The sequence below is a fragment of the Halomonas sp. AOP30-A1-24 genome (assembly GCF_052378165.1).
GTDB classification, from domain to species: domain Bacteria; phylum Pseudomonadota; class Gammaproteobacteria; order Pseudomonadales; family Halomonadaceae; genus Vreelandella; species Vreelandella citrativorans.
Genome location: NZ_JBQSXL010000024.1, coordinates 1 through 57671, shown reverse-complemented (window position 1 = coordinate 57671; position 57671 = coordinate 1). Strand labels below are relative to the sequence as shown.

The following is a 57671-nucleotide window of genomic DNA, read 5'->3' as shown; positions in this document are numbered from 1 at the left end:
ACGATATGACCATTGAGGTGGATCTTACGCCTAACCGCGGAGATTGCTTAAGTGTTAAGGGGCTTGCCCGTGAGGTGGGCGTGCTTAACCGGTTAGCCGTAACGCCGCCGGTCATCGAATCTATCCCGGCCGTAATAGATGACACCTTTGCTGCCAGCGTTGAAGCACCTGAGCAGTGTCCCCGATATGTGGGTCGCCTCATCAAGGGCATTAATGTAAAAGCGGAAACACCGCTTTGGATGGTAGAGCGCCTGCGTCGTAGCGGTATCCGTTCCATTGATCCTGTGGTGGACGTTACTAATTACGTCATGCTGGAGCTTGGCCAGCCGATGCATGCGTTTGATCGCGATAATTTGAACGGCCGCATCGTTGTGCGCATGGCGAAAGAGGGGGAGCGGCTAACCTTGCTGGATGGGCAAGACGTTGCCCTGCGCCCTGGAACATTAATGATTACCGATGAGGCGGGTCCGCTTGCCATGGCGGGAGTCATGGGCGGAGAGAATTCTGGGGTTAACGAAACTACCCAGACGATTTTCCTGGAGTCGGCATTTTTTACACCACTGGCGATTGCGGGTAAGGCGCGCTCTTACGGTTTGCACACCGATGCGTCACACCGGTTTGAGCGTGGCGTGGACCCTGAGCTTGCTACAGCGGCCATTGAGCGTGCGACACGCTTACTGTTGGATATTTGTGGCGGCCAGCCTGGCCCTGTCACTGAATGCGTCAGTGAAGAGCATGTGCCTGCTTCTCGCACTATTTTGCTGCGTGAAGCGCGTTTGGAAAGTGCGCTTTCCAAGAAATTGGCCAATGAAGATGTCACCGACATTCTGACGCGTTTGGGTCTTGAGGTGAGTCAGCAGGCTGAAGGCTGGTCGGCTGTTGCGCCTAGCTGGCGTTTCGATGTCGCGATTGAAGAAGACCTGATCGAAGAGATCGCCCGAATTCATGGCTACAATAATCTGCCTGTTCGCCGCCCGGCTGCACGGTTAGCGCTGCGCTCTGCAGATGAAGCAACACTCACCCAAGCGCAGTTGCGTCGCCAAATGGTCGCTCGTGGTTTCCAGGAGGCGATTACTTATAGCTTTGTGGCTCCCGAGCTTCAGGCCGCTATATTGCCTGATGCCGTCTCTCCGGTGCTTGCTAACCCCATTTCAGCGGATCTCTCAGTGATGCGGGCCAGTCTTTTCCCGGGGCTGGTGCGGGCCATGGAGCATAACTTAAACCGTCAGCAAACCCGCGTTCGCCTATTCGAAACGGGGCTGGTATTTAATGGCGAGCTGGATCAACTGTCCCAGGTTCCCATGATGGGGGCGTTAGTCTGTGGTAGTCGGGAAACGGAAGGCTGGGCAGGTTCTAAAGAGCGTATCGACTTTTACGATCTCAAAGGGGATCTTGAAAGCCTTTTAGCCTTGGGTGGCAATCTTGATGCGTGGCGCTTTGAGCCAGCCGAGCATCCAGCGCTTCACCCCGGCCAGAGTGCTGAAATACAGTACAACGGCGAGCATGCTGGCTGGATTGGAACTTTGCACCCGCAAGTGCGCGCCAAGCTGGGCCTTAAAGTGGATGCGGTACTCTTTGAAGTACGCCTGGATACGTTAAGCCAAGGGCAGATCCCGGCCTTTGAAGCGTTATCACGTTATCCTGAAGTGCGACGCGATCTGGCGTTTATCGTAAAGCAAGCGGTGCCCGTTCAGGCTCTACTGGATTGCGCTAAAGAAAATGCCGGTGATTACTTAAAAGACATTACGCTATTTGATGTCTATGCTGGTAAAGGCGTGGCGGACGACCATAAGAGTATTGCGTTAGGCTTGACCTGGCAGCATCCTTCACGCACGCTAAACGATGAAGAAATCAACCAGTTGGTAGATTCCATCGTGACACAAGTGCGTGTCCAGTTGGAGGCTGAGCTACGCGGCTGACAATAATATGCCACGACACGGCGCTTATCACGTTCTTGGCAATGCGTTTGCTACAAGGAGGGTCCTATGGGTGCGTTGACCAAAGCAGAGCTGGCAGAGCATTTACATACTGAGCTGGCACTGTCTAAACGAGAAGCAAAAACCATGGTCGAAGCTTTTTTCGAAGAGATTCGAGCCTGCTTACGAGAAAATGAACAGGTTAAGCTGTCTGGGTTTGGTAACTTTGATTTGCGTGATAAGCGTGAACGGCCGGGCCGTAACCCAAAAACCGGTGAAGAAATACCTATTTCTGCCCGCCGTGTTGTGACCTTTCGACCAGGTCAAAAATTAAAGCAGCAAGTCGAGCACTATGTGAAAACCAAATAGTCCTTGATGTTAATGACCTATCCGTAACGTCGTTTTCGCTATATAACGGAGCGCCTTTGGGCGCTCCGTTTTTTTATGCGCCACGGTGCATACAGCCTTGTCTGTTCATTTGCGAAATGTGCCGTATAAATGAAGTATGTTAATATTCCTGCAAATTCAACGGCTATTTATCAACGCCGTGACACTTAATAGGGGATAGCAACAATGCCTCAACTGAACATATTGGTTGGCACGATGTATGGCGGTGCGTTAGATGTGGCTGAGCAGGTAAAGCCATTATTCGAGCAAGCGGGCTTTGCCGTTAATATTGTTGAGCAGCCGACACTTGATGATCTAACGAGCGATGAAGATCTCTCATTATTCGTGCTCTCTACCACTGGCAGTGGTGACTTTCCCGGTAATTTTGTGCCCTTTGTGCGCAGCTTAAAAGATACAAGCCCAGCCCTTACGGAATTACGCTACGGCATGATTGCGTTAGGCGACAGCTCCTACGGTGATACATACTGTGGTGCGGGCAGAGCGCTTGATGCGTTACTTGAAGACCATGGAGCACGCCGTTTGGGTGACCGGTTGGAAATTGATGCCATGGAAACATTTATGGCAGATGATGCCGCAGTACCGTGGGTCGAGACGTGGATTGAAGAGCAGCAGCTAAAGGTAGCCTAAGCAATGCAGCCGATGCCTTTTTCAGCAGAGCGCATTAGTGTTGCGCTCGGTTTATGTGTGGTAATGCTGGCATCTTTGCCGCGTTTTATGGCAGGCGGGCACAGTACCCGTCAAACGCTTATTGTGATGGGTGTCGTTCTGGTTGCCGGCGCGGCGGTAGCGCAATGGCGTTTATTATCCCGTGACGCGCGCAAGCAATTGCCTCGTCTTTGCCTACGGTTGGTGCTCATGCTGTTAGCGGGTGCTTTAGTCATGGGGGCTTGGCACGCGCTTTTTACCACATGGATTAGCTGGGAGGTTTTTATCTCTCACGCCGCTACCTGTGGTCTTTTAATGCATGCGGTAAGTTTATGGTGGCGACCTAAACGCCATAAATAACCCGTTTAGGTCCAAAACCCTTGGATAAAATCGATAGCATACTCACCCAGCAGGTCCCATTGCTGCTCCGTTTCAACGCCTTCGGCGACCGCCTTTATACCTGGCTCACGAGTAAGGCTTGCAATCGCCGCAACGATAGCGCGGCTGTTGTGCTCCTGCTGGTGCAAAGGTCTCAATAAAACTGCGATCTATTTTTAGGCTTTGGGCCGTAATATGATGCAGGTAGCTCAGTGATGAGAAGGGCCTCGCTAAGCAACATTTGATGCGGCGCGGTATGCACGGGTGATGTCATAAATTCCACGATTGGCCGCATTAGAGCCGAGGGCGTGCTGAAATTGATCATCAAGGCGTCATGCTCTGTCCAAATTCCTAATGCTTGGTGGTTCTCCATAATGACAATAGAGCTGCAGTGGCGCTTCGCCATACGCTTTGCCGCTTGGCAAGGCGTATGGCGGGTGTGCAGTGCATAATGCGTGAAATAGGTAAGTCTTGATGAGTAGTCATGAGTATCGTTACGATAGCCAGTAAAGGTTGCTAAGTGGCAGGTAGCCTATCGTAATGAGCACGTAATTCTGTGTCCGAGGTCTAAAAGTAATAAATTAGTCACTTATTCCCTTGTAATTAACCGCAGCGCCCCCATCTTGCGAGCATGGCGCTTGCCACCGTGCGCTAGGGTTCTTAAAATTGCCCCTTGGAATTTATTTAAACACTGTTAATACAACGCCCAGCCGCTAGAGGACAATTCATGCAAGTTTCCGTCGAGACGACCTCCCAGATCGAACGCCGTATTTCTATCCAAGTACCGGCTGCCGAAATCGACGAGGCTGTCAGTGCTCGCCTGATAGACACCGCGAAAAACGTGCGGCTGAATGGTTTTCGCCAAGGCCGGGTACCAATGTCTGTTGTCCGCCAACGCTATAGCGACAGCGTTCGCAGTGAAGTAGTGGGCGAGGTAATGCGTGAGCGTTACGTACGTGCCATCACTGAAGAAGGCCTTAACCCGGCTGGCTACCCTCAGATTGAGCCGCAAATTAATGAAGCCGGTAAAGATCTTGAATTCGTAGCGATCATGGAAATTTATCCGCAGATCGAGTTGACCTCTATCGAAGGCACTGACGTTGAGCGCCCGGTGGTTAGCGTAAGCGATGCTGACGTTGATGAAATGATCGAGACGCTGCGTAAACAAAATGCCGATTGGCAAGATGCGGATACACCGGCAGCAGATGGCGATCAGGTAACGATTGATTTTAAAGGTTTCCTGGGCGATGAGCCGTTTGAAGGCGGTAGTGCAGAAGGTCACGCGCTAGTGATTGGCTCCAACAGCTTTATCCCAGGCTTTGAAGAGCAGTTAATCGGTGCCAAGGCTGGCGAAGAGAAAACCATCAAGGTTACTTTCCCGGAAGATTACCAGGCCGAGCATCTGGCAGGTAAGGAAGCCACCTTCAATGTAACGGTGCATAAAGTCAGCACGCAGAAGCTGCCTGAAATTGACGCTGCTTTCATTGAGCGCTTTGGCGTAGACGATGGCGACCAGGATAAATTCCGCGCTGAAATCAAAAAGAACATGACGCGTGAGGCGACTCAGGCCGTTGATAATCGTGTTAAGCAGCAGGTGCTGGACGCGCTTAAAGAAGCCAACGACATTCTGGTGCCAAGCTCGTTAGTTCAGCAAGAAACGGATGCAATGAAGCGTCAGGCTGCTCAACAGTTTGGCCTTGGCGAAGACTTTGATGTTAGCCAGCTGCCCAATGAGCTTTTTGAAGAGCAGGCCAAGGGCCGCGTTCAAGTAGGTCTTTTGCTGGCTGAAGTGATCAAGGTCAATGAGCTTGACGCTGACGATGCTGCGATTAAAGCAAAAGTTGAAGAGCTGGCCGAGCAGTACCAGGACCCTTCTGAGGTTGTTGAGTACTACATGAGCAACGACCAGCTGAAAACGCAGGTTAAGTCTGCCATTCTCGAAGAGAAAGCGGTCGATAAACTGCTTGAGCAAACGAACGTTAAAGACGTTGAAATGTCTTATCAGCAAGCATTAGCTGCCGCTCAGCAGCAGGCTGCACAAGACGAGGGTGCTGAAGAAGGCGAGAAAGCAGACGCCTAAGCAATCCCATCAGCGCGGCGCACTGTTCTCGGTGCGCCTTTCCCTTATCGGACGCAAGGAATCACCCAAATGAGTGGATTTGATATTCAAAACGCCGGCGGTTTAGTGCCCATGGTGGTTGAGCAGAGCGCCAAAGGGGAAAGAGCCTACGATATTTACTCGCGTCTGCTAAAAGAGCGTGTCATTTTCCTGGTAGGCCCTGTTGAAGACTACATGGCTAACCTTGTGGTCGCTCAGATGTTGTTCCTTGAGTCGGAAAACCCCGACAAGGATATCCATCTTTATATCAACTCGCCGGGTGGCTCGGTAACGGCAGGCATGTCGATTTATGACACCATGCAGTTTATTAAGCCCGATGTATCAACCGTATGTATTGGTCAAGCGGCCAGTATGGGCGCGCTGCTTTTAACAGCAGGCGCAGCCGGTAAGCGTTACTGCTTGCCTAATTCACGGGTCATGATTCATCAGCCGCTGGGGGGTTATCAAGGTCAGGCATCTGACATTGAAATCCATACCCGTGAGATTCTGGGAATCCGCGAAAAGTTGAATCAGATTCTTGCGCATCATACTGGTCAGGATCTGGAAGCGGTTGCCCGTGATACCGACCGTGACAATTTCATGAGCGCCAATAAAGCTCAAGAGTATGGCTTGATTGACGCAGTGCTGGATAAGCGGCCTACATCCTGATAGCGTGATGAGGTTTTGCTTTTCTAACGAGCTTTTATGGCGGTGCAAGCCGCCGCAGTGACAGAGGTACGCTAATGGCCGACGGCAAAGGCAAGGATGAAGGTGGTAAATTACTTTACTGCTCGTTCTGTGGAAAAAACCAGAACGAAGTACGTAAACTGATTGCTGGCCCGTCCGTATATATCTGCGATGAGTGTGTCGACTTGTGTAATGACATCATTCGCGAGGAAGTTCTCGAAGCCGATGCCGAGAGCGATGAGGAGCGTTTACCTACGCCTCGCGAAATACGTCATACCCTGGACGATTACGTCATTGGACAAGACCGCGCCAAAATGGTGCTGTCCGTAGCGGTTTATAACCACTACAAGCGTCTGAGACCGGACGTACGTGAAGGCGATGTTGAATTAGGTAAATCCAATATTCTGCTCATCGGCCCCACTGGTAGTGGTAAAACATTGCTAGCGGAGACCATGGCACGTTTATTAAACGTACCTTTCACCATTGCGGATGCAACAACGCTGACCGAAGCGGGTTATGTGGGTGAAGATGTTGAAAACATCATCCAGAAGCTGCTTCAAAAGTGTGACTACGATGTAGAGAAGGCCGAGCGCGGCATTGTATATATCGATGAAATTGACAAGATTTCTCGTAAGTCCGACAACCCGTCTATCACGCGTGATGTATCGGGTGAAGGTGTACAGCAGGCGTTGCTCAAACTAATCGAAGGCACGACGGCTTCTGTACCGCCTCAGGGTGGCCGCAAGAATCCGCAGCAAGAGTTTGTTCAGGTAAATACCGGTAACATACTGTTTATTGTGGGCGGCGCTTTCGCGGGTCTGGACAAGGTTATACGTGACCGGGCTGAAAAGGGCGGAATCGGTTTTAACGCCAGCGTTAAGAGCAAAGAGTCAGCACGTGGTGTCGGTGAGCTGCTTGCAGACGTTGAGCCGGAAGACCTGGTGAAGTTCGGTTTGATTCCAGAGTTTGTTGGACGCCTACCGGTCATTGCTACGTTGACGGAGCTTACCGAAGACGCGCTGATCCAGATTTTGACAGAGCCCAAAAACTCGCTCATCAAGCAGTATGGAAAGCTCTTCGAAATGGAAGGCGTGACGCTTGAGTTTAGAGACGAAGCGTTACGAGCGGTTGCTGCGAAGGCGATGGAGCGGAAGACAGGTGCACGCGGCCTGCGCTCTATCCTTGAGTCGGTATTGCTTGACACCATGTATGAAATTCCATCACTGGAAAATGTCAGCAAGGTGGTTATCGATGCATCGGTAATCGCAGGTGAAAGCGAGCCGCTCTTGATGTATTCAAAGCAGGAAGATGCTCGCGTTGATGGCACGGATGGCTAGTAATAGGCCAACGGCGTGACTTCAGCCGCTTGCGCTAAACCAAGGGGTCGCCTAGGCGGCCCCTTGTTGTTCATGGGTGTCACTGCGTAGTTTGCTCTACACTGCGTAGTACTTTTCATACAGTGATGTACTTGTCTTGGTGTTCCATCAAGTACTCTTCCGATTTGTTGAGGAACGTCTGCGATGCAGCAGAACGCCGAACAGACTCAATGTCTACCTTTATTGCCGTTGCGGGACGTCGTCGTGTATCCGCAAATGGTTATCCCTCTGTTTGTAGGGCGTGAAAAGTCGATTCAGGCGCTTGAAGCTGCGATGGAAGCTGATAAGCGCGTATTGCTAGTGGCTCAGCGAGAAGCTGCCCAGGATGAGCCGGACAATGCCGACCTCTACGCCATGGGCACTGTGGCGGACATTATGCAGCTGCTCAAGCTTCCCGATGGCACTGTAAAAGTGTTGATTGAAGGCAGCTTTCGCGCGGATGTACTGGACATCGAAGAGAACGAAGCGGGCTATACGCAAGCCCATCTTTCTCCTCGAGAGAGCGAGCCCTTAACCAGCCGCGAACAGGAAGCGCTGGTACGCGTGCTGCTTAATCAGTTCGAGCAGTACGTTAAACTGTCGAAAAAAGTGCCCAATGAGGTGCTTAACTCGCTTTCCGGGATTGAAGATCCAAGCCGGCTAGTGGACACCATCTGTGCTCATTTATCGCTAAAAATTGGCGATAAACAGGAGCTTTTAGAGATGGATAGGGTGCGCGATCGTATTGAGCACCTGATGGCCTTAATCGAATCTGAAATTGATCTGCTTCAAGTAGAAAAGCGCATCCGCTCACGTGTTAAAGAGCAGATGGAAAAGACCCAGCGCGAGTACTACTTAAACGAGCAGATGAAAGCCATTCAGAAAGAGATGGGCGAGCTCGACAACGTACCAAATGAAGCCGAAAAGTACGAGAAAGCGATCAAAGAGTCGGGCATGCCACAAGAGGCTGCCGATAAAGCGACTCAAGAGCTGAACAAGCTGAAAATGATGGCTGCTAACTCTGCAGAATCGACCGTCGTGCGCTCCTATCTGGATTGGCTGATAGCGGTCCCTTGGAAAAAGCGTACGCGCGTGAAGCATGATCTTGTGAAAGCGCAAGAAGTGCTTGATGAGGACCATTACGGCCTCGAAGAGGTAAAAGCACGTATCCTTGAGTACTTGGCTGTACAAAAGCGCGTACGCAAGATGAAAGGCCCTGTGCTGTGCCTGGTAGGCCCACCTGGGGTGGGTAAGACCTCGCTGGGCCAATCTATCGCGCGGGCGACCAATCGTAAGTATGTACGCTTGGCATTGGGTGGAGTGCGGGATGAGTCGGAGATTCGTGGCCATCGACGCACTTATATTGGTTCATTGCCCGGTAAGCTAATGCAGCGCATGAGCCGTGCAGGTGTCAAGAATCCACTGTTCCTGCTGGATGAAGTGGATAAGCTCGGCATGGATCATCGTGGCGACCCAGCCTCAGCGCTTTTGGAAGTGTTGGATCCTGAGCAAAACAACAGCTTCAGCGATCACTATCTGGAACTGGATTACGATCTTTCAGAGACGCTGTTCATCTGTACGGCCAATTCGATGAATATTCCTGGCCCGCTTTTGGACCGTATGGAAATTATTCGTCTGCCAGGCTATACCGAAGATGAAAAGCTGGCGATTGCCAAGCGTTATCTGTTGCCGAAGCAGCTTGCTGCCAATGGACTGAAGACAGATGAGCTGGCACTTCAGGACGATGCGTTGCTAGAGCTTATTCGCTACTACTCGCGTGAAGCGGGGGTGCGTGAACTTGAACGCCAGATTGCTAAAGTCTGCCGTAAAGTGCTTCGCGAGCGCTTGGAGCGTAAAGACCTCGAAGAGACGCAAACCCTTTCTGCTGAGCAAATTGAAGCCTATGCCGGCGTACGACGTTACAGCTACGGGCTGGCTGAGCAGGATGACCAGATTGGCCGTGTTACAGGGCTTGCGTGGACATCAGTCGGTGGAGAGCTTCTCAGCATTGAGTCTGTGGTGACGCCAGGTAAAGGGCGAATTAACAAAACGGGCTCGCTCGGCGATGTAATGAAAGAGTCCGTTAGTGCCGCACAAACCGTTGTTAAGGCGCGTGCTCACGGGTTCGGTATTGACCCTGTACGTTTTGAGAATGAAGACCTGCATATCCATGTGCCAGAAGGGGCCACGCCTAAAGATGGCCCCAGCGCTGGTGTCGCGATGGTAACGGCTATGGTGTCGGCTTATACGCAGCGTGCAGTGCGCTGTGATGTAGCGATGACCGGTGAAGTTAACCTTCGGGGCGAGGTGTTGCCGATAGGCGGCCTGAAGGAGAAATTGCTGGCAGCCCGTCGCGGTGGTATAAAGACCGTCTTGATTCCTGAAGAAAATCGTCGTGATCTCAAGGAAGTACCGGAAAATATCAAGGGTGCACTTGATATTCGTCCGGTACGCTGGATAGATGATGTATTGGCGGTGGCGCTAGTGAGCGATGAAAACGATGAGGGCACGTCTTTAAAAAGTGCTGAAAAGGGTGCTAAAACATCGTTTACTTCCTCCACCGTAGCCAATACACACTAATATTAAAGCCATTGGTCTTTAATGTTTACTTAAAGAATTTGCCCAAAGCCTTGTGCAGCGGGCATTCCACGGTGTGTTTGCTTGACAGGTGTTTCAAGGCATTGCTATAAAACGCAGCTATGCTTTGAGGTTGTACCTTCTGGTGGCCATGCCGTACAGAGCCATTTTTTTGAAACAGTTAAGGGGTGAAGTGTGAATAAGTCTGAGCTGATTGAAGCCATTGCCGCGTCTGCCGATATTCCTAAGGCAGCGGCAACCCGCGCATTGGATGCCATGGTGGAGTCTGTCACCGATAGCCTCAAAAAAGGTGAAAGCGTTTCACTGGTAGGTTTTGGTACCTTCGCTATTAAAGAGCGTGCTGCACGTACTGGCCGTAACCCGCAGACGGGCCAGCCTATCGAAATTAAAGCGGCGAAAGTACCTGGCTTCAAAGCAGGCAAGGCGCTGAAAGACGCCGTTAATTAATTGTTCTGTGTTTATGTAATCTAATGGGCGCATCGCATCCGCGATGCGCCCATGTTATTTTTTGGCCTGGTATTTAAGGGGTTATCCGAAAACGATTTCGGGCAACGTGAAGGTTTATTTATATGGCTGTGTTTATCTGAGGCTAGCATGCTGCAAAGTATTCGAAATGGCTCCAGAAGCTGGGGCGCCAAAATTATTATCGGTCTCATGGTGGCTGCCATGGCGCTGTTTGGGGTGGAATCACTGTTTAGTGTGTTTGGCAGCGATCCCAATGAAGTCGCAAGTGTCAATGGCCGGCCCATCATGCGTCAGCAGGTTGAGCTGGAGGTGCAGCGAGCGCTTCGGTCAGGCCAGGTTCCGCCGGAACAAGAGCGTGCGTTGCGCAATGATATGCTGGACCAGTTGATCACCCAGCAACTGCTTACTCAGTACGCTGATGACGGCGGGTTCTACGTCTCCGATGCACAGTTAGACCAAATTATTGTAGGCCTCCCCGAGTTTCATGATCAAAATGGTCATTTCTCGGCCGACATTTTCCGTAACCGGCTAGCGGGTGCAGGCTATTCACCTGTCTCGTTTCGTCAGGACTTGCGCGTCGACATTAAGCGTCAGCATTTGCAGCAAGGCTTGGCATTCAGCGATTTTAGCCTGCCCAGCGAACAGGCTCGTTTGGCCGAGTTACAAAATCAGCAGCGCAGTTTTCGTTATGTGCTGATGAACAACGACGACGTAGATGTTGATATCAATGTCACCGACGAGCAGGTACAGGCTTACTATGATGCCCATCAGGAGCGTTTCGAGCGGCCTGAGCAGGTACGCGTTGAGTATGTGCTGATTGATCGCCAAGCCATGGCCGCTGAAAGTGAAATTGATGAAGAGACGCTTCGCCAGGCGTGGCGTGAACAGAATCAAAATGCGGATCGACGCATTTCACATATCATGGTGACCTTTGGTGATGAACGTTCCCGTGAAGAAGCACGCAGCATTGCTGACACTGCTTATGATGACCTGGAAGATGGCGAATCCTTTGCTGATACGGTACTCCGCTACTCTGATGACACAGCAAGTGCCGAGGAAGGAGGCGATCTAGGTACGATTTCGCGCGGTATTTTCGGCAATGCATTTGATGAGGCTGCATTCTCTCTTGCTGAAGGCGAAACGTCGCAGGTCGTTGAAGTTGATGGTGCCTTCCACATTCTGCGAGTGACCGATGTTGATGCCCCCTCGTTTGAAGAGCAGCGCGACACTCTGCGTCAAAACGTGGCGTTAGGAGAAGTTAACGATACGTTTAACGCTAACGTCCAGCAACTGATTGACCAGAGCTTTGCTGCGGACGATTTGCAAAGCGTCGCTGATGATATTGGTTTAACGTTGACGCAAACCGATTGGCTCGCGCGTGGTGAAGGCGAAGGCGTTCTTTCGGAGCCGGGCGTGCTGGATGAAGCCTTCAGCGAAGAGGTGCTGACGGATGGCTATAACAGTGAAGTGATTGAGCTCGACGATGATCGACGCTTGGTCTTGCGTGTGGCCGAACACCGTGAAGCGACGCTGATAAGCCTGGATGACGTTCGCGATGAGGTAGAGCAGTCCGTTGCCGCCCAACAGCGTCAACAAGCCATGCTTGAGCAGGCTCAAGCAATGACAGCTTCGCTTAATGCGGGTGAGACGCTCGACGTCAATTGGCTTGAAGCCACTAACGTTAATCGTCAGCAGAATAGTTCTTTACCTCAAGGATTGGTGTCGGAAGTCTTCCGTATGCCGAATCCGGATGAAGGTGAAAGCCAGTACCGGGCTGTTACGCTGTCGCAAGATGTTGCGGTTATCGCGTTGGATGACGTATCGGCAGGCGAAGATAATGATCAAATAGCGGGTTTTGTCGCGCAAATGGCTGAGCAGTTAAGAGCCCAAGCGGTGATCCAGGGCTTGATTGACACCCTGTATCAGGATGCGGATATCAAGCGCTAACGTTGTCAGGTATGAATAAAAAAGCCGATCATCGATTGATCGGCTTTTTTGTGTTTGCTGAAGGCAGTTACGCCGCGGGCGGCGTGGCCAAGGAGAATTGACGCAGCCTGGGTTCAGGGCGGTCAGACTCCTCGATAATCACGTCCCAGCCGTGCTGGTCATCCCAGTCACCCAGTACAAAGCGTTTAGCAGGTACGTCTTCCACCGTAAGATCATGAACCTTAGGGCGGTGTGTATGGCCATGGATCATGGTGGCAACGCCATAACGCTCCATCAGTTGTACGACTTCAGCATGGGTCACGTCCATAATCGCTTCTGCCTTGTTTGCGTTGGCATCGCCTGATTGCATGCGTAGGCTTTTGGCAAGCTCCAGGCGCTGCTCAAGAGGCAGCGCTAGAATCTGTGCTTGCCATTCAGGATTGCGCGACTGCTGCCTGAACGCCATATAGGCTTCATCCTGGGTGCACAGGCTGTCGCCATGCAACAGTACAAGCGGCACGCCCTCCAACTCCACTTCCTGCACATCGGAGAGCAGTGTTGCCTGGCAGGCATTAACAAACCGTTCGCCCAGCAGAAAGTCACGGTTGCCATGAGACAGATAAATAGCCGTGCCGTCATCGCTCAGCTTGCGTAAGCGTTGGATGACTTCAAGCGCCACGGCGCTAAGGGGATGCTGAGTGTCGAGTAAGTCATCACCCATCCACGCATCAAAAAGATCACCCAAAATATAAAGGGCGCTTGCGCCCTGGGCCGTTTGTTCCAGATAGCGATAAAACCCCTGATTGATCTCAGGGGTGTCGCTGCTTAAGTGCATGTCAGCTACAAGCAGTGTGCGCATGATGCTCCCGAAGAGTTATTCTGCTTCTTTTACATAAGCACGCTCAATGATCACATCTTCCGCAGGCACATCCGCATGCATGCCACGGCGTGTTGTGCTCACACCCTTAATGGCGTTGACCACGTCCATACCATCAACTACTTCACCAAAAACAGCGTAACCCCAACCTTGAAGGCTTTTTCCGCTGTGATCCAAAAAGCCGTTGTCGCCAACATTAATAAAAAACTGGCCAGTCGCCGAATGGGGGTCTTGCGTTCGAGCCATGGCAAGCGTGCCGATGGTGTTCTTTAAGCCATTATCCGCTTCATTCTCGATCGAATCACGTGTCGGCTTCTGGTTGAAATCCTGATCAAAGCCACCGCCTTGCACCATAAACCCGTCAATGACGCGGTGAAACAGTGTGCCATCGTAAAATCCATCACGAACATACTGCTCGAAGTTAGCCGCTGTTACCGGCGCTTTTTCATGATTAAGCGCGATAGTGATGTCACCGTGGTTTGTCTGTAATACGATCATGAATAAATTCCTGTTCAATGAAGACGTTCGCCTTGGCGCTGTGCATCGGCGTCACGCTATAATAGCGGTTTTGCTTGGCACCGCGAAGCGCTAACCTAATAGCGTAGGCAGAGGTTGCCTGGCACGCCATCCACCACGAGGTTTTCAACACCACCATGACCAACGAGACCACCCCAGCGCCGAACTTCATTCGCAACCAAGTACGCGACGAGATCGAGGGCGGCCAGGTCACAAAAATCGTGACGCGTTTTCCCCCAGAGCCGAACGGTTTTCTGCACATCGGCCACGCAAAGTCGATCTGCTTAAATTTCGGATTGGCGGAGCAAATGGGTGGTGAGTGTCATCTGCGTTTTGACGACACCAACCCGGCGAAAGAAGAGCAGGCTTATATTGATGCCATCAAAGAAGACGTCAGTTGGTTAGGTTTTAGCTGGGCGGGCCCGGTTCGCTTTGCTTCTGACTACTTTGACCAGCTTTATGCCTGGGCACAGCATTTAATTCGCGAAGGCAAAGCCTACGTGGATGATCTCACGCCCGATGAGATCCGTGAGTATCGCGGTACGCTAACCGCTCCTGGCAAGCCAAGCCCTTACCGCGAACGTAGCGTTGAGGAGAACCTGGATTTACTCGAGCGTATGCGTGTTGGCGAATTCGGTGAAAGTGAAAAAGTGCTACGTGCCAAAATCGATATGGCATCGCCTAACATCAACTTGCGCGATCCCATCTTGTATCGCATTCGTCATGCGAATCATCACCAAACCGGCGATAAATGGAAGATTTATCCTTCCTACGACTTCACTCATGGGCAGTCGGATGCGATCGAAGGTATCACTCACTCAATCTGTACGCTGGAATTTGAAGACCACCGTCCGCTATATGAGTGGTTCCTGAATAATCTCCCGGTTCCCGCCAAACCACGCCAGATTGAGTTTGCGCGCTTAAACCTGGATTACACGCTGACCTCTAAACGCAAATTGAAGCTGTTGGTGGACGAGCAGATCGTAGACGGCTGGGATGACCCACGGATGCCGACGATTTCCGGCATGCGCCGCCGTGGTTATACCGCCGCTTCTATTCGTAAATTCTGCGAAATGATCGGCGTGACGCGTGCTGATGGCGGGCTTGTCGATATCGCCATGCTGACCCACGCTATTCGCTCGGACCTTGAAGATAACGCGCCGCGTGCCATGTGCGTGCTGAAACCGCTCAAGGTCGTACTGACTAATGTGGCAGAAGACCACGAGGAAGTGTACGACGTGCCGGGACACCCCGCGCGTGACGACATGCCGATGCGTAAGGTACCGTTTGGTCGCGAGCTGTACATTGACCAGGATGACTTCATGGAAGATGCACCCAAGAAGTTCTTCCGCTTGGCGCCAGGCAAGGAAGTTCGCTTGCGCAACAGCTACGTCATCCGGTGTGACGAGGTGATCAAGAACGACGCCGGTGAAGTGGTTGAGCTGCACTGTTCGGTGGACTTCGACACGCTCGGCAAAAACCCGGAAGGGCGCAAGGTGAAAGGCGTGGTTCACTGGGTCAGCGCCACTCACGGTGTGCCCATAGAAGTGCGTCTGTATGACAATCTGTTCATGGTCGAGCAACCGGACCGTGACAAGGATGTCGATTTCCTTGAGCACCTGAACCCAGAATCATTGGTCATCTGCCAAGCAATCGGCGAGCCAAGTCTGGCCGAAGCCGTGCCGGAAGATCGTTTCCAGTTTGAACGCATGGGTTACTTCTGTGCTGACCGTCATCTCTCCAAGCCGGGGCAACTGGTGTTTAACCGTACCGTAGGGTTGAAAGATAGCTGGGCGAAAATCAAACAGAAAGGTTAAGGATCGTCATATGCAAATTTACAATACGCTGACGCGTCGCAAGGAGCCATTTACGCCGCTGGTCGCGGGTAAGGTAAGCATGTATGTCTGCGGCATGACGGTGTATGACTATTGTCACCTTGGCCACGCCCGCGTCATGGTCGCATTTGATGTCATTACTCGCTATTTGCGCCACCGTGGCTATGACGTTACCTACGTGCGTAACATCACCGATATCGACGATAAAATCCTTAAGCGTGCTGAGGAGAATGGTGAAAGCATTACGGCGCTAACCGAGCGCATGATTGATGCCATGCATGAAGACGAAGCGCGGATGAACGTGCTGCCACCCAGCCAAGAGCCCCGTGCAACGGGGCATGTTGGGGATATCGTCGGCATGATCGAAACGTTGATCGAAAAAGGTTTTGCCTATCCTGCCGGAAATGGCGATGTGTACTACCGAGTGCGCAAATTCGCCACGTACGGCAAGCTCAATAACCGCCAGCTAGACGATATGCGTTCAGGTGCGCGGGTTGATGTGGATGTTCATAAAGAAGATCCGCTTGATTTTGTGCTTTGGAAAGCGGCAAAACCGGGTGAGGCGCACTGGTCATCACCCTGGGGCGATGGCCGTCCTGGCTGGCATATCGAGTGTTCGGCCATGTCGACCTGCTGTTTGGGGGATACCTTTGATATTCACGGTGGCGGGCCCGATTTGACCTTCCCGCACCACGAAAACGAAATTGCTCAGTCAGAAGCCGCGACGGGGAAAACCTACGTTAACACCTGGATGCATGCGGGCGCTGTCCGTGTGGATCAGGAAAAGATGTCGAAGTCGCTAGGCAACTTCTTCACCATTCGAGACGTATTGGCCGAGCATGATCCGGAAGTGGTGCGTTACCTGTTGGTCGCCAGCCATTACCGGAGTGCGATTAACTACTCGGTTGATTCCCTCGTAGAGGCGCGTAAATCGTTAACGCGCCTTTATACCGCGCTGGATGGCGTCGACACTGCGGCTCAAATGGATGAAGCCGCTAGTCCTTATCGTGACCGCTTCACCCAGGTCATGGACGATGACTTCAATACCCCGGAGGCGCTCGCTGTACTATTTGAGTTGGCGCGAGAGGTTAATCGTGCCAAAAGCGATACACCTGAAAAGGCCGTGGGGCTGGCTGGTGAATTAAAACAGCTCGCTGGTGTGTTGGGGCTTCTCACGCAAACGCCCGCTGCGTTTTTAAAAGGCTCTCAGTCGCAAGGGGTAGCGCTTAGCGAAACGGCTATCCAGGAAAAAATTGCCCAGCGTCAGGCAGCGAAAGCGAATAAGGATTTTGCTCAGGCAGATGCCGTTCGTGATGAGTTGGCGGCGCTAGGTATCGTGTTAAAAGACTCACGTGAAGGAACTACGTGGGTCATTGAATCTCCTTAGCAAGAGCCGGTGTGCCAGGCGTCGCTATAGCGGCGTCTGGCAGCCACTCAAATGCCACTTATACTAGTAATGCCTCCCCTCACTAAAAGACGTCTACTAAAGGATTGCCAAGATGCGCTTTACTATCAAATCTCTGCTATCTGTCGCTGCCCTGTCGTTGACAACATTAAGCCAAGCGAATGCCAATGAGCCCGTTGTCGTTGCCTCCAAAATCGACACGGAAGGGGCGGTGCTGGGTGAGTTAATCATTCAGACGCTAGAGCGCAACGGCATACCAACGCAAGACCGCCTTCAACTGGGTGCTACGAATGTGGTGCGTACCGCGCTAACTGCTGGAGAAATTGATCTATATCCTGAATACACCGGAAACGGTGCTTTCTTTTTCGATATGGCGGATAGCGATGTATGGAAAGATGCTGACCAGGCACATCAAACCGTACGTGAGTTGGATGCGCAAAATGGGTTGGTATGGCTAACGCCCGCGAGCGCGAATAATACCTGGGCCATGAGTATTCGTCAGGATGTTGCAGATGAGCATAATTTGAAAACACTGGATGATCTTACTGCTTATATTGCCGATGGCGGCGATTTCAAATTTGCGGCCAGTGCAGAGTTCGTTGAATCCGCTCAGGCGTTACCCGCTTTTCAAGAGGCGTACGGATTTGAGTTAACGGATGAACAACTGCTGGTGCTTTCAGGCGGTAATACAGCGGCTACAATGCGTGCCGCGGCTCAACAAACCAGTGGCGTTAACGCAGCGATGACCTATGGAACGGATGGCGGCTTAAGTGCCCTGGGCCTGGTGGTATTGGAAGATTCGAAAGGCGTTCAACCTGTCTATCAGCCCGCACCGGTCGTACGAGAAAGTATTCTTGAAGCCTATCCGGATATCGAGCCGCTGCTTCATGATGTATTTACAACCCTGGACGAGGTAACGCTGCAAGCGCTTAACGCGGATGTAGCCGTTAACGGTTTATCGGCAAGTCAGGTCGCTAACGACTATCTCGACCGTTTGGATAACTAATAAATGTCGCTTTTGGATGCGCTGCCCACGCCTCGCTTGGGGCGTGGTGGTTACCCTAATGCTGTTTTAATCAGTTTAAGTGTGGTGATGCTGGCAGCGGTTTGGGGGGTGGATACCGTCAGCGTTGCACCTAACCGAATTGTGCAAGGAGAGGGTGTTAACGTTCAGGGCGCCTTCGGTTGGCCCGGTGCTGTGCTTGTCTCATTACTGGTCATTGCGTTGGGAAGCCTGGCGTATCAGCCCAGCCGTACCCACTATTGGGCGGCCTTGGGCGTAGTGGTATTACTACTGACGCTGATGCCGTTTGGATTAATGGTCGCCAGCCACTTTTTAATAGACCCAGAGCTTCCTCAAGCGCGATTAGGCATCGGGGGCGGTTATTGGGTTGTCTTGTTTATCTCATTGTTAGGTATCGTTGAACTACGCCTGCGGCTTGGTTTAAAACGTTTATGGCCGGTTCTCATATTGTCAGGCGTTGGACTGATTTGGTGGCTTTGCGCGTGGCTCTGGTTAAGCGACTTGGCTCTGGTTCAGGAATTTAAAGCGCGGGATCATCAATTTATACAGGCGATCAAGCAGCATATTTTCCTGGTGAGCACCGCTGTGAGCGTGAGTGTGGTAATGGGCACGCTGCTTGCCCTGTTGATGCGTCGCTTTGCCAGGCTGCAAAAGGTTGCTTTTGCGCTGCTTAATTTCCTCCAAACCATCCCTAGCCTGGCACTCTTTGGCCTTTTGCTGGCGCCGCTGGCGTGGCTTGCCGCCAATGTGCCTTTCCTGGCTAAGGTTGGGGTGAGTGGAATTGGTAATACGCCCGCGCTTATTGCGCTGGTGGCTTATAGCCTGCTGCCCATGGTGCGCAACACCTACACCGCCTTGGAAGAGGTCAGCCCGGATACTCTGGAAGCCGCAAGCGCCATGGGCATGCACCGTATTCAGCGGTTTTGGCAGGTTCGCCTACCCTTGGCGCTGCCTGTGCTGTTGGAGGGTGTACGTATTACGACGGTTCAAGCCATTGGGCTTACGGCAGTAGCGGCTTTGATTGGCGCAGGGGGCTTAGGTACCTTCATCTTTCAGGGGCTAGGCCAGGCCGCCATGGACATGGTGCTGCTGGGTGCACTGCCCATTTTGATATTAGCTTTGTTAGTGGATGCGGGCCTGGGTGCCTTGGCAGAAGCACTGCGCCCAGGAGGCGTCCAATGATCGAACTTTCACACGTCTCAAAGCGTTTCGGTGCTGAAACGGCAGTTGATGCTATTAATCTAAAGGTGGAAAAAGGCCAGTTTTGTGCGCTGGTAGGTACCTCTGGCTGTGGCAAGTCGACCACGTTGCGTATGATCAATCGCTTAATCGAAAAAAGTGATGGTGAAATTACCCTGGATGGCCAGGCCATTGAAGCGTATGACCCGGTCAAGCTGCGCCGACGGATTGGATATGTGATTCAAAGCACGGGGCTATTCCCTCACTGGACGGTTGCTCGCAATATTGGGCTGGTACCACGCCTACTGAAATGGCCTGCGAAAGATATTCAGGCACGGGTTGAGGAGCTAATGGGCTTGCTTGGCTTGCCCGTTGCTGAGTTCGGACATAAGTATCCGCATCAGCTTTCTGGTGGGCAGGCTCAGCGCGTAGGTGTTGCTCGCGCCCTGGCGGCTGATCCGGATATTTTATTAATGGATGAGCCTTTTGGCGCACTGGACCCTATCACGCGCGTCAAATTGCAGGATGAGCTGGCAGGCCTTCAGGCGCGGTTACATAAAACCGTTGTGTTTGTCACACATGATATGGATGAAGCGCTTAAGTTGGCTAATCATCTTGTCGTTATGCGCGATGGCCATATCGTGCAGCAGGGGACACCGCTTTCACTATTACAGCACCCCAAGGACCCTTTTGTTGAATCGCTTTTGGGTGGGCTTGAGCGTGGTTTAAAGCAAGCGGCCTTAACGCGAGTCAAGGACCACATGTCTTCGATGGGGCCAACGTTACCCTCGCAATTTCGTATACCCGCTGACTTTTCGTTGCGCCAAGCGCTTTCCATGATGCTGCGCGACCATACGGATCGTCTTGCTGTAGTCGATCAGGAGGATGTTCCAATTGGCGAGCTTTCTCTGCGCAAGATAGTAAAAGAGGCCCAGTTGGAAAAAGGAAGCATGCGTGAAGCCTGATGTGAAGCGTGTGATGCGTTCGACCCAAGCCACTGCAAAGACGGCCTGGTTGTGGCCATTCTTATGGGGCACGCTGTTGGCTATCTGTATCGTGGGAATACCGCACGCCCAAGGTATCTTTCAATGGATAGAGCCGGATGTTCGGCAGGTTATCTATCAACGTACACCTTTTTATGTGTTGCTTGAGCGCCATGTACTGGTCGTTGGAGTTGCCGCGGTTGTTACCATAAGCCTGGGTGTTGGCGCAGGGATTGCGGTAACGCGTCGAAAAGGGCAGGATTTTTTGCCGTTAGTGTCGCAACTTGCATCACTTGGACAAACGTTTCCCCCCGTGGCGGTATTGGCATTGGCCGTGCCGGTACTGGGTTTTGGCACCTTGCCCATTATTGTAGCGTTGATGCTTTATGGCCTGCTGCCGATTGTACGCAATACCCTGGCAGGGCTTCAGGATGTTGATAAGGATATTAAAACCGCAGCCCGTGCAGTGGGGCTAACACCCCTCCAGGTGCTTTACCAGGTAGAGCTGCCTTTGGCTGCGCCCGTCATATTGGCGGGTATTCGTACCTCGGTGACTATCAATATTGCGACCGCTGCACTCGGTGCCACGGTGGGCGCCAGTAACCTGGGGGACCCGATCATTGCCGGCATTATTAATAACAATATGGCTTACGTCCTTCAGGGGGCCTTGGTGATTGCGCTTTTGGCGCTTACGGTTGATAGCGTATTTGATGCACTTCAAACCAGGCTGCGCTTACGACTCTCTTCTTCCTAACGCCTTGCTTCTAGGGTCTGTCTGAAAAGTCGACGAGCCAAGACAAGACAAGGCAAAAATTGGCGAAAAAACGGAGTTTACATGTGTAAATGAGTATTTTGAGCCAATTTTTAACGCCGTATTGTCGAGCGCAGACACTTTTCAGACAGAGCCTAAACCGCCATCTCCTTGAACCGTTCCAGATTATCTTGTCGTCGTTGGTCTCTTCGTCTTAAGTGGTATGCCTAAAGTCCTTGTGCTGCGTTACTGTCGTAGTCGTTGCGTTGACTGAAACCAGATAAATCCACTGGCATAAACAGTCATCTCCGACAATACTGCCTTCAAAAGAGGCATAACAAGGACAATAATGATGATTCGCTACGTACACCAGCCGACGTTTCTGACGGGCGATGAGCTTTCCATCTCCACCTTCAGCTTGCTCGACCCTGAAGGCGAACTTTATAGCGGTGCCGAAGCGCCTGCGCTAGAGCGTGAACACGCACGCAGGCTCTACCAGGCCATGCTATCCACTCGTATTCTTGACGAACGTATGATGGCCGCACAGCGCCAGGGGCGGCTTAGCTTCTACATGCAGTGCGTAGGAGAAGAAGCGGCGGTGGTGGGCGCCACCGCCGCCCTGGACGATGCGGATATGATCATGGCGCAATACCGTGAGCAGGGTGCGCTGATGTATCGCGGTTTTTCTATTGATGAGTTTATGAACCAGCTATTCGGCAATGAGCTGGATTATGGCAAGGGCCGCCAAATGCCGGTTCACTACGGTTCACGTAAACTTCACTACATGACGATTTCGTCACCCTTGGCGACCCAAATCCCCCAGGCAACCGGCTATGCCTATGGTCAAAAACTCGCAGGCGATGGGCAATGTACGTTGACCTTTTTTGGCGAAGGCGCAGCGTCAGAGGGCGACTTTCATGCGGCGCTTAATATGGCCTCTGTCCATAAAGTGCCTGTCATCTTTTTCTGCCGTAATAATGGTTATGCCATTTCCACTCCCGCCGTTGAGCAGTTTGCCGCGGATGGCATTGCACCGCGCGCGTTTGGTTATCACATGCATGCTATTCGTGTAGATGGCAACGATGTACTTGCCGTATACGAAGCCACTCGGCAAGCGCGCAAGCTGGCGGTTGAGCATAATCACCCGGTGCTGATTGAGGCGATGACGTATCGCCTTGCCGCCCACTCATCCTCTGATGATCCTTCTGGCTATCGCTTAAAAAGCGAAGAAGAGACATGGCGCCTCAAGGACCCCGTGCTGCGAATGCAAAAATGGATGTTGAAAAAAGGTTGGTGGAGCGAAGAGGAGGAAGCCCAGCAGCAGGAATCACTGCGCCGTGATGTGCTTGAAACCATGAAGCGTGCTGAAAAGCGGCCTCCACCCTCATTGGATAGCCTGGTAAGTGATGTTTATGCCGATGTAACCCCAGCGCTTCAACGTCAATTCGACCAACTTAAAAGCCATATTCGTCGCTACCCTGAGGCATACCCCCAAGGCGCTCGGTCGTTAGACTTGACCGTGCAGACGCCCACTGACTCTAAAGGGGAGGCGTAACATGCCCACGATGAATATGTTGCAGGCCATTAACAATGCGCTGGATATTGCCATGGCGGAGGATGAAAAGGTCATTTGCTTTGGCGAGGACGTCGGCATTTTCGGTGGTGTGTTTCGCGCCACCAGCCATCTACAGGAAAAATACGGTAAAGCGCGGTGTTTTAATACGCCCCTGGTAGAGCAAGGCATTATTGGCTTTGCCAACGGTTTGGCAGCACAGGGTTCGGTGCCTGTCGCCGAAATCCAGTTTGCCGACTATATCTTTCCCGCGTTTGACCAGATTGTTAACGAAACGGCCAAGTATCGTTATCGTTCAGGCGACTTGTTTAACGTCGGCGGACTAACGATCCGTACCCCGTACGGTGGGGGGATATCCGGTGGGCTTTATCACTCTCAGTCTCCGGAAGCCTACTTTACCCATACGCCTGGGATAAAAGTGGTGGTGCCGCGTAATCCCTACCAGGCAAAAGGCCTGTTGCTGGCTTCCATCCGCGATCCAGATCCGGTGCTTTTTTTAGAACCCAAGCGTCTTTACCGTGCTTCAGTGGGCGAGGTGCCGGAAGAGGATTATCAGTTGCAGATAGGTGAAGCAGACATCATCAAAGAGGGTAGCGATATTACCCTGGTAGGATGGGGCGCTCAGATGGAGGTAATTGAAAAAGCAGTAGAGCTTGCTGAAGCGCAAGGCATTGCCTGCGAAGTGATCGACCTGCGCTCCCTGCTTCCCTGGGATGCCGATACCGTTGCTGAGTCTGTACTAAAAACAGGTCGGCTCGTCGTCAGCCATGAAGCACCGCTAACCGGAGGTTTTGCCGGCGAAATAGCAGCGACCATTCAAGAGCGTTGTTTTCTCTATCTCGAATCGCCGATAAAGCGGGTGACCGGGCTGGATACTCCTTTCCCCTTGGTACTGGAAAAAGAGTATTTTCCCGATCATTTGAAGATTTTTGAAGCGATTCGTGAAAGCGTTAATTTCTAGCGCCCAAGGAGAAGAGCAATGAGCGATTTTAAATTGCCAGATATTGGCGAAGGCATCGTTGAGTGTGAAGTCGTGGAGTGGCGGGTTGCGGAAGGTGATCATATCGAGGAAGACCAGCCCATCGTTGAGGTAATGACCGACAAAGCGCTGGTGGAAATCACTGCCCCTGAAGCGGGTGTGGTAACACGGCTTTATGTGCCACAAGGGCAAATTGCCAAAGTGCATGCTCCACTCTACGCCTACCAGGGCTTGGATGAGAACGAAGGAGAAGGAGGCCGCTCTTCTGTTTCGCATCATGCATCGTCAATAAGCAAGCTGCCGGATGACGCTGTTGAGTTACCCGTCGCTACGCCGCCCAGTAACCCAACTGCACAGGGAGCTTATGGCAAAGTGCCCGCGAGCCCCGCGGTAAGGCGGCTAGTACGAGAGCATGGGTTAACAATTACCGAGGTGGCTGGTAGTGGCAAAGAGGGTCGAGTGCTTAAGGAAGACGTGCTGGCGCATATTCACCACAACGAGGTAGAGCCATCGATAGCCAAGCCAGCGCCTACTATCAACGAGGCGCACAACCCAGAGCAGGACGCGCCACGTATAGAGCCCTTACGCGGCGTGCGTGCCGTGATGGCAAAACGCATGGTTGCCTCTGCAACGACTATTCCGCATTTTCACTATGGCGAAGAGCTTGATGTTACTGAGCTATTGGCGCTACGCGAGCGGCTGAAGCCTCAGGCAGATGCTCAAGGGCAGCGCCTTACGCTGATGCCCTTTTTTATGAAGGCGTTAGCACTCGCCTTGGCCGAAACGCCGATACTTAATGCGCAACTCAATGAAGCCGGTGACGAGCTTCACTACTATCCTCAGTGCAATATTGGTATGGCGGTAGATAGCAAAACCGGATTATTAGTGCCCAATGTTAAAGGCGTTGAGCGTTTGACGTTGCTTGGTATCGCTCGTGAAGTGGGCCGCTTGACCGTTGCTGCACGTGAAGGCCGTGTCGACCAGGCTGACCTAAAGGGAGGGACGATCAGTATTTCCAATATCGGTGCCCTAGGGGGGACTTATGCTACGCCTATTATTAATGCCCCTGAAGCGGCTATTGTTGCGATAGGCAAAACGCAGTGGCTGCCGCGTTTTGATGAGCAAGGCGCCGTTCAGCGCCGCGCCATTATGACAATTACCTGGGCAGGAGATCATCGGTTCATTGATGGCGGCACCATTGCGCGCTTTTGTAATACATGGAAAGGCTTTTTGGAAGCGCCTGAAACCATGCTGCTTTATTTGGGATAAACGCACGCTTAGGACACAAGATGCCGCAGGCGCCGCTACAGCAATTTTATATACCTGAAGAGCAGTCGGTCTATCTGCTGAGCCATAATGATGCGCAAAAGCTTAAAGACTGGGTAGCGCTCTGCCAGGCCCAGCTTAGTCAGCTTGGGTATCAAGGAATTGAGCTGATTGGCAAAGGCGCCTACGGTTTTGTGTTTTCTGGCAGCGTGCCCAGTGGCGATACGCTGGCGCACTACGTGTTTAAATTTTCTCGCATTACGCTGCCTACACACTTACAGGAACGTCTCGAAGAAGAGGCGTTTATGCTGGATCAAGTGTCCCATGCTCGCATTCCCAAGTTAATCACCTACCAGCGCGCAAGAGGTCAGTCGATTTTAGTCATGGAGCGCGCACCCGGTTGGAATCTGGAGCAGATATCCCTCAAAAGAGGACGTTTGTCACCACGCTTGATTATGCGTATAGCGCGTCAACTTGTTGATATTTTAATCGCGCTTCGCCGCGACGCTGGGCCCCATGGCCGGCCAGTGGTACATGGCGATATCAAACCCTCCAACCTGGTCTTCGACCCTGACACGGAGTCTATTGCACTGATTGATTGGGGATCGTCTGTTTTTGCTCAATTGGATGCTCAACTACAGTTCGTTGGGGCGAATGTGATGGAGCTGATGTCCGATAACCTGCAGCAAACCAATGCACGTTTGGGTGACGTCTATTTTATTGGTGAAGAGCAGCTAAACGGTGCGCTCTCTTCGCCACGTTTTGATGAACAGGGCGTGGCGGGCACGTTGTATGCGCTGGCATCAGCACAGTCGTGCCGGTTTGGCCATCGCGCTATTCCCGCAAGCTCCCTGGGGTTGCCTATGGAATTTGCCCGTACATTGGATGGTATGCTGGACCCCGACCCGCAGGTTCGCCTTACCGCCGGCAGTTACTTTATCGACACAATGACGCGCATGGCAAACGTGGTAATGCTTGATTTTCCCCCCAGCCCCGAGGCGCCTCTTGTGCCCGTATGGGTTCGCCCTGTGCAGCAGGAAATTGATACCGTGGTGTATAGCTCTCGCAAGGCGTTTCTGCGAGAAGCCAGCGTTGAGGAAACGCTCAACGAGGTTAACGATGTACAGCTGGACCGTTACTATAAGCAGTTTATGCAGGGGATGGGGGAGACAGAAAAAGCGTTTTTAGCCTCGGTAAGTCGGCTGGGTAAATATCCGGTAGTAGGAGGGCTGGCCGTACGTTGGGAGCGCGAAGGGGTATATATTGATTCTTCCCTCAACTTGCATGACCCTGACGTGAAGCCCGCCTTTATTGAAGCTGTTAATAATACGGTTCACTTGGCGCGTGCCATTCATCGCCAAGGTGTTTTCAAAAGCTGCTTATTTAATGCGCGCCAAACGCTGCATATAGAGCGGGAAACGGAGCGTGAGCCGTTTTACTGCCAGCCTGATATGGCGATTAACTACGAAATGAGCGCGGTGCCAGAGCTGGAGGATCGGAGCCGCCAGCATAGTTATTTTGAAGATGGGCCCGATCCGGAAGAGCTGTTGATATTGCCCGCCGAGATTATGACGATCCTGCAGCAACTTAACGATATTCATCATACCGGAATGATTATTTTCGAGGCGCTCCCTCAGCATCTTAAAATACACAGTTATTACCGACTGCTTGACCCCGCAAGGGAGCGCGAGTTTCAAACATTGCTTACCCATATTTTAAGCGCGGTTAACCAGATCCAGGGGTTGGGCGTTTCTGGTTTTATGAAGATGCCCTATAAAGACACCCGCTTTTTTACCCATCTGGAGCGGCAGCCCGAGCGCTACTACCCACAAAATCCACGAGAACACGTTAAAAACATAAAAGCCTGCTGATCTCTTACGGATAGACATCAGCAGGCATAAAGTGGCGTCAGACAGTGGTCTAAAAAGAAGACCTGTTGGCTTGCAGCCATGTGATCAGCTGTTCAACCAGTGTGTCGCTTGCGCGGCCAAAGGCGTCGACCACTGAAGATATATCAACATCGGTTGCCTGGCTGGTCGTGGTAAACGTGCGGTAAGCAATAGGCATTCGGTCATGGGTGTTTACAAGCTGGACATCGAGCTGAATAACGGCATTAGGGCGCCCATTTTCATACTCACTTTGAAAACTACGCAGTGAGCTAAGTAGCTGCAGCTGAGAGGGCAGTTGATCGGTCCCGACATTGCCAAAGAGCTGACTTTGCTGCAAACCTTCTATTAACCGTGATTGAACGAGAGCGGGGGTATCTTCATACCAGCGAGCGCCTTCATACACATTAACGATATTTTTTTCCGGATAGACCACTATGCGATTACCGCTCAGCAGATATCCGGCTTCTGGCGTAGCAATGCCCAATGTTTCAGTCGCCGCATTGGAGGGCATGTTTATGTCAGGCACGTTAGTGGAGGGTAGGCGATAAAGCGTCGCCGGGTCGTTTTTAGGGACGATGGAGCACCCAGCGCTCAACAAGAGTACGGATACAGTGAGTACGGCAAAAACAGGGCGTAAGTTCATGGGCTAAATTCCTTTATCTGGTCCCGGCCCAACAAGAATTCAATTGGATTTTCATCCAGCTCACGGGCGATACGATCCAATGAGTTAAGCGTTGAACGCAATGAAGAAAGCGCAGGACCAATATCGCGAGTGCCTTGCAACGTACTATCAACTGCGCCAGCATTTTGCTCTATTAGCTGCTCCATCCGCTGCGCTGCGCGGGCGATATCCTGGCTGGCATTGGCAGCATTTTGCATAACGTTTTGTCCATCTTGTTCGAGCAGCTGGGTAACTTGCTCGCTCAGTACATTAATACTGGCCATCGTGGTGGTCGCTTGGCGTGATGCAGTGCCTAATAGGGCTAAGTTTTCTTCAAATGCTTCACGCTGTGACGCTATCATTTCGGTAATTTGTTCTATATTCGTCAGTACGTTACTTGCATTCTGACGATTACTATCATCGAAGAGGTTATTCACATTGGCCAAAATTGAGTTAATGTTATCAACCACTTCTTTACCCTCTTCTAAAAAAGTGGAGAGCGGGGAGGGGTCTGCATGAATAACAGGTATTTCATCACCCGCATGGTCAATTAATGCAGGACTATCCGGTGTTCCACCGTAGAGCTGTATCGACATGCTGCCAGTAATACTCGCAAACGCTAGCTGCGCGTGGGTATCTTCTTTGACGGGGGTATCTTTTTCGACACGAATTTTGGCAATAACCTGACGAGGATCTGCAGGGTTGAGATTCAGCGTTGTTACATCGCCTACTCTGATGCCGTTATATTGCACTGCACTTCCTACTGTCAGCCCGCTAACGCTGCGTTCAAACAAGACACGGTACGTTTGATAGTCGCGCTGACCCGCTGCATGGCTGATCCAGAGCGTAAATAGCAGAGCCGCTGCCGCCGTTATTACTGTAAATAAACCAATTAGAACGTGATGAGCGCGTGTTTCCATGTGCTACTCACTCCTTAGCTGACGATCATTTGAGTGGGCGGTCTTGTTGGCGGCTCTGCCACGAGGCCCGTTAAAGTAGTTCTGGACCCATTCATCATCCGTCCGGGCAACATTTTGAATGGTATCCGTTACTAAAACACGTTTCTGAGAAAGTACGGCCACTCTATCGCAAGCGGCATAAAGTGTATCCAAGTCGTGTGTTACCAGGAAAACGCTAAAGCCGAGCGCATTACGCAACGTGACCAGCAATTGGTCAAACGCAGCGGCGCCAATAGGGTCCAAGCCTGCAGTAGGTTCATCAAGAAACAGAATGTCAGGGTCTAACGCTAGTGCGCGAGCCAAGGCGGCACGCTTAATCATGCCCCCAGAGAGCGACTCTGGATACTGCAATGCAGCTTCGGGCTCAAGCCCCACCAGCGAGAGTTTTACCCGCGCCAGATATTCCGCATCTTCTCGTGGTAATTTGGCATGCTCAATAATGGGTAGCGCCACATTCTCTTGTAAGCTAAGCGAGCTAAACAGGGCGCCTTGTTGAAAAAGCACGCCAAAGCGTCGCTCAACTTGGCTGCGCTCCTTGCTGCTTAGCTGGTTAAGATCATTACCCAACACATTAATTTTGCCTGCATTGGGGCGTTTTAACCCCACGATACTGCGCAAAAGAACAGATTTCCCCGTACCTGATCCGCCCACGATTCCGAGAATCTCACCGTCGAGTAGATCAAGGTCCAGCGATTCATGAACGATGTGGTTACCAAAGCGGTTTTCTAGGCCGCGAACTTCAATCACCGGTCGTCCAGACGAGTGGCTGGGTGATTGGTTTGAGGAGTCAGTAGATTCGCTCACCAGCCCATCTCCATAAAGAACAGAGCGGCAAGTGCATCAATCAAAATAACCATGAAAATGCATTGCACGACACTGGATGTGGTATGAGAACCTACTGATTGTGCACTACCACTAACCTTGAAGCCTTCCAGACAGCCAATGACGGCAATAACAAAGGCGAATATGGGGGCCTTGCTCATCCCTACCAGGAAATTATTCAACGCAACATCTTTTTGCAGTATGTAAAGAAATTGCCCCGTTGATATATCCAAAGAGAGCACAGCGACAAGCGCGCCTCCCATTAAGCCACACATCATTCCTATAAAGGTAAGTAGAGGCAGACTAACGAGAAGCGCTATGATCCGGGGCAGCACTAATAACTCAATAGGGTCTAGCCCCTGCGTCTGTAGTGCGTCAATTTCTTCATTGGATTTCATCGACCCCAACTGAGCCGTAAATGCACTGGCAGTTCGGCCTGCCAATAAAATTGCTGCCAACAAAACGCCAAATTCACGTAGAAATGAAAATGCCACCAGGTCAATGGTGTAAACAGTCGCGCCAAATTGTTCGAGAACAGTGGCGCCCAGAAACGCAACGACCGCACCCACCATGAAGGTTAACAAAGCAACAATGGGAACGGCATTAAGGCCGCTTTGCTGTATTTGGGCGACGGTGGCCGTTATTCGCCAACGTTTTGGTTTAAAAGCGACCTGTACCAGTGTTGCGATGACGAGCCCGATGAAGGCCAGCAACTGGCGTTGCTGCGACCATAACCCCGCCATGTGCTCCCCGATACTTGCCAGCGCATCCGTGAGACGGTTGGAACTATGCTGCACTGCTTCGATTGGGGCATCCATCGCTTCAGCGATACGCTTTAAAAGCGCTTGTTGTTCCAGAGGGAGCTCGCCTGCCCAATCGCTTATTGCGCGAGACTTTTCAATACCGATCATGCCAACAATGACAGCGGCTCCTGCGGTATCCAGTCGCTCAATACCGGTAAGGGATATATCGTTTGGTTGGGAATAGTTTTGAGCCGCATTTTTTAGCTGCTTGTAATTAGAAAGCGTCCATTCGCCCTGTAATACTAATTTTTCGTCCCGCTTTATAATCCACTCACTTGGCATTTTTGCTCCTAAACGCCGTTGGCTCGCTAAAATATTCACATTACTTTAATCGAACCATCTAGAGAAGCCCTCTCAAAACAACGTATTACTTACTCCTTCGTAATTATACTGTAGCTGATTAATCGCCGTTTAGAGTAGCCAGTTATACGCATGTTATCCATCTTATCTACGAAAACTCTCGCCAAGCTGCATAAGTGCTCAAAAAAACCCGACCTGTTAGAGCGTCCAGAAAGGCGCTCTTTTTAAGCTTGTCCATGACAGGACCTTTCACTTCCGATAAATGAAGTTTGACGTTGGAATCTTTGAGTCGCGCATTGATGGCATCAAGGCTTTCCAGCGCAGAGGCATCAATTAGGTTAACCGCTGAACAAATCAGTACCACATGCTCAAGTTCAGGATGACTGGCCACCAGATTATAAACAGTATCTTCCAGGTAGCGAGCATTGGCAAAGTAGAGGCTTTCATCGATACGTAGCAGTGCCACATGGCTAATGGTTTCTACATTATGGCGGTGGGTATTACGAAAATGTTCGGTATCCGGTACCCGGCCAACCAGTGCACTGTGTGGGCGACTGGTACGGTAAAGAAATAGCGCTATCGATAATGCAACACCGCTCATAATACCGGCTTCAACTCCCTCGACCAGCGTCAATAAAATGGTCACGGCCATTGCGGCAAAATCGCTGCGCGAATAACACCAGGTTTGACGCAGCATGGAAATATCTACCAGCGTTAAAATAGCCACCGTAATGGTGGCGGCCAGGGTGGCAATCGGCAGGTAATAAAGCCAGTCGGTAAATGATAAGGTGATAAGTGCAATGCCCAGAGCCGCAAACGCCCCGGCCGCTGGGGTTTGGGCTCCGGCGTCATAGTTGATCACCGTCCTTGAAAGCCCCCCCGTTACCGGCATTCCGCTGGTAACACCCGCTGCCAGATTGGCGGCTCCCAAGCCGATCAGTTCCTGGTTCGGTGAGATGCGCTGGCGCCGTTTTGCCGCCAGCATTTGGCCCATGGACACGGACTCGACAAAACCTACCAGGCTAATCAGCAGCGCCGGAATTAACAATGCTCGCCATAAAGAGGCGTCCTCCCACGGAAAGCTAAGCGCTGGCAAGCCGCTTGGAATAGCGCCTACGACCTTAACGCCTGCCTCTGTGAGTTGCCAATGCCAGGTAATAAACGTAGTTGTAACGACGGCAAAAACAGGCCCCGCCTTGGTGATTAAGTCAGCAAGCGCGGCAGGAAGGCCCAGTGCGCTAAGCGTTTGCTTCCCATAGCGACGCATGGCAATAAGAAATACCAACGTGCCTGCGCCAATCGCAAATGTGTAGGGGTTAAATTGAGGCAGGTTGGGGAGTAGCGTCATCACACGCTCAGTTAGCGTGAAGCCGCTACTGGAGACGCCTAAGAGACTCCCTAACTGGCTTGCTGCAATGAGTATTCCGGAGGCGGTTAAAAAGCCAGAAATGACCGGATGACTTAAAAAATTACTTAAAAAGCCCATCCGTAGCGCGCCCATCGCGACTAATATAGCGCCAGAAAGTAATGAAAGTACCAAGGCTGCCTGTAAGTAGGCATCAGTGCCTGGCTGCGCTACGGAAGCGAGCGCTGCGCCAGTCATCAGCGCGATAATGGCAACGGGGCCCACGGCGAGCGTACGGCTTGTCCCCATTAGGGTGTATAGAAGCTGCGGCAGGATACTGGCATATAATCCGACAACGGCTGGCAGTCCAGCTAGTAATGCATAAGCAAGCGATTGCGGAATGACCATGATGGTCACAATGATCCCAGCAAGCACATCAGCACCCAGCAGGCGTCTATGATAGTGCGGCAGCCAAGTGAGAATAGGTAAATAACGCTTAAACATGGGCTCCGGGCCATCAGGCATCAATGGTTTTTAAGAACCGTTGGTTCTTTTATTAATCCTTATATTAACGCGTTATGCCAGTAATTACGGCTCGGCTTCTTAAATAAGCCACCTCTCTTCCCCCAAAGTGTTACTTATTTCATCAGCATAACCCGTTAAGCTCGTTAAGAAAATTGGGCGCCTCTTGGCGTTTTGCTTACCGCTGTCCACAAAAACGCCGACAAACGCAGCTCGATAACCTTAATTACAAAAGAGTCCCACTATGCGTCTACTTCGTGTGCTGACACCATTGATATTGCTCGGATTATCGGTTTGGTTGGTTGCCCAAGCGGGTACCTTTAAATACCTGGCACTTATTTGCGCCGCGTTAGCGGGGGCGGGGCTGGTTGCTAATGCGCTGCTCAGTGTTTTTATGGCCGACCAGCAGCGTCTTGCCCAGCCTGTTCGTGGGCCAAAACCGCTCAAGGATTACGCGTCGCTTCGTGCGATGGCGTATCGCTTAATGAAACGGGCAAGCAAAACGGCCATTGCTTCGGCAGAGGTCTCTCACTATGCCGATCTTATGGACCAACGTCTTATCAGGCAGGAGGCGATGGCGCATGAAGCATCCTCAAGCATGAACGAAATCAATACCGCTATTTTGCAAGTAAGTACGAGCGCGACTCACGTGGCCACATTGGCAGAAAAGGCGCGCGATGCCAGCCATCAGAATCATGACGAGCTGACGGATATTGTCAGCGATATGAGCCATGTGGCCGAGCGCTCAGATCAGGCGTTAGAAATGTTGACTGCGCTTAATGACAAAATAGAGAGGGTGCGCAATGTCACCGAAATGATTGAAGGCATTGCCGAGCAAACCCATTTGTTATCACTTAATGCGTCGATTGAAGCGGCCCGGGCGGGTGAGCATGGCAGTGGGTTTGCCGTGGTGGCCGAAGAGGTACGGAGCTTGGCGCTTAAGACCTCAACCGCGACGCAGAACGTAGAAACGCTGGTTAAGGATATGCATCAAAGCGGCCAGGGAGTTGTCTCTACGATGGGCGCGATAATGGTGCGTATTCGAGAGCGCTCCGAAGGGCTGCAACAGGTAGGCAAGCGTCTGGCCACCATTACCCAAGAGTTTGATCAGGTTCAGCATGAGACCACAAGCGTCGCCACCGCCATGGAGAGCACCAAAACCCATAGTCAGACCGTTGCCGAGAGTCTACGTCAATTAGAGAGAGACGTAGATGAAGGTAATCACAATATGCATGATTTGGCTGCGCAGGCGCGTTCGTTAATGGAAGCGGCTGAAGGGGTGGATGGTGAGCTGGCTCAGCAGCGCCTTCAGGGACGGCATCAACAGGTGTTTAAAGCGGCTCGCCAAACGGCTGACCGCATTGGCAAGCTATTGGAAAAGGCCATTTCCCGCGGAGAACTCGTAGAATCAGCCCTTTTTCAGCCAGATTATCAGGCACTTCCGGACACTCGGCCAACGCTCTATCGCACAGGGTTCGACAACTTTACCGATCAATATTTACCAAGCGTGCAAGAGCCTCTGCTGACGGAATATAGCTTGAACTATGCGATTGCCTGTAATCGTGATGGCTATGTGCCTACTCACAATGAGGCGGTTAGCCGACAGCCCACGGGCGATATGGAGCATGATTTAAAGTACTGCCGCAGCAAGCGTATTTTTGATGACGCGACGGGAAGTCGGTGTGGTGCTCATCAACACCCATTATTGCTTCAAACCTATAAACGCGATACGGGCGAGATCATGCATGACCTATCGGTACCGATTTTTATCCATGGCAAACACTGGGGTGGTTTCCGGGTAGGCTATCAGCCAGAGGGGGTAGAAGAGGCGAGCTCTGCCCTGACATTATCGCATTCAGGGCAAGAAGCGTTAGCGGATAGCGGTCTAGTGCGGGCGTGATTGCCAGGATGACCAGGAATAGAGCGCAAGCCCAAACCAGATCATAATAAAAGTGGCGAGCTGTATGGTACCCAGCGGTTCACCAAAAATGGTTAAGGCGATCAAAAACTGAATTGTAGGGTTGATGTACATCAAAAAGCCCAACGTCGAGAGCCGTAAGCGTCGAGCCGCACCCGCGAAAGCCATCAGCGGTAAAGCGGTTATTACGCCGCTTACCGCCAGTAAAACACTCGTTGGTACATCAATCATGAAGTGTGAATTACCCTGCCAGCTAAGCCATGTCAGGGCGAGCAGAGCCAGCGGGAACAGCAGGAGGGTTTCTACAAACAGTCCCGATAAACCGTCTAGCGGCACCTGCTTTCGAAAAAGCCCGTAGCTACCAAAGCTGAGTGCTAGCATCAGGCTGATCCAGGGCAATTCACCCAGCAGTGCAAATTGGATGGCAATGGCCAAGCCTGCAAGGCCTAACGCCACTAACTGAAGACGTGCCATCACTTCACGCAGCACCAGCACGCCCAGTGCCACGTTAACGAGTGGTGTTAAAAAATAGCCAAGGCTTGCTTGCAATACCTGATTGCTTTCCACCGCGTAAATATAAAGCCCCCAATTGAAGCCGATTAACACAGCGCAAATCAGTACACGGCCTAAACGGCGAGGCTGGCTCAACGCCGTTATCACGGGGGACCAACGGCTTAACATCGTGATGAGTACCACAAGAAAAACACACGACCACACTATGCGGTGGATAAGAATTTCAAACGCTGGAATACCGTCAAACAGCGCGAAAAAAAGCGGGAAACACCCCCACATTATATAGGCTGCTAACCCAAATGTGACGCCTTTGATGGCCTGTGGATCACGCGCTGGAGGGGAATGCATAGCAGCCTCATTATTTAAAAATGCTAATCTACCACATAATTGCGAAAACATACTGGCAAAGGAGACGTGACATGAGTCAGCTAAGAACGAGCCTGGTACAGTGCGATTTGCGCTGGGAAGACCCACAGGCCAACCATGATCATTTAGTCCGTTTGCTGGGCGATCTGGACAGCCGTGACACCGATCTCATCGTATTACCCGAGATGTTTGCAACGGGTTTTACCATGAACTCGCGCGAAATGGCCCAGCCCATGGCGCAAAGTCAAAGCGTCGCCTGGCTGCAAGCGCAAGCTAAAGCGCGTAACTGTGTCATAACCGGGAGTGTGGCCATCGTTGATGACGGCCAGTATTACAACCGTATGATATGGGCCACGCCCGAGGGTGATATCCGCCATTACGATAAACGCCACTTGTTTCGTATGGCGGGCGAGCATGAACGCTATGGTATGGGCAGCCAGCGTGAAATAGTCGAGCTCAAGGGGTTTAAGCTACTGTTAAGCGTTTGCTACGACCTGCGTTTTCCTGTTTGGTTGCGTCAACAGCCAGCAGCGCAAGAGCACTTCGAGTATGATGCGCTACTGTGTGTTGCCAACTGGCCAGCACCGCGTCGGCAGCCTTGGCGAACGCTGCTCCAGGCTCGGGCGGTGGAAAACCTTGCGTATGTCGTGGGGGTTAACCGCGTTGGTGAAGATGCCAAGGGCCTTGCTTACAGCGGCGACTCCATGCTGGTCGATTTCAAGGGCGAACCGCTCATCGACCACTCTGAAAATACGCCGTTTATTGAAACGGGGACGCTTGATAAAACGGAGTTAAATGCTTTTCGTGAAAAATTTCCTGCCTGGCAAGATGCCGACCATTTTTCGTTACTGCCAGGAGTGGGCCAATAATGCGCCTTGATCGATTTTTAAGTGAAACCACACCGCTAACGCGTAGTTTGGCAAAACGAGCGCTTAAAAATGGCGAAGTAACGCTTAATGGTGAGCCTATTAAGCAGTCGGCCACCCAGATTGATACCGAGCAGGATGAGGTGAAATTCAACGGCGAAACGCTTTCGCTGGTCGGGCTTCGCTATGTAATCATGCACAAGCCAACGGATGTTGAGTGCACTGCCAGGCGCGGGCTGTATCCACGGGTAATTGATTTGATTGATTTGCCCAAAGTAGAGCGTCTTCAACCAGTAGGGCGGCTGGATGTTGATACCACTGGCCTTTTACTGATGACTGATGATGGCCAGTGGTCTCATCGTGTTACCTCACCGCGTCATCGTTGCGCCAAGGTCTATATCGCCGACTTGGCTGAGCCTATGGAAGGCAACGATGCGGAGTGGGCAATCAATCAGGTAGCCCAGGGCATTCTGCTGGATGATGAAGAGACACCAACGCAGCCTGCGTTACTCCGGTTTATAACGCCTCTACAAGCGGAGCTTACCCTGACCGAAGGGCGCTATCACCAGGTTAAGCGTATGTTTGCCGCGCTGGGCAACCATGTTAATGCGCTGCACCGTCAATCTATCGGTGATGTTGTATTAACGGATGATTTGCGCCCCGGGGAGTGGCGCGAGTTAACGCAGGAAGAAATCGACAGCTTCTAAATTCAGCCGCTAAGCGCACTTGGCCAAACGGCAGTAGGTCAAGTGCGTATTCAATACTCAATTTATACCGTTATCTTGCTTCTTTAAACAACGCCTCTGCTTACATTTTTCAAAGAAACGCTAGGCAGAAAAACGTGGCAAATGGGCGGCGGCAATCAGCGATTGAGTATATGCATGCTGAGGCGAGGACAGCACGTCAAGGCAGGGGCCCTGTTCGACCACTTCACCATCCTTTAGCACCATAATACGGTGCGCCATGGCACGTACTACGGCTAAGTCGTGGCTGATAAATAGATAGCTAAGCTGACGACGTTCCTGTAACTGACGAAGTAGCGTCACAAGCTGCTTTTGTACGGTACGGTCCAGCGCTGAGGTAGGCTCGTCCAACACTAGAAGTTCAGGCTCTAAAATAATGGCTCGGGCCACGGCTATTCGCTGGCGCTGTCCGCCGGAGAACTCATGGGGATAGCGTGCCGCACAGCCTTCAGGTAAACCCACCTCAAGCAGCGTTTTTTGTACACGCCGGGTAACTTCATCGAGTGAAAGCGCGGGATAGTGAAAACGTAGCCCCTCACTCACGATATCAAACACCGGCATACGCGGTGAAAGCGCACCGTATGGGTCCTGAAATACCATTTGTAAGCGATGACGCTGGTGCCGTAGCGCATTGCCCGTAAGCTGGCTCAAGGTAGCATCACCCAAGATAACGTCTCCCTGACTGTGCACCAGACGCATAATCGCGGATGCCAGCGTCGTTTTCCCTGAGCCTGACTCGCCGACAATGCCCAGCGTTTCACCGGGCGAAATACTCAAGTCGGTTGCTTTAAGCGCTTCAAAGGGGGGGGGCTGGCGTTTGAATAGCCCTGTTTTGGGTCGCTTAAAACTAACGCTTAGCTGGCGAGCGGTTAATAAGGGCGCCGTATTGGCAGGCGCTGCCGGGCGGCCTTCAGGCTCCGCTGCTAACAGTGCTTTGGTGTAATCACTTTGTGGGTTTTGAAAAACCTCTTCAACTGGCCCCATTTCCTGAATCTTACCGCGATACATCACACAAACCCGCTCGGCATAGCGGCTTACAAGATTCAAGTCGTGGCTGATAAACAACATGCCCATGCCATGCTGATCGCGAAGCTCTTTTAAAAGGCCGAGTATGTCTTGCTGGACGGTGACATCCAGCGCGGTCGTCGGCTCATCGGCGATTAGTAGTGCTGGGTTATTGGCAATGGCCATGGCAATCATGACGCGCTGACGCTGACCACCGGAGAGTTGATGAGGCCAGGCATCCAACAGCTCATCAACGCGGGGCAGTTTCACTTGTTCAAGCAGTTCTCTGGCCCGCGCTCGCGCCGCTTGCCCACTTAACCCTTGATGCAGGCGCAGGGTTTCCCCAATTTGCTTACTGATACGGTGTAAAGGGTTGAGTGATGTCATGGGTTCTTGAAACACAAACCCTACGCGGTTGCCACGCACGCTGTTCCAATCGCGCTTGCCAAGTTGATTGAGGTCAGTCTCCTCTAGCCAGCGCTCGCCGCTTATCATGGCATTGCGGGGTAAAAGGTTAATAGCCCCCAGTGCTGAAACGGACTTGCCCGAGCCGGACTCACCCACAATCGCCAGCGTTTCGCCTGCATTGACCGTTAATGAAAGCGCATCTACCACTACATTATCATCAAAGGCAATCGTGAAATCCGTTAGCCGAAGTAGTGGTTTAGGCATGTTGGGTGTCCTGCGCAGGCGTTTGGCGCTGATTAATGTGGCGTGGGTCGAAGGCATCGCGCAGCCCTTCACCAATAAATACAAGCAAGGAGAGCATCACGGCAAGCGTCATGAAGGCGGTAATACCCAGCCATGGCGCGTGCAGATTATTTTTACCCTGGGCGGCAAGCTCCCCCAAGGATGGGGAACCTGGCGGCAGGCCAAAGCCCAAAAAGTCGAGCGCTGTTAACGTACCAATCGCCCCGGTAAACAGAAAGGGGATAAACGTTAGGGTAGCCACCATGGCATTCGGCAGGACATGGCGCCACATAATCAGCCGAGACGGCAATCCCATGGCTTTTGCTGCGCGTACGTATTCCAAATTGCGTGCTCGTAAAAACTCGGCCCGCACAATATCGACCAGACCTAGCCATGAAAACAGCAGCATAATGCCCAGCAGCCACCAAAAACCGGGTTGCACGAAGCTTGCTAAAATAATCAGCAAAAACAGTACCGGTAGCCCCGACCATATTTCAGTGACCCGTTGGCCTATAAGATCCACCTTGCCGCCAAAATACCCCTGCACACCGCCCGCTAGAACGCCTAACGCCAGCGACCCTGTCGTAAGCACTAACGCAAAAAAGACAGAGAGCCGAAAACCGTAGATAACGCGGGCCAGCACATCGCGCCCTTGGTCATCCGTGCCCAGCCAGTGGCGACTATCCGGGGGAGCTGGTGAGGGTTGTTGCATCTGCATGTCCAGCGTTTGATAGGAGAACGGAATAAGCGGCCATATGGCCCAGCCGTTGTCACTAATTTGCTGTTGAATAAACGGGTCCAAATAGTCAGTACGGGTGGGAAGAAAGCCCCCGAAATCTGTTTCCGGATAATCCACCAGTAAAGGTGTATACCACTGCCCGTCGTAGTTCAGAATAAGCGGCTTGTCATTGGCAATCAGCTCGGCAAACAGGCTGATAATGAACAGCACGCCAAACAACCAAAGCGATATCCGCGCGCGACGATTTGCTTTAAAGGCGGCTAAACGGCGCTGCGTAATGGGGGATAGCCGTGATGTAAAACCGCTCATTTTCACGACTCCCTCGTTGCAAAGTCGATGCGTGGATCCACCCACACGTAGGTCAAATCGGATATCAGCTTTAGCACAAGCCCGATGACCGTGTACAAAAACAGGGTGCCGAAGATGACCGGATAATCCCGCTGCATAACGGCTTCAAATCCTAGAAGGCCCAGCCCATCAAGCGAGAAAATCACCTCAATCAGCAGGGCGCCGGTAAAGAAAATTCCAATCATCGCGGCCGGCAATCCCGCAATAATGATGAGCATAGCGTTACGAAAAACATGACCGTACAAAATGCGCTGTTCGTTAGCACCTTTGGCGCGAGCGGTGAGCACGTATTGCTTATGAATTTCGTCTAAAAAGCTGTTCTTGGTCAGCATGGTAAGCGTGGCAAAGCTGCCGATAGCGGCCGCTGTGACGGGCAACGTGATATGCCAGAAGTAGTCTTTTATTTTGCCGCCTAGCGAAAGGTCCGCAAAATCTGGAGAGGTTAGCCCTCTGAGGGGAAACCAGTCCCAATAGGTGCCGCCCGCAAACAGCACAATCAACAGGATGGCGAATAGAAAGCCCGGTATCGCATAGCCGACAACCACCAGCCCTGAGGTCCACACATCAAAACGTGAGCCGTGGCGCAAGGCTTTACGAATACCTAGTGGAATGGAAATCACATAGACCAGCAGGGTGGTCCACAAGCCCAGAGAAATGGATACCGGCAGGCGCTCAATTATCAGCTCGACCACCGGGCGGTCGCGGAAAAAGCTGGTCCCGAAGTCGAGCGTAAGATAATCGGTCATCATGCCGATAAAGCGTTCATGGGCTGGCTTGTCGAACCCAAACTGCTGTTCCAGCTGTTCGATAAAGCGGGGATCAATACCCCGTGCGCCCCGCGAATCATCGCTTACTTGAACATCTGCTCCGCCCATGTCTAAACGTGTGCTGGCCATAGCGTTGGCGCCTTCAAAACGCGCTAGCATCTGATCAATGGGGCCGCCGGGCGCGGCTTGAACAATCATGAAGTTAAGCAGCATGATGCCGAGTAGCGTCGGTATCATCAGTAGCAGTCGGCGTAGGGTGTAACGTGCCACAGAGTGCACTCCAGTCGTTATTATTTAGCCCTTCAGCGACGCCGGTGACGGCGCTGTAATTCTGCTTCACGGTCGGTATCGACCCACCAGGCATCTAAATCCATTGCGTATTCCGGGAAAGGCTCTTGATAGCCGAACTTGTCCCATACTGCAATACGCGTTTCGCCGGAGTGATAGTGGGGGATGGTGTAAAAACCCCAGCGCAGCACCCGGTCGAGCGCGCGCGTCGCTGTATCCAGTTTCTCCCGGCTCTCTGCGCTAATAATGTCCTCGATTAATGCATCCACTGCCGGGTGGGCGAGCGCCATTCGGTTACGGCTTTGCGGCGCTTTGGCGGCCTCACTACTCCAGAAGTCGCGCTGTTCGTTACCGGGGTTATTGGATTGGGGGAAATGGCTGATCACAATATCGTAATCGTAACTACGCTGGCGATTAAGATATTGGTTAATGTCCACGATCCGCATGGTGGTCTGTACACCGAGACGCGCCATATTGCGCAGCATAGGCTGTACCACACGCTCAAGACTTGCATCGTAAAGCAGCACTTCTAACTGTAAGGGCTTGCCTGTTTCAGTATGAACCAGTACGCCGTCTTCCACTTGGTAGCCCGCTTCGTTCAGCAAGTCGAGCGCCCGGCGTAAGCGTTCGCGCAGGTCCGTCGGCTGGTCGATAGGGAGTGCATCGGTAAATATTCGCTCAGAGCGATGAGAGGCTAAAAGCTCTTCTCGATAAGGCTCAAGCAGGGCGAGTTCTTCCTCTGATGGCAGGCCATCAGCTTGCATCTCTGAGTTCTGGAAATAACTTTCGGTACGCTGATAGGCGTTATAAAAAATATTGGTATTCAGCCAGGGAAAGTCGAACGCCAGGCTGAGCGCTTCGCGTACGCGCGGGTCTTGGAACTTCTCCTTACGAAGATTGAATACGAACGCCTGCATGAGCGAAGGATTTACATCAGGGACGGTGATGCGTTTCACCAACCCTTCGCGATACGCCGGGAAATCGTAGCCAATGGCCCAGGTCGCCGCACGGGCATCGGTCCTGAAGTCGGTTAAGCCCGCCTTGAATGCCTCCCAGGCAATATCCCTGTCTCGGTAATAGTCGTAAACCACACGATCAATATTGTAGCGGCCGACATTAACAGGCAGGTCTTTACCCCAGTAGTCGTCGTCCCGCTGATATACGATGCGCCGGCCTGGGTCGACGTCACTGATGCGATAAGGGCCGGAGCCTGGGTGTGCTGTCAGTGTCGGGGCGGCAAAGTCACGGGGTTCCCAGTAGTGGCGGGGGAGGATCGGTAACTGCGTGATGATTAATGGTAATTCACGAGACTCAGTACTACTAAATTCGAAGCGAACCTGGTGTTCATTTAGCGCAATGGCGTTATCAACATCGGCATAGTAACTGGCGTAAAAAGGATTACCCTCTTCACGCAGCAGGTTAAAGGAGAACACCACATCGTACGCGGTTACCGGCTCGCCATCTTGAAAACGTGCTTCGGGGCGGAGGTCAAACTCAATCCACTCCCGGTCAGGGTCCAAGCGGACGCCTTCCGCCAGTAATCCATACACGCTGAAGGGTTCGCCTGGATTGCTGGTCATTAACGTATCGTATATCTGGCCTACGCCGGTGGCCGGCGTGCCACGAATGATAAAGGGGTTGGTGGAATCAAAGCTGCTGCCCACGGCGGTGTGGGTGATGGTGCCGCCCTTGGGAGCCAGTGGATTAACATGAGGGAAATAGGCAAAGTCGGCAGGTAACTCAGGGCTATCGTAAAGTGACAGCCCATGCACCGTTTGAATCGATGTATTGTTGCTTGCGACGCTATCTGCAGGCGTTAGGCTATTGCCAGCCATGATCTGCGGTTGAGGTTCAGCCTCTGTCGGTTCTGCAAAGGCTGACATACTCATGATGAGGCAGCTAACGATTAGCAGCGTCTTTACAAACACACCACGTGGCATTGGTTACGTCCCATGTGAGCAGATCTTGTCAACTCATTGCCCTGAAAGTGTCAGGAGTTGGCCTGGTTGTAAAGCATTAGGTCGATCAAGCGCATTCCAGCGTATCAAGTCATTTTGGTTAACCTGGTAGCGGCTGGCAATGGCGGATAGATTGTCTCCACGTTCAACACGATGAACGTTGGGCGCTTGTGTCGAGGCAAGTTCGCTAGACGTGGTTTGCGAAAGCTGAGCTAATACCTGTGTATCGGCTTCCTCAGGTACTAAAAGCGTTTGTACATTGCGGGGGTCGATGCTGCCGTTGAGCAGCCCTGGGTTTAGCTCGGCTAGCGCTGATTGGCTGACATCTAAAAGCTGTGAGGCTTGAGCGATACTTAAGGGTTGCTCCAGTTTTACTTTGGCAAAGGCTGGGTCCATGTGAATGTCTGGCAGGCTAATATCAAAGCGTTCCGGATCATTAATGATGGTCGCGATCGCTTTTAGTTTGGGAATGTACTGCATGGTTTCATGCGGTAACGATAGATCCCAATAGTCACCCGCCAGCCCCTGATTTTGTGCCTTGCGTAGAGCGCGATTAACGGTGCCCGCTCCGGCGTTGTAAGCCGCCAACGAAAGCATGATGCCGCCCTCGTACCACTGATCCGCCTGCATCTCAAGGTAATCAAGCGCCGCTGCGGTGGAAGTGAGTACGTCCAGGCGCCCGTCATAATTGCCGTTACGAACCAGACCCAACGCATCACCTGTGTTGGGCATGAACTGCCAGAGCCCCGCTGCGCCACGATGGCTGCGCGCACTGGGGTCGAAGGAGCTTTCGACAAACGGAATCAAGGCGATTTCGCCGGGTAGGCCGCGATCACTCACTTGTTGAGTGATCCAGGCAAGCCAGGGCGTGGCGCGCTCAGTAATTGTGGCTATGTTTTCGGGGCTGGCGCGATAATATTCGATCCACTCATCCACGCGGGCCTGAGCGCTGGGGGGCAGTGTTAGCTCCTGCCACTGAAACGTTTGACGCAGCGCTGTCCAGGCATCCTGATGCTGAAGCTCTAGGTCTTCCCAAAAACTGGTGTGGAAAGAAGTCGAAGCCGCCTGCGTTGAAGGCGTGTGCTCTGTGTAGGAAGTAGCACTATTAGAAGGGCTATATGAGAGTGCTGAGGCTTGTGAGTTAGCGGCAGCGGCCAATAACAAGCCCATAATTACCGTACTGCCAGCGCTTAATACCAAGCGCTGTCGCATCGTTCGATAGGTCATAGTTTAATTCATTTGGTTTCTGGAGCGTTCTTAAAATCGGTTCTTCCACTCACGTAGAGTGGCGAACGTCGCGAGGTCGTTGTCATTAGCTCCCTGTTCTCCTGCCGCTTGGCGTACGCTTTGCGTACCGACGCGCAGGTAGGGATTAATTTTCAGCTCGCGTCCTATTGTGCTGGGTAAGGTGGGGCGATTTAATGCCCGAGCCTTTTCACACTCACTTAAGGCATAAGTCACATCGTCATTCTCTGGGTCAGCTGCGTGGGCAAATACAAGATTCGCCTGTGTGTATTCATGAGCAGCAAAGACCAGTGTATCGGCAGGTAGTTCCGCGAGTTTGTTCAATGACGTGTGCATTTGTTCGGGTGTGCCTTCAAATAAACGGCCACAGCCTGCACAAAACAGCGTATCTCCACAAAACAGTAGTGCCGGAATACCCGGCGTATAAAAGCTAATGTGATCAAGCGTGTGCCCAGGGGTTGCCATGACATCAAATTGGCGTCCCATCACACGCACGGTGTCGCCGTCACCGACATGCTGATTAATACCCTGAATATCCGGATTCGCTGGACCAATGACATGGGGAGAGTAGCGCTTGATGAGCGTTGCTAAGCCTCCCGTATGATCATGGTGATGATGGGTAATCAGAATGGTGTCCAGCGTCAGCGACTCACGCTCTAACAGCTTGATGACAGGATCGGCCTCACCAGGGTCCACCACGCAAACGCTTTGACTGGTATCTTGTCTCAATAGCCAAATATAGTTGTCGCTAAGGGCGGGAATCGGTGTCACGCTCATCATGGGCGAGATCCTTTTAAGGGTTGCAAACCTGCTGTCATTACGCTGATAAGTACGTTGAAAAGACACATAGAAAGCGTTAAAAAGCCGTTACTTTGGAGGGAAGCGCTGTCCATGTCAAATTCGACAACGGCCGATAAGGCGATGACCAGCCGCTTGGTAAATAGCCAGGCCTACTGGAAAACGGATGCTGGTCGATCACTTTGGGACGTGCAACGTGCTTGCCTGGGGCCCGTGGTTGAAAGCCGGGCGGGTAGGCATAGCCTGGAGATAAGCATGGGGCCTTCTTTGATGACCATGTCGTCGATACCGCACGCGGTCCGCTGGGTTCCAACGCTTGAATTCGCCACCAGCCCATCAACGTTGGTCTGCCCACCTGACCGTTTGGCGTTGCCTGATCGTTGTATGGATGTGGTCATCATCCACCACTGGCTAGAGCAATTGGAAAACCCTCACCACACCCTACAAGAAGCGGCACGAGTGACGGCTGACAACGGAATGCTGGTGCTCTTTGGTTTTAATCCTCTGAGCGTTAAAGGCCTGGCACATCAGTGGCGTAAACGCCGGCCCGAATTCCCTTGGAACGGGCAGTGGCACAAGCTTGGGCGACTGCGTGACTGGCTAGCATTTGTCGATTTTGAGGTCGAACGCGTAGACTATTGCTGTTTTAGAGGCTTGCTGAATGCGTCTTGCCCCGAAGGGCGAGAGGCGCTGGGGCGTCGGCATAATTTGCCTTGGGGGGAAAGTTACATGATCCAGGCACATCGCCGCCAGCAGTCGGCTTACGTCAAACGCATTAAGTTTGCGCTACAACGCCCTGTTTCCTCTTCATCGCTCGGTGCTACACGCAGAGGTAAACCGGCGCATAACCAGTCTCATCAGGATACGTAGCGCCAATACCTGTTAATAAAGGATGGAAAGATTGAGTAATCAAGCGGCCGAGCAGCTACCGCAGGTCACGGTATATACCGATGGTGCATGTCGGGGAAATCCTGGCCCTGGCGGTTGGGGGGTGGTGCTGTCTAGCGGCGAGCATGAAAAGACCTTAAAAGGTTATGAAGCTGACACCACTAATAACCGGATGGAATTAATGGCTGCCATTATGGCGCTGCGCACGCTCAATAAGCCGTGTGAGATCGCGCTATGGACCGACTCTCAGTATGTTCGCCAAGGCATTACTCAGTGGATTCACAACTGGGTTAAACGCGGCTGGAAAACCGCCGCCAAGCAGCCAGTCAAGAACGCCGAGCTGTGGAAAGCGCTGCACGAAGAGACCCATCGACACAAGGTAGAGTGGCACTGGGTAAAAGGGCATAGCGGGCATCCAGGTAATGAGCGCGCTGATGCGCTCGCCAATGAAGCCATTGATGAGCACCAGCAGAGGAGAGCATGATGCGCCAAATTATCATGGATACCGAAACGACCGGTATCGACCCCAAGGATGGCCATCGCATTGTAGAGATTGGCGCCGTTGAAATGGTGAATCGCCGTTTTACTGGGCGTACCTATCATCAATATATCAACCCTGAGCGGCATATCGACGCAGAAGTCGTGGCAATTCACGGCATTGACGATGAAAAGGTCGCAAACGAGCCAGTGTTTGCTCAAATAGCGGACGAGTTCTGGGCTTTTATCGAAGGCGCAGAGCTGGTTATTCATAATGCCCCCTTCGATGTGGGTTTTATGGATCATGAATTTGGCCGGTTAAATAAGCAGCGCAGTGGAGCGCCATTAGGTCCGGTGCGTGAGCACTGCCGCGTTCTGGATACGCTCACAATGGCCCGGGAGCTGCATCCAGGTCAGCGTAATAGCCTGGATGCCCTGTGTAAGCGTTATGACATTGATAACGGCCACCGTGTGCTCCACGGGGCGTTGCTCGACTCCGAGATTCTGGCCGACGTTTATCTGGCCATGACGGGAGGGCAAACGGCATTGACGCTGGATGCTGCCACGTCTTCAGAAGAGCAGCAGGCCGATTCGTCAAATGAAGGCCTATCGGTTCAGCGGCTAACGCTTACACCCGGTCAGTTGCGTGTCATCCGTCCAAGCGCACAAGAGCACGCCGCTCATCAGGCAAAATGCCAGGCACATAAGCTGAATTGGTTTGAGGAACGTGATCACAATGCTTAGGCGTGAGATTCCGCACCATGTACGTGAAGGGCGCGTTGTTCGTCTATCGCGCAGCCAACTGGCGCCAGCCCCTCTATTGGGCGACCAGGCACTGACGCCGCTTCAGCCTTATCAGCCTTGGACTGAACAAATGCAGCCGTTGTGTTACTGGAATGACGAGCCAGTAGCGCTATGGGTTGATAAAGAGCCGGGTGATGGCTGGATTGATGGGCGCCAATGGATGGCGGATCTGCCCAGCGGGTGGTTTAGCTTGATTTCTACCGCGCTTCAGGTTGGCGCATGGCTTGAAAATCACCGTTTTTGCGGACGTTGTGGCGCTGCGGCCACGAGGCTTGAAGCTGAATTCGCCATGCACTGTAATGCGTGTGGGCATCGCAACTATCCACGCATTTCACCGTGTATTATCACTCTGGTCACCAGTGGTGAAGCGATGCTGTTAGCACGAAGCCCACGTTTCCCGCCAGGACGCTACTCGACCCTGGCAGGCTTTATTGAACCGGGTGAGTCAGCCGAAGAGGCTGTCCATCGTGAAGTGTTCGAGGAAGTGGGTGTACATGTTGATAAGCTGCGCTACCACCAAAGTCAGGCATGGCCATTCCCCCATTCACTGATGTTTGGTTTTTTTGCTGAAGCGACCACGCGGCGTATTAATATCGATGGGGTAGAGATTAGCGATGCGGCCTGGTTTTCGCCGCGGCAACTACCTTCGTTGCCGCCGCCGTACTCCATTTCACGTGAACTGATTGAAACGCATTTGGCTAAATGGCGTGAGTAAGCCACTAACACCCTGGCTTAAAAAGTTCACGGCGAGCGTTTAGTTGGGAAACAGGCTGGTGAGTTTGGTGGCTAGCATTACGTTACCGGTTGCTTTTAACTTGCCAGTCATAAAGGCGGTCATGCCATTGATATCACCGGTCATAATACCCTTGAGGGTATCTGTGCCCATGCTCAAGCTGACCGAAGGGTCATCATGTTCGCCTTCCTGAACATCCAGAGCGCGATCCTTGATAACAAGGTAGTGATCACCCGCATCTTCAAAGTGAAATTGAAATACTTCGTCCATACCCTCAGCCGCATCCGGATTAAAGCGTGCTTTCAACTTATCAAGCGTGCTGTTTGACATAACTATCTCTCCAAAGGCGGTAAAATATATAAATGGATCATCAATGACCCGATGAATGTGAATGAGAGTATTTTAAACAATCGTTTAGTTCAAGCCGTGCGAACGGATATTGAACGATAGTGCTAAACCTTGGCAGGAGCGTATACGTGAGTGAATGGATAGCAGGAATGGGCACCTTTCTGGTGCAAGCGACGATGGTTGTTGGATTGCTGGGAGGCGTCGCCTTGCTGATCTTGCGCAGCAAAGCAACTCAAGAAAGTGATCTTCAGTTGCATATTGAGCCACTCAATGAGCAGCGTCAGTCGCGTAATCGCCGTCTTCGCATGGCTGCCACTGAGCAGGGCGCGCGTAAAAAGATGCTTAAGGGGTTTCGCCAGGAAGACAAGAGTCGTCAAAAAACAGCGAAAAGCAAAGAGGCTACTCCATCAAAGAATAGAGTATGGGTGCTGGATTTTCACGGTGATATCAAAGCTTCTCAAACGGAGCTTTTCGCTCAGGAAGTATCGGCCATTATTGATGTCGCTGAGCCCAATGACGAAGTAGTGGTACGTTTGGAGTCTGCTGGGGGGCTTGTGCATGCCTATGGATTGGCGGCCGCACAACTGGATAGGCTGCAAAGCGCGGGCCTTACTACCACCGTGTGTATCGATAAGGTGGCGGCCAGCGGCGGATATATGATGGCCTGTACGGCTCAGCATATTAAAGCTGCGCCGTTTGCGGTAATTGGCTCAATTGGTGTGGTAGCTCAAGTGCCGAACATTCACCGCCTTCTTAAACGTCATGATATTGACGTTGAGCTACTTACGGCGGGTAAGTACAAGCGCACGCTAACGGTGATTGGTGAGAACACCCAGGAAGGCCGTGAAAAATTTGTAGAAAACCTGGAAAATACTCATCGCCTGTTTAAGGACTACGTGAGTAGCCACCGCCCTGAAATGGATATCGATACTCTGGCAACAGGGGAAATTTGGTACGGCAGCGAAGCCGTTGCCAATCAGTTGGTCGATAGTCTGGGCACCAGTGAGGCGTATCTGGTTGAACGAATGGCCGACGCCAATGTATACCATGTGCGCCTTGAAGCGCCGAAAACTATCAGCCGAAAAATAGGCTTGGCAGTCTCGGCGGGTGTAGAAAACGCCGCGCTAAAGGCTCTCAGCATGTTGGAGGCCTCCGGCTGGCAGCGTCGGTAGTCCCTAAAAACAGTGCGTTTTTTACGTTGTATAGTGCTGCGCCAGGGTGTCTAAAATTGCCTTGGCGCTGTCGCTACGCAAGGAGTAATAAATGGTTTGTGACTCACGTCGTGTATTGACCAGCTCATCCCTACGTAAAATAGCCAGATGTTGCGAAAGCGCCGATTGGCTCAGTGAAAGCTGCTGATTAATCTGCGTGACCGAAAGCTCCTCCTCGGCCAGTAAGCAGAGTATTTGTAGGCGTTTTTCATTCGCCAAGGCTTTTAATAAATTCGTAGCGGATACAAGGTTTTGGCAGTTATTTTCGAGCAGACATGCAGCGGCGCTTGAGGACGCAGACATCATAATCTCCTTGCCTACACTGGACGGGAAGCGGTCATTTGTAGTGTTTATACATGCATTTTTATCAATTGTTATGCCATCGCCGCAGTGCAACGATGATTAATTTAATAATCGGTAATTTAGTGAGTTTTGTCCAAATCTTCATTTAACGGTTAATCAATGATAACGCTGGCTCTTTAACGTCTTCCCTGGCCCATTGTCCGTCTTTAGCCGATAGTATGAGGGTGAGTACGGCAATTACTTTATAGAGTAGAAGCTATTCAATGCTACTTCGATAATACAATAAAGACAGGGTCATTATGAGCCGCTACCAAGAATCCTACCTGCAAGCGAGCAGTCAGCCCGAACACTTCTGGGCTGAGCAGGCCAAACGCCTGCCCTGGTTTACGCCACCTACACGGATTCTTACCTATGATGACCAGCAGCATGCTCGCTGGTTTAGCGATGGTGAGATCAACATCTGCTATGCCGCGCTCGACCACCATGTTGAGCAGGGCCGAGCGGAACAGCCTGCTATTTACTGGGATTCACCCGTAACGCATGCCAAGGCAACGTTAACCTACCGGCAACTGCGTGATCAGGTAGCCTACCTTGCCGGTGCGCTTTCCGAACTTGGCGTAAAAAAAGGGGATCGAGTGGTGATTTATATGCCCATGATTCCTGAAGCCTTGGTCGCGATGTATGCCTGTGCGCGGATTGGGGCCGTCCATTCCGTCGTTTTTGGCGGTTTTGCGCCTCACGAGCTTGCGGCAAGAATCGAGGATGCTGAACCCAGCGTGGTGGTTGCTGCCTCCTGTGGTGTTGAGGTAGATAAGGTCATTCCCTATAAGCCAATCATTGACCAGGCGCTGGCATTAAGTACTCACCAGCCGAATGCCTGTGTGATTTATCAGCGTGACATAGCACCGGCTACCTTGGGCGAACGTGATTATGACTGGAAGGATTTAGTGGCCAGCGCCGCCTTTGCCGAATGTGTTCCCGTAAAAGGGACCGATCCCCTGTATATCTTGTACACCTCAGGCACGACGGGAAAACCCAAAGGTGTGGTACGAGATACTGGTGGTTATGCGGTGGCGCTTGAGTACTCGATGGAGGCAATTTACGCCCTGGAGCCAGGCGACGTATTTTTTACTGCCTCAGATGTAGGTTGGGTGGTAGGCCACTCCTATATCGTTTACGCCCCGCTACTGCGAGGCTGTACCAGCGTTGTTTATGAAGGCAAACCGGTCAATACACCCGATGCGGGTAGCTTCTGGCGCATTATTGAGGAATACAACGTCAAAAGCTTCTTTACCGCGCCCACGGCTTTTCGGGCAATTAAAAAAGCGGATCCGGATGCCGCGCTGTTTTCCCGGTACGATATCAGTAGCTTGAAGTACGTGTTTGTAGCGGGTGAGCGACTTGACCCGCCTACATTTCATTGGCTGGATGATCTGCTGGATGTGCCGGTGATTGATCACTGGTGGCAAACCGAGACAGGCTGGCCGATTGCTGCTAACCAACCAGGCTTGGCAACCATGCCTATTAAAGCGGGGGCGGCGACCTTGCCGGTGCCTGGATTTAATGTACAGGTGTTAGGCCGCGACGGCGAACCCGCAGCACCCATGGAGCAGGGGAGTGTGGTTATCAAGCAACCGATGCCGCCTGGGTGCCTGGTGGGCATTTGGCATGACCCCCAGCGTTTTCATAGCGCTTATATGGCGGCGTTTCCGGGTTACTACTTAACTGGCGACGGCGGCTACTTCGATGAAGAGGGTTATCTGTTCATTATGGGGCGCACCGATGACGTGATCAATGTGGCAGGGCATCGGCTCTCCACCGGAGAAATGGAGGAGGTGGTGGGGGCGCATCCTGCGGTGGCTGAATGTGCGGTGATTGGCATCCACGATATGCTGAAAGGACAAATTCCCCTTGGCCTGGTGATTCCCAAGGATGGATTTAACGGCGATGAAATAGCGCTTGAAAATGAGCTGATCGCGCGTGTCCGTGAGTATATTGGTCCTATTGCATGTTTTAAGCAGGTACTGGTGGTCAACCGTTTACCGAAAACCCGCTCTGGAAAAATATTGCGAAAGTTATTGCGCACGATTGCAGATGGGAAGGCATTTGGGATCCCCTCCACCATTGATGACCCGGCAAGCTTGGAGGATGTGCGTATCGCCATGTGTGAACGCGCTATCGGCGATGCCGATAAAGCAACGCCGCGTGATTGAGTCAATTAAGTGCTGACAGGCAGGGTGGTGACTTTTAATGCAGTTAAGAACGCGTATAATGCGCGGCCAGCAGCGCTATGCGCTTTCTTATGAGGGTTCCCTAACCCCTCTTGGCTTGTAAAAAAAGGTCATTTTGCATGTTTGCACTAAGTGATACGCAGTACCGCCGTTGCCTCGTGGTAATGGTCGCCTTCCATATCGGCATTATTGCTGCCAGTAACTACCTTGTTCAGCTGCCGTTTACGCTCTTTGGGTTCCATACCACCTGGGGAGCGTTTAGTTTTCCGTTTATCTTTCTGGCCACTGACTTAACGGTCCGCCTTTTCGGCAAAAATGCTGCACGCGCCATTATCTTGCGCGTGATGTTGCCCGCTCTGGTCGTGTCGTATGTTGTGTCAGTCGTATTTCCGCGGGGCAGTTTTGCCGGGTTTGAAGCACTTGGCGAGTGGAATGTGTTTGTGGCGCGCATTGCGCTGGCAAGCTTTCTTGCGTATGTCATAGGGCAGTTACTGGACGTGCAGGTATTTGATCGCTTGCGCCAATTGGCCTGGTGGGTAGCGCCGGTATGCTCGACGGTGCTTGGCAATCTTGCTGACACTTACGCGTTCTTCTCCACCGCATTCTATAACAGCCCTGACGCCTTTATGGCCGCAAACTGGCTAGAAATTGCTGTGGTGGACTATGCCATAAAGCTCGCCATCAGCCTGCTGTTCTTTCTACCCTTGTACGGCTTGCTGCTTGCCTGGTTGACGCGCCGCTTGGTGGTTTGGACGGGGCATACCGACCTATCTCCACGTACGGTTTAATAATGTACGGCTAATCGTTGTTGCTTAACAATGACGGCCTTGTTGACAATCACCTGATTAATCAACGCTTAGGGAGTTTACATGACTGATGCTGCCACGGTGGACCTTCACTATCTGGAAATGGAGAGTGAAGGAGCTCCCGATGCGACACCGCTTGTGGTGATTCATGGCTTAATGGGTAGTGCCGACAACTGGCGCTCCCATTTGAAAGTCTGGCAGCGTTCGCGCCGCGTCATTGCCGTGGATTTACGTAACCATGGTCGTTCACCGCATAGCGATGATATGCGTTATGCCACGATGGCCCAGGATGTCATTGCACTGCTCGATAGTCTCTCTATTACTCAGGCGCATGTGCTTGGCCACTCCATGGGCGGTAAAGTTGCTATCAGCCTTGCAAGGCTGGCGCCCCAGCGCGTAGTGACGTTGACAATAGGCGATATCGCCCCGGTCGTTTATCAGCATGGCCATGATGATATTTTTGCGGCCCTTAAGCGTGTTAGAGAAGGCCGGCCAAAAAATCGTCGTGAAGCCGATGAGCTGCTGGCTGAACACGTTGATTCGCGATCTACACGGCTATTTCTGGCGACCAACTTAGCGCGTACCGAAGAAGGCGAGTTGGGGCTGCGTATAGGGCTGGATGAGATTCAGCGAGGGTATGACGATATTATTGACTTGCCTGCGGGAGAAGCCCCTTACGAAGGCCCGACGCTCGTGCTTCGCGGCGCCCAGTCGCACTATGTGACGGACGATATGCTGCCTGTCTTGCGTGAGATGATGCCCCAGGCGCGCGTTGTAACGCTTAAAAACGCAGGTCACTGGCTTCACGCAGAGCAGCCTGAGGCGTTTCAGCAAGCCGTTGAGGCCTTTTTGGAACACCATGAGCGCTAGGCTGCTTGAAAACAGTGCCTGCACTTAACAGGTCTTAATGATAAGCCCCCGCTACGAGTTTCTCCTGAACAATCAGCGCTCCCGGATTAAAGAGTGTAAGGGTCAATGGCCAAACGTGATGTGGGCAGTTCAGCGTCTATTAGCCCTTGCTGTAAAAGATACGTTTCAAACGTTGCATAACGGCGTGCGTTCAAGGTAGCAGGGCTTAATGCGATCCGGCGTAGAATATCCGGCCAGGCGTTGGCATTGGTTGCGTTATCAAGAATGGGGTGAGCACCAATCAGCGTTTCCCAAGCGGACTCCGGATTTTCCACCATCCAGTTGCTGGCTTCTTCTAACGCCACCAAAAAACGCGACCACGTATCGGCTTTTTTGGCTAATGAGTTGCTATTGGCCACTACAATTAGCCCATCATGGCGTGGAATGCCCAGCTCGTTATAGCGCACGGTGTGCGTGGCAATGCCGTTTGAGGCTAATTGCTCGGGCAGAAAATGATAAAAGCCGTCAGCAATGGCATCTATGCTCTCTTCAGTAAACGCATTGACCACATTAAAATGAACGCTTTGGGGCGCTAAAAATGTATCGGTTTGGCGTACGGAGCGCGGCACGAGCTTGGGAACCAGCAAGTTGGCACCTTCTCGGGTGTTGTAGCCATAATGAAGCCCGGCCAGGTGCGTCGCATTTTCCGGTTGAGCGTCGCCAGTGACAATGACGGCGTTAAGCGGCGTTTCAATCAGTGTCGCAATGCGCGTGATGGGAACATCTTCGTGGGCAAGTAGATGCAGCAATGGCTGGCGCGTTAACGCTAAATCCACTTCTCCCGCTGTCAGCAGTTTTATGGCGATCGCAGGGTCCGCCGGTGTTTGAAGCTCCACTTCCAGCCCCTGTGCGCTAAACAGGTCTCTCGTTTGCGCAACGACCAAGGCCGCATGCTGAGGACTAAGATACCAGTCCAGCATTAAACGCACGCTTTTCAGTGGCGGCGGCTCAAGCGGAGCTGGAGGTGCCAGTGCCGTAGTGGGGACTTCATCAACAACATCACTGTCAACGGATGGCCACAGCATGTCAGGAATCATAATGTCACTTTCAAGAGAAAGCGGTGTCTGATCCTCCTTCGGCGTGTCTTGTTCTGCATAAGCTAATGAATATGCGAAAAATAAACAAAAAATCACCATCAAAAAACGTAAGTGCCTATAACCAGAAAGGCAGCATGACATAATCATAACTCCTGATATCGAGATGGCGGAGTTTATCCCTGACAAACGGTGCGTGACTAGCCTTGAACGTGTTGGTCTGCTGAGTTCGCACAGTAAATTTACCGGTAGCATGCAATAATAGTGTGGCATTGATGTAGAGACGGAGAGACATGGACGGAATTTACACCTTCTTTTTAATTGGTGGTTCTCTAATGGCACTGAGCATTTTGGCGAGCCGGCTCTCGTCAATGGTTGGTGTGCCACTTCTGCTCATCTTCCTGGGGCTAGGTATGCTGGCAGGGGAGGAAGGCGTTCTTGGCGTTGCCTTTGACGACTACTCAATGGCGTTCACAATTGGCCACCTCGCGCTTGCCATGATTCTGCTTGATGGCGGTTTACGTACGCGCCTTAAAACGTTCCGGGTAGGTTTTAAGCCGGCACTTTCGCTGGCGACTTTCGGGGTTTTTATCACCAGTGCGGTCGTGGGCATGATCGCTATGTGGGTGTTTGATTTAACGCTGGTGCAAGGGTTATTGGTGGGCGCTATTGTGGGTTCCACCGATGCTGCCGCCGTTTTCTCAATGCTTAGCGGTCGTGGCGTGAACCTCAACGAGCGGGTAGGGGCAACGCTTGAGATCGAATCGGGCACCAACGACCCAATGGCGATTTTTCTGACCTTAATGCTAGTAGAGCTTTTGGTCGGTGATATGGGCGGGGTATTTGAAACCCTGACCTTCTTTGTTTCTCAGTTTGGTATTGGCTTGATTGTCGGCATTGGCGGTGGTTGGCTAAGCGCCAAGCTTCTCCGCTGGCTGGATTTAGCGCCAGGCCTTTATGCCATGCTGGCATTGGCGCTGGGCTTTAGCGTTTTCGGGCTTACCAGCGTACTGGGAGGCAGTGGCTTTTTGGCGATTTACCTGGCAGGCCTGATGATCGGCAATCAGCCTGGCCGACACCTTAACTTTATTCTTCCCGTACACGATGGCCTGGCGTGGTTAAGCCAGATTGGCCTTTTCCTGGTGCTCGGGCTTCTGGTAACACCCAGCCAGCTGTGGGACGTTGCATTGCCCGCAAGCCTGGTTGCGCTGGCACTTATCTTCATTGCGCGCCCTTTGGCGGTCTTAATTACCATTAAGCCATTTTTTAAATTTCGCTGGCGTGAAACCTTTTTTATCGCGTGGGTAGGTTTAAGGGGGGCAGTGCCCATCGTGCTGGCTATTTTCCCCGTCATTGGTGGGGTAGAAAATGCGTCACTTTACTTTAACGTCGCCTTTGCGGTTGTGTTGTTGTCTCTATTGATACAAGGCGGCTCGCTCACGTTGGCAGCCCGATTATTAAAAGTGGAGGTGCCAGTAGGCACAACGCCTAACCGCCGTGGGCCGCTGGGGATTTTGCCAGATAACGATTTTGAGATGTTTGTTTACGTGGTCGAAAACCGGGACCTCGAAGATGTGCCCATCCGGCTGCTGCGCTTCCCGTCGGGTGCGTTGATTTCAGCGCTGTTTCGTAATCACACCATGCTGCATCCCAAGGGCAGCACGCGATTGAAATTAGACGATGTCATCTGTGTGATAGGGCGCACAGAAGATCTTTCTGCGCTAAATCGCTTATTCAATGGCGATGCTGGCCTCAAACATGAGCGTGCATTCTTCGGTACCTTCACATTAGAGGGCGATGCACTTATGCAGGACGTTGCTCAAGCGTATGGCTTAACGCTAAGCCCGGGTGAGCATAGTATGACCCTCGCCGAGTTCGTCGCACTGCGCGTGGGCGGGCATCCTGTCGTGGGTGATGATGTGGATTGGCATGGTATTCACTGGGTCGTCAGCGAAATGGAAAAGGGCACGATTACCCGTGTAGGCCTGCGATTGTATTAATTGGGCTAGAAGGTATTGACTTCCAAGGGAATACTGCTATTATACGCACCCATAAGCCGGAGGGATGGCAGAGCGGTTGAATGCACCGGTCTTGAAAACCGGCATAGGTTAATAGCCTATCCAGGGTTCGAATCCCTGTCCCTCCGCCATTATTCGAAAGGAATCAGCTACTTAGCTGGTTCCTTTTTTCGTTTCTGGGTACGAAAAAAGGGCGAAAGTATAACGAGGGGAACACCTACCGTTATACAGCTCAGGCTAGACCAGTGCACAATAGACTAATGTCTAATCAGAAATGAATTCTTCGGCCCCTAAGGTGCTGACTCGAAGTACCTTCTTGGCTCGCAAATAAACCTCTGTGGTTCTCCGATCGCTGTGCTGCAAATTGGTACTCGCATCGAATCCTTGCTCGTCAGCATCCGGTGCTTCTTCAGACTGCCAACGGCGGGTACTCGCCTGAAGTGCGGCTCCAGGAATGGATCGGCAGCAGTGAGTCGACGCGGTACCAGACTCGGGTTGGGACGGGCCTAAATACCTTTGCCATCGTCCTCCCCGCGCGGACCGTAGGGCGTACTTTCATCCTACAATTACGTCTAAATGGCACTTCTGGCGGAGGGCTCCAGTTCCATGCGTACCAACGCTTCATCCGTACTCTTACACTCAAGGACAATCGCTAATGCCTAAATATGCCGTTGCCAAGCAAACCGGAGAAATTTTGCAAGTTATAACTGGTGGATTCCGGTATATCGAAGTTCCTGAAGAAGAGGATGTTCATGATACTACTCACTATATCGACATATCGAATGATGAAATAAAAGCCAAACAAAAAATAATGATAAGAAGTAAAATCAATGGGTTAAGTTTGACTATATCGGGACTTCCTTCTGGTTTGAATGTTGAAACAAACGGAATGGCGATAATTACTGACGACGAACCGCTTGTAATTGAATACGACGTGCCGGGCATCTATCAGGTTGCGCTTAGTGGCCGGGTCGACTATTTGGACGAAGTGTTGGAGGTAACTGTTGACCACTCTTAAAGCACACACTTTTATTAGCCGCAGGGATGCTGAAGGTCACTACCTGGCTCTCGTGGATAGTGAAGCCGCTAAGGCGCGGCACGTTGATCCCGCACAGGAAACTATATACCAGCGCAAATTGATCGAAGCGGTTAACGGTTATGGACCGTTAATTGAGGCGGAAGCTTCGGCTACCGGCGTCGAAGTAACAACTGTAGCGGCGGCTGTAATTCAGCAACGTGAGGTTTGGGAGCAACACGCTCACGCTATCGAAGTAAAACGAATTAAAGCGAAAGCAGACATTAGAAATGCCGCTACGCCAGCAGAGATGCACCGCATCGTTGCCGCATTCAAAGAGCAACTAACGCCCTAACCCTGCTACAATTATCCTTTAAATTGCCCCACCGTGAGGTGCTGCATGCCCCGTCAGAATGAAGCTACGTTTTTACGTGGCGTACTCCGTAATAATGAAGCGGCCGCGCAATATTGCGAGATGCTGTTTC

52 protein-coding genes and 1 tRNA gene (1 of these 53 running past the window's edge) are annotated in these 57671 nt (G+C 52.0%); 35 read left to right on the top strand and 18 right to left on the bottom strand.

The window, feature by feature from the left end; translation table 11 throughout:
- From pheT to ACT3TJ_RS13735, 4 genes are all read left to right on the top strand, one after another.
- Positions 1-1919, top strand: partial view of a phenylalanine--tRNA ligase subunit beta gene (pheT, locus tag ACT3TJ_RS13750; protein WP_442353386.1) — the 3' portion only. It extends 463 nt beyond the left edge of the window; only the last 1919 of its 2382 coding nucleotides appear in the window; its start codon lies beyond the left edge, outside the window; the stop codon is at positions 1917-1919.
- A gap of 66 nt (positions 1920-1985) precedes the next feature.
- Positions 1986-2285: an integration host factor subunit alpha gene (locus ACT3TJ_RS13745; protein ID WP_087111483.1), complete on the top strand. Its 300-nt coding sequence runs from the start codon at positions 1986-1988 to the stop codon at positions 2283-2285.
- Positions 2286-2489: 204 nt separating this feature from the next.
- The gene (locus ACT3TJ_RS13740; RefSeq protein WP_442353369.1) at positions 2490-2951 is read left to right on the top strand and encodes a flavodoxin; all 462 of its coding nucleotides are present in this window, start codon (positions 2490-2492) and stop codon (positions 2949-2951) included.
- Between the two features lie 3 nt (positions 2952-2954).
- Positions 2955-3329 carry a hypothetical protein gene (locus ACT3TJ_RS13735; RefSeq protein WP_172118803.1) on the top strand — a complete coding sequence of 125 codons (375 nt, stop codon included), beginning with the start codon at positions 2955-2957 and terminating at the stop codon, positions 3327-3329.
- A gap of 5 nt (positions 3330-3334) precedes the next feature.
- On the opposite strand, the gene ACT3TJ_RS13730 is transcribed toward ACT3TJ_RS13735, so the two are convergent.
- Complete coding sequence (locus ACT3TJ_RS13730; RefSeq protein WP_442353368.1) at positions 3335-3496, bottom strand: EAL domain-containing protein; 162 nt, start codon at positions 3494-3496, stop codon at positions 3335-3337.
- Between the two features lie 578 nt (positions 3497-4074).
- Between ACT3TJ_RS13730 and tig the strand changes: the two genes are divergently transcribed.
- The 6 genes from tig to ACT3TJ_RS13700 all read left to right on the top strand — a co-directional run bounded on the left by tig (position 4075) and on the right by ACT3TJ_RS13700 (position 12497).
- Positions 4075-5427 (top strand): trigger factor, encoded by a 1353-nt coding sequence (tig, locus tag ACT3TJ_RS13725; RefSeq protein ID WP_193057204.1) that lies wholly within the window; start codon positions 4075-4077, stop codon positions 5425-5427.
- Positions 5428-5496: 69 nt separating this feature from the next.
- On the top strand, positions 5497-6114 hold the full coding sequence (gene clpP, locus ACT3TJ_RS13720; protein WP_193057203.1) for an ATP-dependent Clp endopeptidase proteolytic subunit ClpP: 618 nt from the start codon (positions 5497-5499) through the stop codon (positions 6112-6114).
- A gap of 74 nt (positions 6115-6188) precedes the next feature.
- Entirely contained in the window at positions 6189-7469 is a 1281-nt protein-coding gene (gene clpX / locus ACT3TJ_RS13715) for an ATP-dependent Clp protease ATP-binding subunit ClpX (RefSeq protein ID WP_444665876.1), read from the top strand.
- Positions 7470-7652: 183 nt separating this feature from the next.
- Positions 7653-10067, top strand: coding sequence for an endopeptidase La (gene lon, locus ACT3TJ_RS13710; protein ID WP_441679353.1), 2415 nt, complete (start codon positions 7653-7655; stop codon positions 10065-10067).
- 192 nt (positions 10068-10259) lie between these two features.
- Positions 10260-10532, top strand: a complete 273-nt coding sequence (locus ACT3TJ_RS13705) for an HU family DNA-binding protein (protein ID WP_087111465.1) — start codon at positions 10260-10262, stop codon at positions 10530-10532.
- A gap of 147 nt (positions 10533-10679) precedes the next feature.
- Positions 10680-12497, top strand: a complete 1818-nt coding sequence (locus tag ACT3TJ_RS13700) for a SurA N-terminal domain-containing protein (RefSeq protein WP_441679354.1) — start codon at positions 10680-10682, stop codon at positions 12495-12497.
- Positions 12498-12564: 67 nt separating this feature from the next.
- Here ACT3TJ_RS13700 and ACT3TJ_RS13695 read toward each other — a convergent pair whose 3' ends face one another.
- Positions 12565-13335, bottom strand: a complete 771-nt coding sequence (locus tag ACT3TJ_RS13695; protein WP_193054609.1) for a UDP-2,3-diacylglucosamine diphosphatase — start codon at positions 13333-13335, stop codon at positions 12565-12567.
- 15 nt (positions 13336-13350) lie between these two features.
- Positions 13351-13851 (bottom strand): peptidylprolyl isomerase, encoded by a 501-nt coding sequence (locus tag ACT3TJ_RS13690; RefSeq protein WP_087111461.1) that lies wholly within the window; start codon positions 13849-13851, stop codon positions 13351-13353.
- Positions 13852-14006: 155 nt separating this feature from the next.
- On the opposite strand from ACT3TJ_RS13690, the gene ACT3TJ_RS13685 reads away from it, so the two are divergent.
- The 10 genes from ACT3TJ_RS13685 to ACT3TJ_RS13640 all read left to right on the top strand — a co-directional run bounded on the left by ACT3TJ_RS13685 (position 14007) and on the right by ACT3TJ_RS13640 (position 26735).
- A complete protein-coding gene (locus ACT3TJ_RS13685) occupies positions 14007-15686 on the top strand; it encodes a glutamine--tRNA ligase/YqeY domain fusion protein (protein WP_441679355.1) in 1680 nt (559 codons plus the stop codon).
- A gap of 10 nt (positions 15687-15696) precedes the next feature.
- Complete coding sequence (cysS, locus tag ACT3TJ_RS13680; RefSeq protein ID WP_441679356.1) at positions 15697-17091, top strand: cysteine--tRNA ligase; 1395 nt, start codon at positions 15697-15699, stop codon at positions 17089-17091.
- A 112-nt stretch (positions 17092-17203) separates the two neighbouring features.
- Positions 17204-18115 carry a glycine betaine ABC transporter substrate-binding protein OsmF gene (osmF, locus tag ACT3TJ_RS13675; RefSeq protein ID WP_193054606.1) on the top strand — a complete coding sequence of 304 codons (912 nt, stop codon included), beginning with the start codon at positions 17204-17206 and terminating at the stop codon, positions 18113-18115.
- Positions 18116-18118: 3 nt separating this feature from the next.
- Positions 18119-19315 (top strand): ABC transporter permease, encoded by a 1197-nt coding sequence (locus tag ACT3TJ_RS13670; RefSeq protein WP_441679357.1) that lies wholly within the window; start codon positions 18119-18121, stop codon positions 19313-19315.
- Positions 19312-20277 (top strand): ABC transporter ATP-binding protein, encoded by a 966-nt coding sequence (locus tag ACT3TJ_RS13665; RefSeq protein ID WP_441679358.1) that lies wholly within the window; start codon positions 19312-19314, stop codon positions 20275-20277. The genes ACT3TJ_RS13670 and ACT3TJ_RS13665 overlap by 4 nt, the downstream gene beginning before the upstream one ends.
- 13 nt (positions 20278-20290) lie before the next feature.
- Positions 20291-21049, top strand: a complete 759-nt coding sequence (locus tag ACT3TJ_RS13660) for an ABC transporter permease (RefSeq protein ID WP_441679372.1) — start codon at positions 20291-20293, stop codon at positions 21047-21049.
- 349 nt (positions 21050-21398) lie between these two features.
- Positions 21399-22601, top strand: coding sequence for a thiamine pyrophosphate-dependent dehydrogenase E1 component subunit alpha (locus tag ACT3TJ_RS13655; protein ID WP_444622357.1), 1203 nt, complete (start codon positions 21399-21401; stop codon positions 22599-22601).
- A gap of 1 nt (position 22602) precedes the next feature.
- Positions 22603-23580: an alpha-ketoacid dehydrogenase subunit beta gene (locus tag ACT3TJ_RS13650; protein ID WP_087111445.1), complete on the top strand. Its 978-nt coding sequence runs from the start codon at positions 22603-22605 to the stop codon at positions 23578-23580.
- A gap of 18 nt (positions 23581-23598) precedes the next feature.
- Positions 23599-24867 (top strand): 2-oxo acid dehydrogenase subunit E2, encoded by a 1269-nt coding sequence (locus ACT3TJ_RS13645; RefSeq protein ID WP_441679359.1) that lies wholly within the window; start codon positions 23599-23601, stop codon positions 24865-24867.
- A 20-nt stretch (positions 24868-24887) separates the two neighbouring features.
- Positions 24888-26735, top strand: a complete 1848-nt coding sequence (locus ACT3TJ_RS13640) for a protein kinase domain-containing protein (protein ID WP_441679360.1) — start codon at positions 24888-24890, stop codon at positions 26733-26735.
- 49 nt (positions 26736-26784) lie between these two features.
- Here ACT3TJ_RS13640 and ACT3TJ_RS13635 read toward each other — a convergent pair whose 3' ends face one another.
- The 5 genes from ACT3TJ_RS13635 to ACT3TJ_RS13615 all read right to left on the bottom strand — a co-directional run bounded on the left by ACT3TJ_RS13635 (position 26785) and on the right by ACT3TJ_RS13615 (position 32147).
- On the bottom strand, positions 26785-27396 hold the full coding sequence (locus ACT3TJ_RS13635; protein WP_193054603.1) for an ABC-type transport auxiliary lipoprotein family protein: 612 nt from the start codon (positions 27394-27396) through the stop codon (positions 26785-26787).
- On the bottom strand, positions 27393-28334 hold the full coding sequence (locus ACT3TJ_RS13630; protein ID WP_193057198.1) for an MlaD family protein: 942 nt from the start codon (positions 28332-28334) through the stop codon (positions 27393-27395). The genes ACT3TJ_RS13635 and ACT3TJ_RS13630 overlap by 4 nt, the downstream gene beginning before the upstream one ends.
- Before the next feature lie 3 nt (positions 28335-28337).
- Positions 28338-29177, bottom strand: coding sequence for an ABC transporter ATP-binding protein (locus ACT3TJ_RS13625; protein ID WP_193057197.1), 840 nt, complete (start codon positions 29175-29177; stop codon positions 28338-28340).
- The gene (locus ACT3TJ_RS13620) at positions 29174-30280 is read right to left on the bottom strand and encodes an MlaE family ABC transporter permease (RefSeq protein ID WP_193054601.1); all 1107 of its coding nucleotides are present in this window, start codon (positions 30278-30280) and stop codon (positions 29174-29176) included. The genes ACT3TJ_RS13625 and ACT3TJ_RS13620 overlap by 4 nt, the downstream gene beginning before the upstream one ends.
- A gap of 166 nt (positions 30281-30446) precedes the next feature.
- The gene (locus tag ACT3TJ_RS13615; RefSeq protein WP_441679361.1) at positions 30447-32147 is read right to left on the bottom strand and encodes a SulP family inorganic anion transporter; all 1701 of its coding nucleotides are present in this window, start codon (positions 32145-32147) and stop codon (positions 30447-30449) included.
- Between the two features lie 262 nt (positions 32148-32409).
- Here ACT3TJ_RS13615 and ACT3TJ_RS13610 point away from each other — a divergent pair, with 262 nt between their 5' ends.
- On the top strand, positions 32410-34065 hold the full coding sequence (locus ACT3TJ_RS13610) for a methyl-accepting chemotaxis protein (protein WP_441679362.1): 1656 nt from the start codon (positions 32410-32412) through the stop codon (positions 34063-34065).
- Here ACT3TJ_RS13610 and rarD read toward each other — a convergent pair.
- Positions 34051-34944: an EamA family transporter RarD gene (rarD, locus tag ACT3TJ_RS13605; protein ID WP_172118779.1), complete on the bottom strand. Its 894-nt coding sequence runs from the start codon at positions 34942-34944 to the stop codon at positions 34051-34053. The genes ACT3TJ_RS13610 and rarD overlap by 15 nt on opposite strands.
- A gap of 71 nt (positions 34945-35015) precedes the next feature.
- On the opposite strand from rarD, the gene ACT3TJ_RS13600 reads away from it, so the two are divergent.
- Positions 35016-35831 carry an amidohydrolase gene (locus ACT3TJ_RS13600; protein WP_172118778.1) on the top strand — a complete coding sequence of 272 codons (816 nt, stop codon included), beginning with the start codon at positions 35016-35018 and terminating at the stop codon, positions 35829-35831.
- Positions 35831-36535 carry a pseudouridine synthase gene (locus tag ACT3TJ_RS13595; protein WP_172118777.1) on the top strand — a complete coding sequence of 235 codons (705 nt, stop codon included), beginning with the start codon at positions 35831-35833 and terminating at the stop codon, positions 36533-36535. The genes ACT3TJ_RS13600 and ACT3TJ_RS13595 overlap by 1 nt, the downstream gene beginning before the upstream one ends.
- A 120-nt stretch (positions 36536-36655) precedes the next feature.
- Here the strand turns inward: ACT3TJ_RS13595 and ACT3TJ_RS13590 are convergent, their stop codons facing one another.
- From ACT3TJ_RS13590 to gloB, 6 genes are read right to left on the bottom strand one after another with little or no spacing between them, the layout of a single operon-like run.
- A complete protein-coding gene (locus ACT3TJ_RS13590; protein WP_444622346.1) occupies positions 36656-38248 on the bottom strand; it encodes an ABC transporter ATP-binding protein in 1593 nt (530 codons plus the stop codon).
- Positions 38241-39314: an ABC transporter permease gene (locus tag ACT3TJ_RS13585; RefSeq protein ID WP_172118775.1), complete on the bottom strand. Its 1074-nt coding sequence runs from the start codon at positions 39312-39314 to the stop codon at positions 38241-38243. The genes ACT3TJ_RS13590 and ACT3TJ_RS13585 overlap by 8 nt, the downstream gene beginning before the upstream one ends.
- A gap of 2 nt (positions 39315-39316) precedes the next feature.
- Entirely contained in the window at positions 39317-40390 is a 1074-nt protein-coding gene (locus ACT3TJ_RS13580) for a microcin C ABC transporter permease YejB (protein ID WP_172118774.1), read from the bottom strand.
- 32 nt (positions 40391-40422) lie between these two features.
- Positions 40423-42348: an extracellular solute-binding protein gene (locus ACT3TJ_RS13575; protein ID WP_444622347.1), complete on the bottom strand. Its 1926-nt coding sequence runs from the start codon at positions 42346-42348 to the stop codon at positions 40423-40425.
- Between the two features lie 33 nt (positions 42349-42381).
- Positions 42382-43593, bottom strand: a complete 1212-nt coding sequence (locus ACT3TJ_RS13570; RefSeq protein WP_193054593.1) for a transglycosylase SLT domain-containing protein — start codon at positions 43591-43593, stop codon at positions 42382-42384.
- 30 nt (positions 43594-43623) lie between these two features.
- On the bottom strand, positions 43624-44391 hold the full coding sequence (gene gloB, locus ACT3TJ_RS13565) for a hydroxyacylglutathione hydrolase (RefSeq protein WP_193054592.1): 768 nt from the start codon (positions 44389-44391) through the stop codon (positions 43624-43626).
- A gap of 111 nt (positions 44392-44502) precedes the next feature.
- On the opposite strand from gloB, the gene ACT3TJ_RS13560 reads away from it, so the two are divergent.
- Genes ACT3TJ_RS13560 through nudC form a run of 4 tightly spaced genes read left to right on the top strand, consistent with a single transcriptional unit; the run spans position 44503 to position 47293 of the window.
- A complete protein-coding gene (locus ACT3TJ_RS13560; protein ID WP_444622348.1) occupies positions 44503-45279 on the top strand; it encodes a class I SAM-dependent methyltransferase in 777 nt (258 codons plus the stop codon).
- Positions 45280-45301: 22 nt separating this feature from the next.
- On the top strand, positions 45302-45781 hold the full coding sequence (gene rnhA / locus ACT3TJ_RS13555) for a ribonuclease HI (protein ID WP_406565437.1): 480 nt from the start codon (positions 45302-45304) through the stop codon (positions 45779-45781).
- Positions 45781-46518, top strand: a complete 738-nt coding sequence (dnaQ, locus tag ACT3TJ_RS13550; RefSeq protein WP_172118769.1) for a DNA polymerase III subunit epsilon — start codon at positions 45781-45783, stop codon at positions 46516-46518. Before rnhA ends, dnaQ begins: the two co-directional genes overlap by 1 nt.
- Positions 46511-47293: an NAD(+) diphosphatase gene (gene nudC / locus ACT3TJ_RS13545; RefSeq protein WP_444622349.1), complete on the top strand. Its 783-nt coding sequence runs from the start codon at positions 46511-46513 to the stop codon at positions 47291-47293. Before dnaQ ends, nudC begins: the two co-directional genes overlap by 8 nt.
- A 39-nt stretch (positions 47294-47332) precedes the next feature.
- Here the strand turns inward: nudC and ACT3TJ_RS13540 are convergent, their stop codons facing one another.
- A complete protein-coding gene (locus ACT3TJ_RS13540) occupies positions 47333-47641 on the bottom strand; it encodes an SCP2 sterol-binding domain-containing protein (RefSeq protein WP_172118767.1) in 309 nt (102 codons plus the stop codon).
- A 146-nt stretch (positions 47642-47787) separates the two neighbouring features.
- Between ACT3TJ_RS13540 and sohB the strand changes: the two genes are divergently transcribed.
- On the top strand, positions 47788-48831 hold the full coding sequence (gene sohB / locus ACT3TJ_RS13535; protein ID WP_444622350.1) for a protease SohB: 1044 nt from the start codon (positions 47788-47790) through the stop codon (positions 48829-48831).
- A gap of 21 nt (positions 48832-48852) precedes the next feature.
- Here sohB and ACT3TJ_RS13530 read toward each other — a convergent pair whose 3' ends face one another.
- Entirely contained in the window at positions 48853-49173 is a 321-nt protein-coding gene (locus ACT3TJ_RS13530) for an ArsR/SmtB family transcription factor (protein ID WP_087111368.1), read from the bottom strand.
- 299 nt (positions 49174-49472) lie between these two features.
- On the opposite strand from ACT3TJ_RS13530, the gene ACT3TJ_RS13525 reads away from it, so the two are divergent.
- From ACT3TJ_RS13525 to ACT3TJ_RS13515, 3 genes are all read left to right on the top strand, one after another.
- Positions 49473-51386: a propionyl-CoA synthetase gene (locus ACT3TJ_RS13525; RefSeq protein WP_444665874.1), complete on the top strand. Its 1914-nt coding sequence runs from the start codon at positions 49473-49475 to the stop codon at positions 51384-51386.
- A gap of 137 nt (positions 51387-51523) precedes the next feature.
- Positions 51524-52192, top strand: coding sequence for a 7-cyano-7-deazaguanine/7-aminomethyl-7-deazaguanine transporter (locus ACT3TJ_RS13520; RefSeq protein ID WP_444622352.1), 669 nt, complete (start codon positions 51524-51526; stop codon positions 52190-52192).
- Positions 52193-52273: 81 nt separating this feature from the next.
- Entirely contained in the window at positions 52274-53080 is an 807-nt protein-coding gene (locus ACT3TJ_RS13515) for an alpha/beta fold hydrolase (RefSeq protein ID WP_444622353.1), read from the top strand.
- A gap of 86 nt (positions 53081-53166) precedes the next feature.
- Here ACT3TJ_RS13515 and ACT3TJ_RS13510 read toward each other — a convergent pair whose 3' ends face one another.
- Positions 53167-54144, bottom strand: a complete 978-nt coding sequence (locus tag ACT3TJ_RS13510; protein WP_444622354.1) for an ABC transporter substrate-binding protein — start codon at positions 54142-54144, stop codon at positions 53167-53169.
- A 302-nt stretch (positions 54145-54446) separates the two neighbouring features.
- Between ACT3TJ_RS13510 and ACT3TJ_RS13505 the strand changes: the two genes are divergently transcribed.
- The 4 genes from ACT3TJ_RS13505 to ACT3TJ_RS13490 all read left to right on the top strand — a co-directional run bounded on the left by ACT3TJ_RS13505 (position 54447) and on the right by ACT3TJ_RS13490 (position 57541).
- Positions 54447-56153, top strand: a complete 1707-nt coding sequence (locus tag ACT3TJ_RS13505; RefSeq protein WP_193057185.1) for a potassium/proton antiporter — start codon at positions 54447-54449, stop codon at positions 56151-56153.
- Positions 56154-56211: 58 nt separating this feature from the next.
- A tRNA-Ser gene (locus ACT3TJ_RS13500) sits at positions 56212-56302 on the top strand.
- Between the two features lie 524 nt (positions 56303-56826).
- On the top strand, positions 56827-57189 hold the full coding sequence (locus tag ACT3TJ_RS13495) for a hypothetical protein (RefSeq protein WP_444622355.1): 363 nt from the start codon (positions 56827-56829) through the stop codon (positions 57187-57189).
- Entirely contained in the window at positions 57176-57541 is a 366-nt protein-coding gene (locus ACT3TJ_RS13490) for a hypothetical protein (RefSeq protein ID WP_444622356.1), read from the top strand. The genes ACT3TJ_RS13495 and ACT3TJ_RS13490 overlap by 14 nt, the downstream gene beginning before the upstream one ends.
- Positions 57542-57671: the final 130 nt, after the last annotated feature.

Bases quoted from the DNA above. Each gene is read 5' to 3' on its own strand.
- ACT3TJ_RS13585 (WP_172118775.1), bottom strand. From the start codon at position 39,314: ATGAGCGGTTTTACATCACGGCTATCCCCCATTACGCAGCGCCGTTTA.
- ACT3TJ_RS13695 (WP_193054609.1), bottom strand. From the start codon at position 13,335: ATGCGCACACTGCTTGTAGCTGACATGCACTTAAGCAGCGACACCCCT.
- ACT3TJ_RS13525 (WP_444665874.1), top strand. From the start codon at position 49,473: ATGAGCCGCTACCAAGAATCCTACCTGCAAGCGAGCAGTCAGCCCGAA.
- dnaQ (WP_172118769.1), top strand. From the start codon at position 45,781: ATGCGCCAAATTATCATGGATACCGAAACGACCGGTATCGACCCCAAG.
- ACT3TJ_RS13735 (WP_172118803.1), top strand. From the start codon at position 2,955: ATGCAGCCGATGCCTTTTTCAGCAGAGCGCATTAGTGTTGCGCTCGGT.
- cysS (WP_441679356.1), top strand. From the start codon at position 15,697: ATGCAAATTTACAATACGCTGACGCGTCGCAAGGAGCCATTTACGCCG.
- gloB (WP_193054592.1), bottom strand. From the start codon at position 44,391: ATGATGAGCGTGACACCGATTCCCGCCCTTAGCGACAACTATATTTGG.
- nudC (WP_444622349.1), top strand. From the start codon at position 46,511: ATGCTTAGGCGTGAGATTCCGCACCATGTACGTGAAGGGCGCGTTGTT.
- ACT3TJ_RS13615 (WP_441679361.1), bottom strand. From the start codon at position 32,147: ATGTTTAAGCGTTATTTACCTATTCTCACTTGGCTGCCGCACTATCAT.
- osmF (WP_193054606.1), top strand. From the start codon at position 17,204: ATGCGCTTTACTATCAAATCTCTGCTATCTGTCGCTGCCCTGTCGTTG.
- ACT3TJ_RS13650 (WP_087111445.1), top strand. From the start codon at position 22,603: ATGCCCACGATGAATATGTTGCAGGCCATTAACAATGCGCTGGATATT.
- ACT3TJ_RS13510 (WP_444622354.1), bottom strand. From the start codon at position 54,144: ATGCTGTGGCCATCCGTTGACAGTGATGTTGTTGATGAAGTCCCCACT.
- ACT3TJ_RS13670 (WP_441679357.1), top strand. From the start codon at position 18,119: ATGTCGCTTTTGGATGCGCTGCCCACGCCTCGCTTGGGGCGTGGTGGT.
- clpP (WP_193057203.1), top strand. From the start codon at position 5,497: ATGAGTGGATTTGATATTCAAAACGCCGGCGGTTTAGTGCCCATGGTG.
- ACT3TJ_RS13520 (WP_444622352.1), top strand. From the start codon at position 51,524: ATGTTTGCACTAAGTGATACGCAGTACCGCCGTTGCCTCGTGGTAATG.
- ACT3TJ_RS13575 (WP_444622347.1), bottom strand. From the start codon at position 42,348: ATGCCACGTGGTGTGTTTGTAAAGACGCTGCTAATCGTTAGCTGCCTC.
- ACT3TJ_RS13635 (WP_193054603.1), bottom strand. From the start codon at position 27,396: ATGAACTTACGCCCTGTTTTTGCCGTACTCACTGTATCCGTACTCTTG.
- ACT3TJ_RS13495 (WP_444622355.1), top strand. From the start codon at position 56,827: ATGCCTAAATATGCCGTTGCCAAGCAAACCGGAGAAATTTTGCAAGTT.
- ACT3TJ_RS13620 (WP_193054601.1), bottom strand. From the start codon at position 30,280: ATGCCAAGTGAGTGGATTATAAAGCGGGACGAAAAATTAGTATTACAG.
- ACT3TJ_RS13640 (WP_441679360.1), top strand. From the start codon at position 24,888: ATGCCGCAGGCGCCGCTACAGCAATTTTATATACCTGAAGAGCAGTCG.
- ACT3TJ_RS13595 (WP_172118777.1), top strand. From the start codon at position 35,831: ATGCGCCTTGATCGATTTTTAAGTGAAACCACACCGCTAACGCGTAGT.
- ACT3TJ_RS13645 (WP_441679359.1), top strand. From the start codon at position 23,599: ATGAGCGATTTTAAATTGCCAGATATTGGCGAAGGCATCGTTGAGTGT.
- ACT3TJ_RS13745 (WP_087111483.1), top strand. From the start codon at position 1,986: ATGGGTGCGTTGACCAAAGCAGAGCTGGCAGAGCATTTACATACTGAG.
- ACT3TJ_RS13530 (WP_087111368.1), bottom strand. From the start codon at position 49,173: ATGTCTGCGTCCTCAAGCGCCGCTGCATGTCTGCTCGAAAATAACTGC.
- rnhA (WP_406565437.1), top strand. From the start codon at position 45,302: ATGGAAAGATTGAGTAATCAAGCGGCCGAGCAGCTACCGCAGGTCACG.
- ACT3TJ_RS13690 (WP_087111461.1), bottom strand. From the start codon at position 13,851: ATGATCGTATTACAGACAAACCACGGTGACATCACTATCGCGCTTAAT.
- ACT3TJ_RS13740 (WP_442353369.1), top strand. From the start codon at position 2,490: ATGCCTCAACTGAACATATTGGTTGGCACGATGTATGGCGGTGCGTTA.
- ACT3TJ_RS13570 (WP_193054593.1), bottom strand. From the start codon at position 43,593: ATGACCTATCGAACGATGCGACAGCGCTTGGTATTAAGCGCTGGCAGT.
- lon (WP_441679353.1), top strand. From the start codon at position 7,653: ATGCAGCAGAACGCCGAACAGACTCAATGTCTACCTTTATTGCCGTTG.
- ACT3TJ_RS13665 (WP_441679358.1), top strand. From the start codon at position 19,312: ATGATCGAACTTTCACACGTCTCAAAGCGTTTCGGTGCTGAAACGGCA.
- ACT3TJ_RS13660 (WP_441679372.1), top strand. From the start codon at position 20,291: ATGCGTTCGACCCAAGCCACTGCAAAGACGGCCTGGTTGTGGCCATTC.
- ACT3TJ_RS13600 (WP_172118778.1), top strand. From the start codon at position 35,016: ATGAGTCAGCTAAGAACGAGCCTGGTACAGTGCGATTTGCGCTGGGAA.
- ACT3TJ_RS13560 (WP_444622348.1), top strand. From the start codon at position 44,503: ATGTCAAATTCGACAACGGCCGATAAGGCGATGACCAGCCGCTTGGTA.
- ACT3TJ_RS13700 (WP_441679354.1), top strand. From the start codon at position 10,680: ATGCTGCAAAGTATTCGAAATGGCTCCAGAAGCTGGGGCGCCAAAATT.
- ACT3TJ_RS13505 (WP_193057185.1), top strand. From the start codon at position 54,447: ATGGACGGAATTTACACCTTCTTTTTAATTGGTGGTTCTCTAATGGCA.
- ACT3TJ_RS13515 (WP_444622353.1), top strand. From the start codon at position 52,274: ATGACTGATGCTGCCACGGTGGACCTTCACTATCTGGAAATGGAGAGT.
- ACT3TJ_RS13630 (WP_193057198.1), bottom strand. From the start codon at position 28,334: ATGGAAACACGCGCTCATCACGTTCTAATTGGTTTATTTACAGTAATA.
- ACT3TJ_RS13685 (WP_441679355.1), top strand. From the start codon at position 14,007: ATGACCAACGAGACCACCCCAGCGCCGAACTTCATTCGCAACCAAGTA.
- ACT3TJ_RS13540 (WP_172118767.1), bottom strand. From the start codon at position 47,641: ATGTCAAACAGCACGCTTGATAAGTTGAAAGCACGCTTTAATCCGGAT.
- ACT3TJ_RS13590 (WP_444622346.1), bottom strand. From the start codon at position 38,248: ATGCCTAAACCACTACTTCGGCTAACGGATTTCACGATTGCCTTTGAT.
- ACT3TJ_RS13610 (WP_441679362.1), top strand. From the start codon at position 32,410: ATGCGTCTACTTCGTGTGCTGACACCATTGATATTGCTCGGATTATCG.
- rarD (WP_172118779.1), bottom strand. From the start codon at position 34,944: ATGCATTCCCCTCCAGCGCGTGATCCACAGGCCATCAAAGGCGTCACA.
- clpX (WP_444665876.1), top strand. From the start codon at position 6,189: ATGGCCGACGGCAAAGGCAAGGATGAAGGTGGTAAATTACTTTACTGC.
- tig (WP_193057204.1), top strand. From the start codon at position 4,075: ATGCAAGTTTCCGTCGAGACGACCTCCCAGATCGAACGCCGTATTTCT.
- ACT3TJ_RS13655 (WP_444622357.1), top strand. From the start codon at position 21,399: ATGATTCGCTACGTACACCAGCCGACGTTTCTGACGGGCGATGAGCTT.